The following is a 57,671-nucleotide window of genomic DNA, read 5'->3' on the forward strand; positions in this document are numbered from 1 at the left end:
TGATGCTTTTCTGAGCTGTGGGTAAGTCCCGCTTTTGATCTCAGCTTATACGGATCTGGATCACCGATCATTCACAGCAAACGATCCTGAGCAACCTGCTGTTGAATAACTGTTTTTCCGGGTTATCAACAGAGAGCGGCGATCCTAATAAGAGATCTAACAGGAAGATCATTCAAAGAATAAAGATCCTTTCTTTTAAACCCCAGGATCCCACGGCTTTCACCGCAGACAGAATTTCAGTAGAATCCACCGCCCAGGGCAATGATCCCTGTCCGAATCTTAACGAGGTACCACTTCATGTTTTATCCAGATCCCTTTGACGTCATCGTAATTGGTGGTGGTCATGCGGGCACAGAAGCCGCAATGGCCGCTGCCCGAATGGGTCAGCAAACCCTGTTACTCACCCATGACATTGATAAGCTTGGACAAATGTCCTGTAACCCGGCGATCGGTGGCATCGGCAAAGGACACCTGGTGAAGGAAGTGGATGCCCTCGGCGGTTTGATGGCAACGGCAATCGACAAAGCAGGCATCCAGTTTAGGATACTAAACGCCAGCAAAGGCCCGGCGGTTCGCGCGACCCGTGCTCAGGCAGACCGTGTGCTTTATCGTCAGGCAGTACGTACCGCGCTGGAGAATCAGCCTAACCTGATGATCTTCCAGCAGGCGGTTGATGATCTGATTGTGGAAAATGATCGCGTGGTCGGTGCTGTGACCCAAATGGGTCTGAAGTTTCGTGCCAAAACCGTGGTGCTGACCGTTGGGACCTTCCTTGACGGCAAAATTCATATCGGTATGGACAACTACAGCGGTGGCCGTGCGGGTGATCCGCCATCTATCCCGCTGTCAAAACGTCTGCGAGCCCTGCCTCTGCGCGTAGGCCGTTTGAAAACCGGTACCCCGCCGCGCATTGATGCTCGCACCATCGACTTTAGCCAGTTGGCTCCGCAGCATGGCGACAACCCGATGCCGGTGTTTTCGTTCATGGGCAATGTGTCGCAGCATCCGCAGCAGGTACCGTGCTGGATCACCTATACCAACGAACAAACGCATGATGTGATCCGCAACAACCTCGATCGCAGCCCGATGTATGCCGGGGTGATCGAAGGGATCGGCCCGCGTTATTGCCCGTCGATCGAAGACAAAGTCATGCGCTTTGCCGATCGTAACGCACATCAGATCTTCCTGGAGCCGGAAGGACTGACCAGCAACGAAATTTACCCGAACGGTATCTCGACCAGTCTGCCATTTGATGTGCAGATGCAAATCGTCCGTTCAATGAAAGGTCTGGAAAACGCGAAGATTGTCCGTCCGGGTTATGCCATCGAGTATGATTTCTTCGACCCTCGCGATTTGAAACCGACGCTGGAAAGTAAATATATCCAGGGTCTGTTCTTTGCCGGCCAGATCAACGGCACCACCGGTTATGAAGAAGCGGCAGCCCAGGGGTTACTGGCTGGTCTGAACGCCGCCCGTCAGTCTGCGGACAAAGATGGTTGGGCACCGCGTCGCGATCAGGCTTATATGGGGGTGTTGGTTGACGATCTGTGTACGCTGGGGACGAAAGAACCCTACCGTATGTTTACCTCCCGTGCTGAATATCGTCTGATGCTGCGTGAAGACAACGCCGATCTGCGTCTGACCGAAGCCGGTCGCGAAATGGGTCTGGTGGATGATGCGCGTTGGGCGCGTTACAACCAGAAACTGGAAGCGATTGAGCTGGAACGCCAGCGTCTGCGCGATCAGTGGGTGCATCCGAAATCAGAAAACGTGGCGGAAGTGAACAGTATTCTCAGCGCACCGCTAACGAAAGAAGCCAGCGGTGAAGATTTACTGCGTCGCCCGGAAATGACTTACGCATTGCTGACGTCACTTAACAGCTATGGCCCGGCGCTGGCGGATGAACAGGCCGCTGAGCAGGTTGAGATCCAGGTGAAATACGAAGGTTACATTGCCCGCCAGCAGGAAGAAATTGATCGCCAGCAGCGTAATGAAAACACGTTACTGCCCACCGATCTTGATTACCGTCAGGTGAGTGGTTTGTCGAATGAAGTGATCGCAAAACTCAACGACCACAAACCCAGTTCGATCGGCCAGGCATCTCGCATTTCAGGCATTACGCCCGCTGCGATCTCCATTTTGCTGATTTACCTGAAAAAACAGGGTCTGCTGCGTAAAAGCGCATGATTTACCACGGGGCGGGCCGGCTCGCCCCCGTTAATGGAATTCTCGTCGTGATTAACAAACTCTCCGCGCTGCTGAAAGCGGCAAACATTTCCCTCTCCGATCAACAAAAACAACAACTGGTTGGTTATGTTGAGTTGCTGCATAAATGGAATAAGGCCTACAACCTGACATCGGTGCGCGATCCACAGCAAATGCTGGTACGCCATATTCTCGACAGTATTGTGGTTGAGCCGCATTTACAGGGGGAGCGCTTTATTGATGTGGGAACCGGACCTGGATTACCGGGTATTCCGTTGGCGATTGTGCGTCCACAAGCGCATTTTACCTTGCTCGATAGTCTGGGTAAGCGCGTACGTTTCCTGCGCCAGGTTCAACATGAGTTAGGACTTACTAACGTTACCCCGGTGCAGAGCCGTGTGGAAGAGTTTCCGGCTGAGCCGCCTTTTGATGGCGTGATCAGCCGTGCTTTTGCTTCACTTGAGGATATGGTGAACTGGTGTCATCATCTGCCTTCGGCGCAAGGTCACTTCTACGCCCTGAAAGGCGTCCGCCCGGATGATGAAATTACAACCTTACCGGCGGGTTTTGTGGTGCAGCAGATTTATCCGTTGCAGGTGCCGGAACTGGACGGTGAGCGTCATTTGGTGGTCATTGCCCGGCAATAGCCCCTAAAAGGGTATGGATTAATACCAATCCATACCCTTTGAGTTACTCCACCGGGTGGATAAAAAAACAGCAATCGAACGCTGGACGATAAAGAGATTTATTCAGCAGGGCAGGGGAAGCGAGTTAACATTCCCATTAGAAATTATCCGAAAAGCTCTGTTACATTTAACGTTTAATTCACATTTTATTATCAGTTAGATCACTTCTCTGGGTGTATTTACGGAAAACAATAGTCACGCCGGAAAATATAACTCTGCAATAAATCGGCGTACGTAATATCAGTTTTACGTTTTTATTGCGCCGGGAGATGTCAATAGAGTGTTTTTATCGTTAATCCAGTCGATGTGGCATGAATATAATTTTATCTTTCTGAAAAATATGAAGTTGCACCTGCTTTGAAATCGATATTTCTTTGTTCAAAACAAAATCACATCTTGCCCACATGCTTATAATGTGATCTGAAGCACGCTTTAAAAGCAAGCAGCAGGCGCAATTTCACCTGCTGAATCCCTCTATCCTGGATGTGAATCTTTTGAGAAATAGCCCTCCGGAAAGAAATTTAAATAATTGTTCACCTTTTCGCTACTTAGCGATTGAAATCGCAGGTGCGGCCCGTATAATTTGCACGGCTTTTGCTGCTTGACTCAAATGAGTAAAGGCAGTCTTATACGACACGCGACATACCCCGTTTGGGGCAGGAGAGTTCAGCACCATGTCAGTGTCTCTTTACAGTGTGAAATTGGCCCGAACCGTGCTGCTTATTCAGCTGGTGACTTTTGTCGTAATCGGTGCGTTGTTTACCCTGAAAGATGTCATCTGGGGTGCCTCCGCCATCGCCGGTGGAGTGGCAGCCTGGCTGCCGAATGTGTTGTTTATGTTTTTAGCCTGGCGCCTGCAGGGGCAAACACCGGCCAAAGGGCGCGTAGCCTGGAGCTTCGCCTTCGGTGAAGTGTTAAAGGTGTTCGCCACCATTATTTTTCTCATTGTGGCGTTGGGTGTGTTTGGAGCGGTCTTCTGGCCTCTCGCAATCACCTGGTTATCGGTGCTGGTGGTGCAGATCGTCGCACCGGCTGTAATTAACAACAAAGGGTAAGAGGCATCATGGCTGCAGGAGAAATCTCTACTCCGCAAGAATACATAGGTCACCACCTGAATAACCTTCAGCTGGACCTGCGTACTTTCGAGTTAGTGAATCCGCACGACGCTCCCGCGACGTTCTGGGTATTAAATATCGATTCCATGTTTTTCTCTCTGGTGCTGGGACTTATCTTCCTGGTGTTGTTCCGTAAAGTGGCAAAAAGCGCCACCAGCGGTGTGCCAGGGAAATTACAAGCGGCTATCGAACTGGTTGTCGGTTTCGTTGATAACAACGTGCGCGACATGTACCACGGTAAAAGCAAACTTATCGCCCCGCTGGCTCTGACGATTTTCGTCTGGGTCTTCCTGATGAACTTCATGGATCTGTTGCCTATCGACCTGCTGCCGTTTATCGGCGAGCACTATTTAGGCCTGCCGGCGCTGCGTGTCGTGCCGTCTGCAGACGTGAACATCACGCTGTCTATGGCGTTGGGCGTATTTATTTTGATTCTGTTCTACAGCATCAAAATGAAAGGTGTAGGTGGCTTCGCCAAAGAGCTGACGCTGCAGCCTTTTAATCACCCGATCTTCATCCCCATCAACCTGATTCTTGAAGGTGTTAGCCTGCTGTCCAAACCGGTTTCACTCGGTCTGCGACTGTTCGGTAACATGTATGCGGGTGAGCTGATCTTTATCCTGATTGCCGGTCTGCTGCCGTGGTGGTCGCAGTGGGTGTTAAATGTGCCGTGGGCCATTTTCCACATCCTGATTATTTCGCTGCAGGCTTTCATTTTCATGGTCCTCACGATCGTCTATCTGTCGATGGCATCTGAAGAACATTGATTTTTTATCTCAACTACTTAGCTTTTAACTGAAACAAACTGGAGACTGTCATGGAAAACCTGAATATGGATCTGCTGTACATGGCTGCCGCTGTGATGATGGGCCTGGCGGCAATCGGTGCTGCGATCGGTATCGGCATCCTCGGAGGTAAATTCCTGGAAGGCGCAGCGCGTCAGCCGGATCTGATTCCTCTGCTGCGCACGCAGTTCTTTGTTGTAATGGGTCTGGTGGATGCTATCCCGATGATCGCTGTTGGTCTGGGTCTCTACGTGATGTTTGCTGTCGCCTAAAGCCTGTAGCCTTGTTTCTCACGGCACCCGGTGTGGTGAGAAACGGATTCTGCCGCTTATCATTGATAACGGCAGAGCAAGTTAACTTAATAAGAGGCATTGTGCTGTGAACATTAATGCAACAATCCTCGGCCAGGCCATCGCGTTCATCCTGTTTGTCGCGTTTTGCATGAAGTACGTATGGCCGCCGATTATGGCTGCCATCGAAAAGCGTCAGAAAGAAATTGCTGACGGCCTTGCTTCTGCTGAACGCGCGAAGAAAGATTTGGATCTCGCGCAGGCCAATGCGACCGACCAGCTGAAAAAAGCCAAAGAAGAAGCCCAGGTCATTATCGAGCAGGCGAACAAACGCCGTGCGCAGATTCTGGACGAAGCGAAAACTGAAGCCGAAACTGAACGTAACCGCATCGTGGCGCAGGCGCAGGCAGAAATCGAAGCCGAGCGTTCGCGTGCCCGTGAAGAGCTGCGTAAGCAAGTCGCGTTGCTGGCATTAGCTGGCGCCGAGAAGATCATCGAACGTTCCGTGGATGAAGCTGCTAACAGCGACATCGTTGATAAACTGGTCGCTGAACTGTAAGGAGGGAGGGGCTGATGTCTGAACTGATTACTGTAGCTCGCCCCTACGCCAAAGCAGCTTTTGACTTTGCTGTTGAGCATCAAAGTATTGAACGCTGGCAAAATATGCTGGCGTTTGCCGCAGAAGTGGCTGGCAACGAACAGATGGCAGATCTCCTTGCTGGTGCCTTAGCACCAGAAGCTTTATCTGCTTCTTTCATCGCAGTCTGTGGTGATCAACTGGATGAATACGCCCAGAACCTGATTAAGGTGATGGCGGAAAACGGACGTTTGACAGCGCTTCCGGCTGTACTGGAACAGTTCATTCAACTGCGTGACGCTCACGAAGCGACAGCCGAAGTTGATGTGATTTCTGCCAGTACGCTGAGTGACAGCCAGCTGACCAAAATCAGCGCCGCGATGGAAAAACGTCTGTCACGCAAAGTTAAGCTGAATTGCAAAATTGATAAGTCTGTAATGGCAGGCGTGGTCATCCGTGCGGGTGATCTGGTGATTGATGGCAGCGTGCGCGGCCGTCTTGAGCGTCTGGCAGACGTCTTGCAGTCTTAAGGGGACTGGAGCATATGCAACTGAATTCCACCGAAATCAGCGAACTGATCAAGCAGCGCATTGCTCAGTTCAATGTCGTGAGCGAAGCTCACAATGAAGGTACTATTGTTTCTGTAAGTGACGGTATCATCCGCGTACACGGCCTGGCCGATGTCATGCAGGGTGAAATGATTGCCCTGCCGGGTAACCGTTACGCTATCGCCCTGAACCTCGAGCGTGACTCTGTAGGTGCGGTGGTGATGGGTCCGTACGCTGACCTCGCCGAAGGCATGAAGGTTAAGTGTACTGGCCGTATTCTGGAAGTGCCGGTTGGTCGTGGCCTGCTGGGCCGCGTAGTGAACACCCTGGGTGCTCCGATCGACGGTAAAGGCGCAATCGACAACGACGGCTTCTCGCCAGTTGAAGTGATTGCACCGGGCGTTATCGACCGTCAGTCCGTTGATGAGCCGGTTCAGACTGGTTACAAATCTGTCGATGCGATGATTCCAATCGGCCGTGGCCAGCGTGAGCTGATCATCGGTGACCGTCAGACCGGTAAAACCGCGATGGCGATCGATGCCATCATCAACCAGCGTGATTCAGGCATCAAATGCGTGTACGTTGCGATTGGTCAGAAAGCCTCTACCATCTCTAACGTGGTACGTAAGCTGGAAGAGCATGGCGCACTGGCTAACACCATCGTCGTTGTCGCTTCTGCTTCTGAATCTGCTGCTCTGCAATACCTGGCACCGTATGCGGGTTGCGCAATGGGCGAATACTTCCGTGACCGCGGTGAAGATGCGCTGATCGTATACGATGACCTGTCCAAGCAGGCCGTTGCTTACCGTCAGATTTCTCTGCTGCTGCGTCGTCCGCCGGGTCGTGAAGCATTCCCTGGCGACGTGTTCTACCTCCACTCTCGTCTGCTGGAGCGTGCATCACGCGTAACCGCTGATTACGTTGAGCGTTTCACCAATGGTGAAGTGAAAGGTAAGACCGGCTCACTGACTGCACTGCCGATTATCGAAACTCAGGCGGGTGACGTTTCTGCGTTCGTTCCGACCAACGTGATTTCAATCACCGATGGTCAGATCTTCCTGGAATCTAACCTGTTCAACTCCGGTATTCGTCCGGCAGTTAACCCGGGTATCTCGGTATCCCGTGTTGGTGGCGCTGCTCAGACCAAGATCATCAAGAAACTGTCTGGTGGTATCCGTACTGCACTGGCACAGTATCGTGAACTGGCTGCGTTCTCTCAGTTCGCTTCCGATCTGGATGATGCGACTCGTAAACAGCTGAGCCACGGTCAGAAAGTGACCGAGCTGCTGAAACAGAAACAGTATGCGCCGATGTCCGTTGCGCAGCAGGGTCTGGTGCTGTTTGCTGCAGAGCGTGGCTTCCTGAACGACGTTGAGCTGGCAAAAATTGGTAGCTTCGAAGCAGCGCTGCTGGCGTTTGCTGACCGCGACCACGCTGAGCTGATGGCTGAAATCAATCAGGCGGGTAACTACAACAACGAAATCGAAGAGAAGCTGAAAGGCCTCCTCGAAACGTTTAAAGCAACCCAGTCCTGGTAATGTCTGGCGGCTTGTCTGAAAAGGCAGGCCGCAAGGCTTTGAGGAGAAGCTAATGGCCGGCGCAAAAGAGATACGTACCAAGATCGGAAGCGTGAAAAACACGCAGAAGATCACCAAAGCGATGGAAATGGTCGCCGCCTCCAAGATGCGTAAAACGCAGGAACGCATGGCGGCCAGCCGTCCGTATGCAGATACCATGCGCAAAGTGATTGGTCACCTTGCGTTAGGCAATCTGGAATACAAGCACCCTTACCTGGATGAGCGCGACGTTAAGCGCGTCGGCTACCTGGTCGTTTCGACTGACCGCGGGCTTTGTGGTGGTTTGAACATTAACCTGTTCAAAAAAGTGCTGGCAGAAATGAAAGCCTGGACTGATAAAGGCGTACAGAGCGATCTGGCGATTATCGGCTCAAAAGGGCTTGGTTTCTTCGGTTCTGTTGGTGGCAACATCGTGGCGCAGGTCACAGGCATGGGTGATAAACCTTCACTGTCTGAACTGATCGGCCCGGTAAAAGTGATGTTGCAGGCTTATGATGAAGGCCGTATCGACAAGCTGTATATCGTCAGCAACAAATTTAATAACACCATGTCTCAGACTCCGACCATTACCCAACTGCTGCCGTTACCGCCAGCGGAAGGTGAAGAAGAGATGAAGGCGAAGACCTGGGATTACCTGTACGAACCCGATCCGAAGGCGCTGCTGGATACTCTGCTGCGTCGTTATGTCGAATCGCAGGTTTATCAGGGTGTGGTGGAAAACCTGGCCAGTGAGCAGGCCGCACGTATGGTGGCGATGAAAGCCGCAACCGATAACGGCGGAAATCTGATCAAAGAGCTGCAGTTGGTTTACAACAAAGCTCGTCAGGCCAGCATCACCCAGGAACTTACCGAGATCGTCTCGGGAGCCTCCGCGGTTTAACCAGGTTTGGAATTAGGTAGAGGATTCAAGATGGCAGCTGGAAAGATTGTCCAGATTATCGGCGCCGTAGTTGACGTCGAATTCCCTCAGGATGCCGTACCGCAAGTGTACAGCGCTCTTGAGGTTAAGAATGGTGATGCTCGTCTGGTGCTGGAAGTTCAGCAGCAGCTGGGTGGTGGCGTGGTTCGTACCATCGCCATGGGTTCTTCTGACGGCCTGAAGCGCGGTCTGGAAGTAGCCGACCTGAAAAAACCGATCCAGGTTCCGGTTGGTAAAGCAACCCTCGGCCGTATCATGAACGTGCTGGGTGAGCCGATCGACATGAAAGGCGACCTGGTTGAAGAAGACGGCAGCGCAGTAGAGGTTTCCTCTATTCACCGCGCCGCGCCTTCTTATGAAGATCAGTCTAACTCGCAGGAACTGCTGGAAACCGGCATCAAGGTTATCGACCTGATGTGTCCGTTCGCTAAGGGCGGTAAAGTCGGTCTGTTCGGTGGTGCGGGTGTTGGTAAAACCGTAAACATGATGGAGCTGATCCGTAACATCGCGGCTGAGCACTCAGGTTACTCGGTATTTGCTGGTGTGGGTGAGCGTACTCGTGAGGGTAACGACTTCTACCACGAAATGACTGACTCCAACGTTATCGACAAAGTAGCGCTGGTGTATGGCCAGATGAACGAGCCGCCGGGTAACCGTCTGCGCGTAGCACTGACCGGTCTGACCATGGCGGAGAAATTCCGTGATGAAGGCCGTGACGTTCTGCTGTTCATCGACAACATCTATCGTTACACCCTGGCCGGTACAGAAGTATCTGCACTGCTGGGTCGTATGCCTTCAGCGGTAGGTTATCAGCCGACGCTGGCTGAAGAGATGGGTGTGTTGCAGGAGCGTATTACCTCCACTAAGACGGGTTCAATCACCTCCGTTCAGGCCGTTTACGTCCCTGCGGATGACTTGACTGACCCGTCTCCGGCGACCACCTTCGCCCACTTAGACTCAACCGTAACGCTGAGCCGTCAGATCGCATCCCTGGGTATCTACCCGGCCGTTGACCCGCTGGATTCTACCAGCCGTCAGCTGGATCCGCTGATCGTTGGTCAGGAGCACTACGATGTTGCGCGTGGCGTGCAGTCTCTGCTGCAGCGTTACCAGGAACTGAAAGACATCATCGCCATCCTCGGTATGGACGAGCTGTCTGAAGACGACAAACTGCTGGTGGCACGCGCACGTAAGATTCAGCGCTTCCTGTCTCAGCCGTTCTTCGTTGCTGAAGTCTTCACCGGTTCTCCAGGTAAGTACGTAACGCTGAAAGACACCATCCGTGGCTTCAAAGGCATCATGGAAGGCGAATTCGACCATCTGCCAGAGCAGGCTTTCTACATGGTTGGCGCGATCGACGAAGCCGTGGAAAAAGCGAAGAAACTGTAATAACGGTTTCCCGGGAGGAATGATATGGCTATGACTTATCACCTGGATGTTGTCAGCGCGGAGCAACAAATGTTCTCCGGTCTGGTGCAGAAAATCCAGGTGTCAGGTAGCGAAGGTGAGCTGGGGATTTACCCTGGTCACGCCCCGCTCCTGACTGCCATCAAGCCTGGTATGATTCGCATCGTTAAACAGCACGGCGAAGAGGAGTATATCTACCTCTCTGGCGGCGTGCTGGAAGTTCAGCCGGGCAGCACCACCGTTCTGGCCGACACCGCGATTCGTGGTGAAGACCTCGACGAAGCGCGCGCGCTGGAAGCGAAACGTAAAGCAGAAGAACACATGAGCAGCAGCCACGGCGACGTGGACTATGCTCAGGCCTCTGCCGAACTGGCGAAAGCTATCGCGAAGCTGCGTGTTATCGAGCTGACCAAAAAAGCGATGTAATCAGGCTTTATGCGTCACGAAGTGCCAGCCCATTGGGCTGGCATTTTTTTTGCCTGCGGTTCCGGAAAAAATAAAAACAACGCGATATTTTGCACATACCGTAGCGGCGCAATTTATTGCGCACTGCCTTTCGTCATCCTCTAATTTCGATCCGAGAAAAATGTAGTAATCTCAGAGGTAAACCTTAAACTTTCGAAAGCTAAAACAGAGTCAGGATAGTTATGTCTACAAGTGCGATGAGTGTGGTGATTCTTGCCGCTGGCAAGGGCACCCGTATGTATTCCGATCTCCCCAAAGTTCTGCATACCCTGGCAGGAAAACCCATGGTCCAGCATGTGATTGATGCTGCAACCGGGTTGGGCGCACAGCAAATCCATCTGGTTTACGGCCACGGCGGCGATCAACTTAAAGCTCAGCTTTCTGGTAACACCCTGAATTGGGTGTTACAGGCGCAACAGCTTGGCACCGGGCATGCGATGCAGCAGGCAGCCCCCTGGTTCGCAGATGACGAAGACATTGTGATGCTGTACGGCGACGTTCCGTTGATCTCCCTGGAAACGTTGCAGCGCCTGCGTAGCGCTAAACCTGCGGGTGGCATCGGTCTGCTCACCGTGGTGCTCGACAATCCCACCGGCTATGGCCGCATCGTGCGTGAAAACGACACCATTACCGGGATCGTGGAACAAAAAGATGCTTCGCCCGAACAACTGAAGATTCAGGAGATTAACACCGGCATCCTGATTGCTAACGGTGGTGATCTCAAACGCTGGCTGTCACAGTTGAATAATAACAACGCGCAAGGCGAGTTCTATATCACCGACATTATTGCGATGGCACATCAGGAAGGGCGTCTGGTGCAGGCTGTCCATCCGGCGCGCATCAGCGAAACCGACGGTGTAAATAATCGCCTGCAACTGGCAGCGTTGGAACGTGCTTACCAGGCTGAACAGGCCGAGAAACTGTTGTTGGCAGGTGTGATGCTGCGTGACCCGGCACGTTTCGATCTGCGTGGCACGTTAAAACACGGACGCGATGTTGAAATCGATACCAATGTGATTATCGAAGGCGACGTCACCCTGGGCGATCGGGTGAAAATTGCGGCGGGTTGTATCATCAAAAACAGCGTGATTGCTGATGATTGTGAAATCAGCGCGTATTCGGTGATCGAGGATGCCAATCTGGCCGCGGCTTGTACCGTTGGTCCGTTTGCTCGTTTACGCCCCGGAAGCGAACTGGGAGAGAAGGCTCACGTTGGCAACTTCGTTGAAATGAAGAAAGCCACCCTTGGAAAAGGTTCCAAAGCCGGTCACCTCTCTTATCTTGGCGACGCGGAGATTGGCGACGATGTGAATATCGGCGCTGGCACCATCACCTGTAATTACGATGGCGCGAATAAATCTAAAACCATCATTGGCGACAACGTGTTTGTGGGTTCCGATACCCAGCTGGTGGCTCCGGTGACTGTCGCCAGTGGCGCGACAATTGCGGCGGGCACCACAGTGATGAAAGACGTACCCGCCGCCGTTCTGGTTTACAACCGCAAAGAACAGAACCAGAAAGCGGGCTGGAAGCGCCCGGAAAAGAAAAAGTAATTTTTAATGGCCGACAAAGATCGGCCTGTTAGCAGTAAATATAACTACATCCCCACTCTCTACAAGGCTCGGGGAACCGGCGATGCCGGATATCAGGTCAGATGACAACGCAATGGCCGAAAGCCATGAAGTCAGGAAACTATTATGTGTGGAATTGTTGGTGCAGTAGCACAGCGCGACATTGCAGAAATTCTGCTGGAAGGTCTGCGTCGTCTTGAGTATCGCGGTTACGATTCGGCGGGTTTGGCCGTCGTTGATCGTCAAGGCCATGTGACGCGTCTGCGTCGCTTGGGCAAAGTGCAAAAGTTGGCAGAAGCGGCGGAACAGCAGCCGTTGATTGGCGGCACCGGTATTGCTCATACCCGTTGGGCTACCCACGGTGAACCCTCAGAAGCCAATGCGCATCCGCATATCTCTGAGCACATCATCATTGTGCATAACGGCATCATTGAGAACCATGAACCGTTGCGTGCGCAGCTGATTGAGCGCGGTTACTCATTCGCGTCAGAAACTGACACCGAAGTGGTGGCACATCTGGTGCACTGGGAACAGAAACAAGGCGGTTCGCTGCGTGAAGTGGTGCTGCGGGTGATCCCGCAACTGCGCGGCGCCTATGGCATGGTGATTATGGACAGCCGCGATCCCTCCGTGCTGGTGGCCGCGCGTTCCGGTAGCCCGCTGGTGGTAGGCCGTGGCGTCGGCGAAAACTTTATCGCTTCCGATCAGCTGGCACTGCTGCCGGTGACACGCCGCTTCATCTATCTGGAAGAGGGCGATATCGCTGAGATTACCCGCCGCGAAGTGACTATTGTCGATCGCAATGGCACGCCGGTAACTCGCGCCGAGATCGAATCTAACGTCCAGTATGATGCCGGTGACAAAGGGATTTACCGTCACTACATGCAGAAAGAGATTTATGAACAGCCGATGGCGATCAAAAACACCTTAACCGGTCGTTTCAGCCACGGTGAAGTCGATCTCAGCGAACTTGGCCCACAAGCGGAAGCTCTGCTGAGCAAAGTTGAGCATATCCAGATTATCGCCTGCGGCACCTCATACAACTCCGGTATGGTTTCGCGTTACTGGTTCGAATCACTGGCAAACATTCCCTGCGATGTCGAAATTGCCTCTGAATTCCGCTATCGCAAATCGGCGGTGCGTAAAAACAGCCTGCTGATCACCCTGTCACAGTCCGGTGAAACTGCCGATACGCTGGCCGCGCTGCGTCTGTCGAAAGAGCTGGGCTATCTGGGTTCGCTGGCCATCTGTAACGTGGCGGGGTCGTCGCTGGTACGTGAATCCGATTTGTCACTGATGACCAAAGCGGGTACCGAGATCGGGGTAGCCTCCACCAAAGCCTTTACCACGCAGCTCACCGTGTTGTTGATGCTGGTAGCGAAACTGGGCCGCCTGCATGGCATGTCTGCTGATACCGAACACGAGATTGTCCATGGGTTACAGGCGCTGCCGAGCCGTATTGAGCAGATGCTGGCGCAGGATAAGGTGATCGAAAACCTGGCAGAAGGTTTCTCTGACAAGCATCATGCGTTGTTCCTTGGCCGTGGCGATCAGTATCCGATCGCCATGGAAGGTGCGCTGAAGCTGAAAGAGATCTCCTATATCCACGCGGAAGCCTACGCGGCCGGGGAGTTGAAACATGGCCCGCTGGCGCTGATTGACGCCGATATGCCAGTAATCGTGGTAGCACCGAATAACGAACTGCTGGAGAAGCTGAAGTCCAACATCGAAGAGGTGCGTGCACGCGGCGGTCTGCTGTATGTATTTGCCGATCAGGATGCAGGTTTTAGCGACAGCGATGGCATGAAGATTATCTCTCTGCCGCATGTGGAAGAGGTGATTGCGCCAATCTTCTACACCGTGCCGCTGCAACTTCTTTCCTACCATGTCGCGTTGATTAAAGGTACCGATGTCGATCAACCGCGTAACCTGGCGAAATCAGTGACTGTTGAATAGGGCTGCTATTAGCTAATCTGATCCAGATTATTTAAGGGTTATGCATTTTCAAATGCATAACCTTTTTTGTTTGTGACATGAGGGCGGAATATTTTTGTTCTCATCATTGATGCACTGCTTCCATTGTAAAATCTATTCATTATTTCGCGTGAATCTCAGGCTCGCCTGTTCGAACTTATTTACCCATCCTATGCTTCACGCGCGCGCAAAATCTATGAGTCTTATGCTGCGGTGGTTCAACACGCGACACCATGGCTGAGTTTACATAAAGCCATCCGTGAGATGATTATTGTGGATCTTGTTTATCAGGGACTGGGATATCGCACGGTTCTTGAACCTTGCATGGCAAATGACTTCGATTCACTGATCCATTTTATTGAAACCGATCATCGTACTCGGAGATACGAAAGAGGTCGCCAGCGTGCAAATTATTTACGGAGAAACAGGAATTGATTCATATAAAACATCTCGCTTTTTTATCGATAGTCTACGGTATTTTCTCCAGCAACATGGCCTGGGCCGACGATTGTGATAACGCCGCAAATGATACTGAAGTTCATCAATGTCTGGAAAATAAGAAAGACAATGCGGAAAAAGTTCTTAATGCTGAGTACGCGAAAGCAAAAGATCGTATAAAGCAGGGGCTACGTGACTCACCTTCTGACACCGAGGCTTATCTGGACATTTTTGTCAAAGCGCAGCGTAGCTGGCTGGACTTAAGAAAGTATCAGTGTGAGATGGAGGCTTTTGGTGCCGATAAATCCAAAAATCCATACCTTGATGCTATCAATGATTGCACCGCCAAAATGGATAATGAAAGAACACATATCCTGATGCAGATCCCTTATGATGGTCTGAGTGGTTAGGCTAATGTGAAGCAAACGGGGCTGATGTGCGCCGACTCGACACATTAGCTCCGCCACAGAAAAACAATCTTAACAGCCTGTTATACAACGTCTCGTCGTCTTATACCGGAGTCGGTACCTTTGTCATAAAACTGTCATATTTCGTACATTTGACTGTCATCAAACTGTCCTATTTTCCCTCCAGCAGCAATCAATGACTCTTACTAAAATGGCATAGAGCCTGATTTTTTTAACTCCCCTGGAGGGAACATGACACTGATGCGTAGCACCGTAGCCCGAATCCTCGCCGCCACCTTCGCAGTAAGCGCGGTCTCTGCTTTTGCAGCAACCGATCTGACTGGCGCAGGCGGGACGTTCCCGGCACCGGTTTATGCCAAGTGGGCAGCAGAATACCAGCAAGCCACCGGTAGCAAAGTAAACTATCAGGGTATTGGTTCTTCGGGCGGCGTGAAGCAAATCATCGCCAAAACCGTCGATTTCGGTGCGTCAGATGCGCCGATGAAAGATGAAGATCTGCAAAAAAATGGCCTGTTCCAGTTCCCGACCGTGATCGGTGGTGTGGTTCTGGCGGTTAACATCCCTGGCGTGAAGTCTGGTCAGCTGACCCTCGACGGTAAAACCGTTGGTGACATTTACCTGGGCAATATCAAAAAGTGGAACGATCCGGCGATCACCAAACTGAACCCGGGCGTGAAACTGCCAGATACCAACATCAACGTGGTACGCCGCGCTGACGGTTCCGGTACCTCTTTCGTCTTCACCAGCTACCTGTCTAAAGTGAACGAAGAGTGGAACAGCAAAATTGGTAAAGGCAACACCGTAAACTGGCCGACCGGTCTGGGCGGTAAAGGTAACGACGGCGTGGCGGCATTCGTCCAGCGTCTGCCGGGTTCAATCGGCTACGTCGAGTACGCGTATGCCAAGCAGAACAACCTGACTTACACCAAGTTGCACGATGCTGATGGCAAAGCTGTGGCACCGAGCGAAACCAGCTTTGCTAACGCGGCCAAAGGCGCGAACTGGAGCGAATCTTTTGCCCAGGACCTGACTTTCCAGAAAGGCAACGATGCATGGCCGATCACTTCCACCACCTTCATCCTGGTTTATAAAGATCAGGCTAATGCAGAGAAAGGTAGCGAAGTGCTGAAGTTCTTCGACTGGGCTTACAAAAATGGTGGAAAAACGGCGACCAGCCTGGATTACGCAGCTCTGCCAGAAAGCGTGACCACGCAGATTCGTGATGCCTGGAAAGCCAACATCAAAGATTCTTCCGGCAAAGCGCTGTACAAGTAAGTGAATGACCTGGCCAGCCGACAGGCTGGCCACCCTGACTTCCCCTGAGAACAGAGACTTCTATGGCTGCCACTAAGCCGACGTTTAAAGCCCCTGGCAAACAAGGTGACATGATCTTCGGCGCGCTGGTGAAACTGGCTGCGCTGATTGTGTTATTGCTGCTGGGTGGCATCATCGTCTCCCTGATTTTCTCCTCCTGGCCCAGTATCCAGAAATTTGGTTTCTCATTCCTGTGGACCAAAACCTGGGATGCGCCTAACGAACAATTTGGTGCGCTGGTGCCGATTTACGGTACCGTCGTAACCTCGCTGATTGCGCTGCTCATCGCCGTTCCGGTGAGCTTCGGTATCGCCCTGTTCCTGACGGAACTGGCACCAGGCTGGCTGCGTCGTCCACTCGGCACTGCAATCGAGCTGCTGGCGGCCATCCCCAGCATCGTCTATGGCATGTGGGGCCTGTTTATTTTCGCGCCACTCTTTGCCGAGTACTTTCAGACGCCGGTTGGCGACATCATGTCGAATATCCCGATTGTGGGTGCGCTGTTCTCCGGCCCGGCTTTTGGGATCGGTATCCTGGCGGCAGGCGTTATCCTCGCCATCATGATCATCCCGTACATTGCTTCGGTGATGCGTGATGTGTTCGAACAGACCCCGGTGATGATGAAAGAGTCGGCCTACGGTATTGGCTGCACCACCTGGGAAGTGATTTGGCGTATCGTGTTGCCCTTCACCAAAAACGGTGTGATTGGCGGTGTGATGCTCGGTCTGGGCCGTGCATTGGGTGAGACGATGGCGGTAACCTTTATCATCGGTAACACCTACCAGCTCGACAGCGCATCGCTGTTTATGCCGGGCAACAGCATCACCTCGGCACTGGCGAATGAATTTGCTGAGGCAGAATCCGGTGTCCATGTGGCGGCATTGATGGAGCTGGGGCTGATCCTGTTTGTCATCACCTTTATCGTACTGGCGATCTCCAAACTGATGATTTTGCGTTTGGCGAAAAGTGAAGGAGCCCGGTCATGACAACCATTGAATTGCAGGCCCGCGCTGAACTGGAAGCCTCGCGTCGCAAAATGCAGGCATGGCGCAGCACCAAAAATAAAATCGCGCTGACCCTTTCGCTGCTGACGATGGCATTTGGTCTGTTCTGGCTGATCTGGATCCTGTTTACCACCATTTCCCGTGGTATTGATGGCCTTTCCTGGTCGCTGTTTACTGAATCTACCCCGCCACCCAATACCGCTGGCGGTGGCCTGGCGAACGCCCTCGCAGGCAGTGGTTTACTGATTTTCTGGTCAACCTTCTTTGGCACACCGCTGGGCATCATGGCGGGGATCTACCTTGCCGAATATGGTCGCAAGCACTGGCTGGCAGAGGTGATTCGTTTTATTAACGATATCCTGCTGTCTGCACCGTCAATTGTGGTGGGGTTGTTCGTTTACACCATCGTGGTGGCGCAGATGCAGCACTTCTCCGGTTGGGCAGGCGTGGTGGCACTGGCGTTGTTGCAGATTCCCATCGTGATCCGTACCACTGAGAATATGCTGCGTCTGGTGCCTGATAGCATGCGTGAAGCCGCTTATGCGCTGGGGACGCCGAAATGGAAGATGATTTCAGCTATCACCCTCAAGGCCTCAGTCTCCGGCATTATCACCGGTGTGCTGCTGGCGATTGCGCGTATTGCCGGTGAAACCGCACCGTTGCTGTTTACTGCGCTGTCGAACCAGTTCTGGAGCACCGACATGATGCAGCCGATCGCCAACCTGCCAGTCACCATCTTTAAATTTGCCATGAGTCCCTTTGCGGAATGGCAAAGTCTGGCGTGGGCGGGTGTGCTGATCATCACCCTGTGCGTATTGCTGCTGAACATCCTGGCACGCGTGATTTTCTCTAAGAGCAAACACTAATTTCCCGGCGCGGCTATGGCAGCGCGGTACATGAGAGACGAGCAATGAGTATGGCAACTTCTTCTGCCGGCAAAATTCAGGTGCGCAATCTGAACTTCCATTACGGGAAATTCCATGCGCTGAAAAACATCAATCTGGACATCGCAAAGAACCAGGTCACCGCGTTTATCGGGCCATCCGGCTGTGGTAAATCGACCCTGCTGCGCACCTTCAATAAAATGTATTCGCTCTACCCTGAGCAGCGTGCAGAAGGTGAGATTCTGTTGGATGGGGACAATATTCTGGCGTCAAGCCAGGATATTGCCCTGCTGCGCGCCCGTGTGGGCATGGTGTTCCAGAAACCTACGCCGTTCCCGATGTCGATTTACGACAACATCGCGTTTGGTGTCCGTCTGTTTGAAAAGCTGTCGCGTGCTGATATGGATGAGCGCGTGCAGTGGGCGCTGACGAAAGCAGCGCTGTGGAATGAAACCAAAGACAAGCTCCATCAGAGTGGTTACAGTCTCTCCGGCGGTCAGCAGCAGCGTTTGTGCATCGCTCGCGGCATTGCGATTCGCCCGGAAGTGTTGCTGCTGGATGAGCCATGCTCGGCGCTGGATCCCATCTCCACGGGCCGTATCGAAGAGTTGATCACCGAGCTGAAGCAGGATTACACCGTAGTGATTGTGACTCACAACATGCAACAGGCGGCGCGCTGTTCCGATCATACCGCCTTTATGTATCTGGGTGAGCTGATTGAATTCAGCGATACCGATACGCTGTTTACCAAGCCAGCGCAAAAGCAGACAGAAGACTACATTACCGGTCGTTACGGCTGATTTGACGGAGACGCACATGGATAATTTAAATCTGAACAAACATATCTCCGGTCAGTTCAACGCTGAGCTGGAACACATTCGCACTCAGGTGATGATCATGGGTGGCATGGTGGAGCAGCAGCTTACCGACGCCATTACCGCGATGCATAACCAGGATGGCGATCTGGCGCAGCGAGTCATCGACGGCGACCAGAAGGTCAACATGATGGAAGTGGAGATTGATGAAGCCTGCGTGCGCATCATCGCCAAACGCCAGCCTACCGCCAGCGATTTACGTCTGGTGATGGCGATCATCAAGACCATCTCTGAGCTGGAACGTATTGGGGACGTGGCGGAAAAAATCAGCCGCACCGCGCTGGAGAAATTTAGCCAGCAACATCTGCCGCTGCTGGTGAGCCTGGAATCACTCGGTCACCATACCGTACAGATGCTGCATGACGTGCTGGATGCTTTTGCGCGCATGGATCTCAACGCGGCGATCGATATCTACCGTGAAGACAAGAAGGTGGATAAAGAGTACGAGGGTATTGTGCGTCAGTTAATGACCTACATGATGGAAGACCCGCGTACCATCCCCAGCGTACTGACTGCGCTGTTCTGTGCCCGTGCCATTGAGCGTATCGGTGACCGCTGCCAGAACATCTGTGAGATCATCTTCTATTTTGTGAAGGGCCAGGATTTCCGTCATGTTGGCGGCGACAAGCTGGATGAATTGTTGTCCGGCGACGATGGCAGCAACAAACCTTCCTGATAACCCCGTGGCTGCTGGTTTTACTGGCAGCCATCTCCATTTCTGATTGGTCTCAAGTCTTTCCGCTCTTTATACTTGGCGCACTTTTTACTGCAAGGTGCTGCTGCATGTCCCTCTCCCCACACAAGAAACAGAGCGTAACCCCGGCAAAAGCGATGTTGGCCGCCGTCAGTGGCTATGCGATGGATGGCTTCGATCTGCTGATCCTCGGCTTTATGTTACCGGCAATCAGCGTCTCGCTGGCGCTCGATCCTTCTCAGGCCGGTTCGCTGGTCACCTGGACGCTGATTGGTGCCGTGGTCGGCGGAATTGTTTTTGGTCATCTGAGCGACCGCTTTGGCCGTATCCGCATTCTCACCGTCACCATTCTCATGTTCTCAATATTCACCGGATTGTGTGCGGTGGCACAGGGATATTGGGATCTGCTGGCGTATCGTACCTTTGCCGGAATGGGGCTGGGGGGAGAATTCGGTATCGGCATGGCGCTGATTGCTGAAGCCTGGCCGCAGGAGAAGCGTAACCGTGCTTCAGCGTGGGTCGGTATCGGCTGGCAACTGGGGGTGTTGCTGGCGGCTTTTATCACGCCGCCACTGCTGAGCGTGATTGGCTGGCGCGGAATGTTCCTGGTGGGCCTGCTGCCTGCGTTGGTTTCGTTTGTGATTCGGCGCAGCATGGGCGAGCCGGAAGGCTTTACCCGACATGTGGCCAAAACGCCGCAATTGTCGTTTGCGGCGCGTATTCGATTGTTGTTTAGCGATCGCGCCACCAGCAAAGCCAGTCTGGGGATTTTCATTCTTTGCTCGGTGCAGAACTTTGGTTACTACGGACTGATGATCTGGATGCCGAGTTATCTCTCCTCCAGCTTCGGTTTCAGCCTGACCAAATCCGGCCTGTGGACCGCCGTCACTGTCGTGGGCATGACTTTTGGCATCTGGCTGTTCGGTGTACTGGCGGATCGCTTCGCACGTTGGAAAATTTTCCTGCTATATCAATTCGGTGCGGTCGTGATGGTGGTCATTTACGCTCAGCTACGTGATCCCACCGTGATGCTGTTTACCGGGGCGCTGATGGGGATGTTTGTGAATGGCATGATTGGCGGTTATGGCGCGCTGATTTCCGACACCTTTCCAACCCAGGCGCGTGCTACGGCGCAGAACGTTTTGTTTAACCTCGGACGTGGTGTAGGGGGTTTTGGTCCGCTGGTTATTGGCTTACTGGCAACGAAAATTTCATTCGCGGCAGCGATTACCCTGCTGGCGCTGATTTATCTGCTGGATATCGTCGCGACGCTGTTTTTATTGCCGAAGAAGCAGGGCAATGAGGATTCACTCGGCGCGATAGGCTGAGCGTAGCGGCGCGATTTATCACGCAAGATCTTGCGTGCTGCGGGAAAACCCCGCGCGATGAATCGCGCCGCTACGGGACCCTGTGGACAGTTACACCAACGCCCAACCGCGCGCGCGCCACAAGTCGGGTAGCTGCGTCATATCATCAAATCGGGTCACCAGCGGGTGATCCAGTTCCGGGTTATGCGCATCGGCGCAGTAATAAAACACCGGAATGCCCGCGGCGATCCCTGCGCGGGCACCGGCCTCGGAGTCATCCACCAGAATGCACTTCTCAATCGGTACCTGCATTTGTTCTGCGGCGTGATACATCAACTCCGGGTCCGGCTTCCAGTGGTTGATGTCATAACCGCTGTAAAGATGTGCTGCAAAGTACGGCAACATGCCGGTCAGCCCCAATGAATGTTGCATCTTTTTCACCGTACCATTTGAGACGACGCACATCGGGACTTTGACTTGTTCCACCAGCGCTTTCGCTCCGGCAATGGGCTTCAGTTCTAAATCGAATAAGCGTGCTACCTCGGCGCGGTACGCCGTTTCCACCTCATCCATCGGCAATTCAGTCTGATGTTCCGCAGAAACATCACGGATGATGTCGTAGAGTTTTACCCCTTTGTATTTTTCAAACATCTCCTGTAGTGAGAGTTCAATACCGTAGCGGGCAAAGGTGTTGACGTAGGATTGTGTACAGATCACCTCACTGTCGACCAGCGTGCCATCACAATCAAAAAAAACACATTCAACTGACATCAGACATCATCCTTTTGCTAAACAAGAAGCTGTCACTCTAACGCACTGTGCGCACCGAGCAAACGCTTGCGAAAAATCAGTGTGCTGGTCAGTCAAAATCTATAGGATACGCGCGTTAAATTTTTCAGCGGAATAAGCTATGAACAAGCAGGGTCTGTTGCAACGCGTCTTTAAGTTGCAGGAACACGGCACCACCGTGCGTACAGAAGTGATCGCCGGTTTCACCACCTTTCTGACGATGGTTTACATCGTTTTCGTCAACCCGCAGATTCTGGGTGCCGCTGGCATGGACACCCAGGCGGTGTTTGTCACCACCTGCCTGATCGCGGCATTCGGCAGCATCCTGATGGGGCTGGTGGCGAATCTGCCGGTGGCGCTGGCACCCGCAATGGGACTGAATGCCTTCTTTGCTTTTGTGGTCGTCGGTGCAATGGGGTATTCGTGGCAGATCGGGATGGGCGCGATCTTCTGGGGGGCGCTGGGATTGTTGATCCTCACGCTGCTGCGCGTGCGTTACTGGATGATCGCCAATATCCCGCTGAGTCTGCGTGTTGGCATCACCGCGGGCATCGGGCTTTTTATCGCCATGATGGGACTGAAAAATGCCGGCATTATCGTGTCAAATGCCGACACCCTGGTGACGGTGGGCAACCTGACCTCACATAGCGTACTTCTGGGGGCACTTGGCTTCTTTATTATCGCTATTCTCGCCTCTCGCAACATTCATGCGGCGGTACTGGTATCGATTGTGGTGACCACGGCGATTGGCTTGCTGCTTGGCGATGTGAAGTTCACCGGCATTTTCGCGACACCACCATCCGTGGGCGCTGTCGTTGGGCAAGTTGATCTCAAAGGTGCGCTTAATATCGGTATGGCCGGGGTGATTTTCTCCTTTATGCTGGTCAACCTGTTCGATTCCTCCGGCACGCTGATCGGTGTGACCGACAAAGCGGGACTGACCAATGAAAAAGGCACCTTCCCGCGTATGCAGCAGGCGCTGTTTGTCGATAGCGTCAGCTCGGTGGCGGGTTCGCTGATCGGCACCTCTTCCGTCACTGCTTATATCGAAAGTTCTTCTGGCGTAGCGATTGGCGGGCGCACCGGGTTGATGGCGGTGATCACCGGCATTCTGTTCCTGCTGGTGATGTTCCTGTCGCCGCTGGCGGCGATGGTGCCGTCCTACGCGGCAGCGGGGGCGTTAATCTACGTCGGTGTATTGATGACGGCATCGCTGTCGCGGGTGCGTTGGGATGATCTCACTGAAGCGGTTCCGGCGTTTGTCACTGCGGTAATGATGCCGTTCAGTTTCTCCATCACGGAAGGTATTGCGCTGGGCTTTATTGCTTATTGCGTAATGAAACTGGGGACTGGCCGTTGGCGTGAAATCAGTCCGTGCGTAGTGGTGGTCGCGCTGCTGTTTGTGCTGAAAATCGCCTTTATTGATGCCCACTAACACGTTACAGGCCGCATAAGCGGCCTGTTTTGTCACAGATGTCCCATTTCCTGGGGAGTGGTGCGTTCGCTCGGCAGGCTGGTCAGGCGTAGCGTGCGTGGTCCGATATTTGGTTTACTTATCTCCACGTCGCGCAACGGCATCCATTGATGGTTGGCATCAATTTCCCACAGCCGGAGCCGTTCGGTGCCGGGGGAGAGCGCACAGGACCAGACCAGCGTCGGTTCGGCATCGCACACCGCCTGAATATCAGGAAATATACTGGAGCGCAGGCGTCCCGCGGCTGGATGTAGTCGCAGCGAATCGATACCGCTTTCGGCTTCTCCGGTGAGTTTGAGGATGCTTTGGCGCAGGGTCCAGATTTGCGTTACCGCTTCCATAAAATCCTGTTGCGCATTAATCCAGGCTTTCTCTCCGGAAGAGAGATCCTGCGTTAATGTATCCTGAGTCTGGCGGCTATGGGCGCGTACAATCTCCATATCCAGCCCGGCACGCCCGCCTTCTTCGGCCAGCAGCACACCCACCATGTTCCCGGCGTAGGCAATGCTGAAATCAGGCAGGGCAGAATCGGCAAAACAAGGGCGTCCACTGCTGGTGGTCACAAGCGGTGGTAATTCATTGATACCATAGACGCGTAACATTAGCTGCGCCAACAGCCCACGCGCGGCGAGAAAGCGTCCCCGACGCTTGTCGGGCAGGCGCTGTGCGCTATTGATCACATCCTGTGGGACCCGCATTGTCTCAGAGGAGAGGGGCGGGTTACCCGTCCAACGAACAAAATGACTAGCCATCTGTCGCTCCGTGAAAATGGTCGGATAATCATCAGGTCTATTGTAAGAATTTTCTCATGGCTTTGCATCCGGCATTACATGGAATACCTGAATTTCAGATAACGCCGAAGGTCATGACAATGCGCTGACGCCGCATCAGCCGCTGTTTCATGGTAGTAGTTTGCTGATAAATGCCTGAATGGATGCTGAATAGCCTGATGTGGTGTAGGATTTGGGCGGTAAAAAAAAGCTGGCTGATGAGAAAATTATGATCGCTAAATTTCAGCCGCGCTTCATCGCAGAATAACGCACGTCGGAGTTTTTTATGTCAGTTACTTCATCACACCAGGAATCAATTTCTCTGGATGACTTTCGTCATGGTATGCGCCGTCTGGCTTCAGGTGTCTCGCTGGTTACCACGCAACACGCGGGTGAAAAATATGGCCTGATTGCCTCCTCAGTCAGTTCACTGGCAGCGGAACCGCCGAGCTTGCTGGTATGTGTCAATCAAAGTGCCACCAGCCACGCCTATTTTTTGCAGGCGGGCCATTTCGCCGTCAACGTACTGCGTGAGCAACATGCGGATTTGTGTGCTCAGTTCAGTCAGTCATCACGCCGTGAGGAACGTTTCCAGACCGGCAACTGGCAGACGATCACCACAGGCGCGCCAGTGCTGGCCGATGCCCTGGTGAGTTTTGATTGTCAGTTGGAAAAAGTGGTGGAATGGCATACCCACAGCGTGCTGCTGGCACGGATTGTCGGTATCAATCTGGCCGGGGAAGCTGCCGAGCCTATGGTCTACTTCAACAGTGGTTTTCATTCGCTGGGTCTGTAGCGCCGCGATTTATCGCGCTAATCAGGCCGCCTCTGCAATTCTGAAAAACAGCGCGAAAAATCGCGCTGTTACGCATTCATTCAAGCGTTGTTCAGGCAAACTTGCACACGTCATCGAAGCCGAGGCGTGGCAGACGCGCATGCAGCTTGCTGGCCTCGCCATAGCCGAGGTTGATCAGCAAATTAACCTGCCATTTGCTGTCGCTGAAGAAGGCGGCGTTGACTTTGGCTGGATCAAAACCGGACATTGGGCCAGCGTCCAGACCGAGCGAGCGCGCGGCCATGATCAGGTAACCTGCTTGCAGGCTGCTATTACGAAACGCTGTCTCTTTGACCAATTCCGGGTTGCTGGTGAACCAGCTACGCGCATCACCGTGCGGAAACAGTTTCGGCAGATTTTCATAGAACTCGGGATCTGAGGCGACAATCACCGTAGCCGGTGCCTTCATGGTTTTTTCCAGGTTACCGGAGGAGAGTGCTGGCTTTAACTTCTCTTTCCCTTCCTGGGAAGTAACAAATACAAAGCGACCCGGTGAACAGTTAGCAGAAGTCGGACCCAGCGCCGTCAACTGATAGAGCTGTTTAAGCAGTTCTTCTGAAATGGGTTTTTCCTGCCAGTAGCTGTGGGTGCGAGCCTCATTGAATAGGGTATTCAGAGCGAGGCTGTCGAGCGGTGTACTCATGTTTCTCTCCTTTTCAGGCATCAAATTGAGCCCAATGTTTAGCATGAATAGAGGAATGGCCTGGATCAGTCGGTGCACTTTGGGCGGTGATTAAGGTAGTCAGCAGGGCGGTCCGGCTGGTGAAGATCTTCACCGTTATACTGCAAATAGAGAGGGTTACCAAATAACATTGCAGTAAATATCCCTGGTTAGCCGCGATGCTAACCAGGGGGAATGAATGTTAAAACAACTATTTCCCAATACAAAAACTGGAGAAAATCCGCCCCAGCAAGTCATCAGAGGTGAACTCACCGGTAATTTCGCTCAACGCCTGTTGTGCCAGACGCAGCTCCTCGGCCAGCAGCTCGCCCGCCCAGGCTCCCAGCAGCTGATCTTTGCCTTGTTGCAAATGGGTTGCCGCCAGTTCCAGCGCCTGCAAATGGCGACGGCGAGCAAGGAAGCCACCTTCCATATTGCCGCTGAAGCCCATGGTTTGTTTCAGGTGATCACGCAGGGTATCCACACCTTCGCCGGTGCGGGCGGAGAGGCGAATAAGTGAGTGACCATTTACTTCAGACAGACCAAGGGACTCGCCTGTCATATCGGCTTTGTTTCGTACCACGGTGATCGGCAGTTCGGCTGGCAAACGCGAAACAAAATCGGGCCAGATGGCCGCCGCTTCCGTGGCATCAGTGGTGGTGCCATCCACCATAAACAACACACGGTCAGCCTGCTCAATCTCCTGCCAGGCACGCTCAATACCGATGCGTTCTACTTCGTCGCTGGCATCGCGTAAACCGGCGGTATCGATGATATGCAATGGCATTCCGTCGATATGAATGTGTTCGCGCAGTACATCACGCGTCGTTCCGGCAATATCGGTGACAATTGCGGCTTCTCGACCAGCTAATGCATTGAGAAGACTGGATTTTCCGGCGTTTGGACGTCCGGCGATCACCACTTTCATCCCCTCGCGCAGCAGGCTACCCTGGCGTGCTTCAGCACGCACGCCATTCAGGTCACCGATCACCGCATTCAGCTGAGCTTCAATTTTCCCGTCTGAGAGGAAGTCGATCTCTTCATCAGGAAAGTCGATAGCGGCTTCCACATAGATGCGCAGGTAAGTAAGTGCTTCCACAAGCGCGTTAATGCGGATGGAGAATGCCCCCTGCAACGAGTTCACCGCCGAACGTGCCGCTTGCTCTGAGCTGGCATCAATCAGGTCAGCAATGGCTTCTGCCTGAGCCAGGTCGAGCTTGTCATTCAGGAAGGCGCGTTCAGAAAACTCACCTGGTTGTGCGATGCGTACGCCGGGCAGCGCCACAATACGCTTCAGCAGCAGGTCGAGGATCACCGGGCCACCGTGGCCCTGCAACTCCAGCACATCTTCACCGGTGAAGGAGTTTGGTCCGGGGAACCACAGCGCAATGCCCTGATCCAGCACGCTGCCATCGCTATCGGTAAACGGCAGATAGTCGGCATAGCGCGGTTTCGGCAGTTTGCCCAGCACGGCTTGCGCGATGTCAGCGGCTTTGGCACCGGAGATACGCAGGATGCCGACGCCACCACGTCCGGGGGGCGTCGCCTGGGCGACGATGGTATCGCTGTGGCTCATAAATCACCTTTTTTTGCAAAAAAACAGGGCGGCATAAATGCCGCCCCTTGAGTATACGTCGTGGCTCGTGGGAGCTGGACGTTACGCTTTCTTCTTGTCGCGGCTATGCAGACCACGTTTTTCCAGGCCGCGATAAATCAGCTGCTGCTGGAGAATGGTAACCAGGTTGCTGACGATGTAGTACAGCACCAGACCTGACGGGAACCACAGGAAGAAGACGGTAAAGATAACCGGCATGTAAGTCATGATCTTCTGCTGCATCGGATCGGTCACGGTAGTCGGTGACATCTTCTGAATGAAGAACATGGTGATACCCATGATAACCGGCAGGATGTAGTACGGGTCCTGCGCAGACAAGTCATGAATCCACAGAATAAACGGCGCATGACGCAGTTCAACCGAGCCTGACAGCATGTAGTACAGGGCAAGGAAGATTGGCATCTGAATCACCAGCGGCAGACAGCCACCGAGCGGGTTGACCTTCTCCGCTTTGTACAGCGCCATCATCTCCTGGCTCATCTTCTGCTTATCGTCGCCCAGACGCTCACGCATCGCCTGAATCTTCGGCTGTAGCATGCGCATCTTCGCCATCGAGGTGTACTGCGCTTTGGTCAGCGGGTACATGATGCCACGAACGATGAAGGTGATAACGATGATGGAGAAGCCCCAGTTACCGATGAAGCTGTGGATAAATTTCAGCAGCTTAAACAGCGGCTGAGAGATGAACCACAACCAGCCGTAATCTACGGTCAGATCCAGGTGAGGCGCAATGGCCGCCATTTTGTCCTGAATCTCCGGGCCAACCCACAGGGTCGCGCCAAGATTCTGCTGTGCGCCAGGGGCGATAGTTACCGGTGCAGATTTATAACCGATGGCTGCCACGCCGTTACCCAGGTTGCTGGTGTACAGGGTGTTGGTGCCTTCAGTACGTGGAACCCACGCGGTAGCAAAGTATTGCTGCAACATCGCCACCCAGCCGTTGCTGGTGGTGGTGTTCAGGTTCTCGTTATCATTGATGGTATCGAATTTATATTTTTCGTATTTCGCATCGCTGGTCGAGTACGCTGCGCCACGGAAGGTGTGCAGAGCAAAGTTGTTGCTGCCGGTATCGCGGTGTTTCGGGACTTCAATAGTCTGCTTCAGCTGGCCAAACATCGCGACTTCCAGCGGCTGCTGGCTGGCGTTATTGATGTTGTAGTCAACATTTACAGCGAATTCGCCGCGTTTGAACACGAAGGTTTTGGTGTAGACCACACCGTTTTCGCCGGTCCAGGTGAGCGGTACGCGCAGCTCAGTCTGACCTTCCGCCATCTCAAAGTGGTCCTGAGTGGTGGTGAAAAGCGGACGCGCGCCATTGTTCGGGTTATCCGGACCGTTGCGACCAGTTAAGCCGCTCTGCGCCTGATAGATGAACGCCGGGGTAGTTTCAAGCAGCTGGAACGGTGCATCCGAACCCAGTTTATCCGGGTACGTCAGCAGTGAGGCTTGCTCGATATCGCCGCCACGGGTGTTGATGTTTAAAGACAGGACATCAGTCTTAACGGTGATCGTTTTGCCCTGGCCGCTGCCGGGAACGCCGGAAGTGGCGGCATCACCCGCTGTGCTGTTAGTGGTCTGCGTGGTCTGGGTTTGCTGCGGCTGCGGAGCATGGTCCGTCTGCCAGGCTTGCCAGATCATAAAAGACACGAACAGAAAAGCGATGAGAAAGAGATTGCGTTGCGAATCCATCGTTAATGTTCTCTGGTTTCAAAGTTTTTTTGGCGGCACAGGATCGTCGCCACCCGGGTTCAAAGGGTGGCATTTTAATACGCGTTTAATCGTCAACCAACTGCCTTTTATTACGCCAAAGCGACGTAAGGCCTCAATTCCATACTGCGAACAGGAGGGATGGAACCGGCAATGAGGTCCCAGCAGTGGGCTGATGGCGCGTTGATACACGCGTATCAGGCCGATCAGGAGCCGCGAGCCAGGCGACAGTGACGACGCCATAATTTCTCCAACGCTTCCGCCAGCGCACGGTTATCCAGGTCAGCAACCCCTTTTTTAGCCACGACCACAAAATCCATCGCGGGCAGTTCATGTTGGCGCAGACGAAAGCTTTCGCGGGTCAATCGCTTGATCCGGTTGCGTTCATGGGCGCGTTTAACATGTTTTTTGGCGACGGTGAGACCGATGCGGGGATGCCCCAGCGAGTTAAGGCGGCCGAGGATGGTGATTTGCGGCGTGCCAGCCCTTTGTGGCTGCTGGAAGACGAAAGTGAAATGAGTGGGAGTTAACAAACGTAACTCCCTGGGAAATGCGAGCTTAACCACGAGGGTTAGCTTTTATTACTTAGAAACGGTCAGACGAGAACGGCCTTTAGCACGACGACGTGCCAGAACCTGACGACCATTTTTAGTAGCCATACGTGCACGGAAGCCGTGAGAACGGTTGCGCTTCAGTACGGACGGTTGAAAAGTGCGTTTCATGGCGATTTCTACCTAAACTTGAAAATTTTCACTGGGTGACGCGTTTTCGGGCCAGTAAATCGACCGACGCCTCAATGTGTCTTTAATAAAGAGGCGGGATTGTAATAATTGTACAGTCCAGAGTCAATTTACTTCGCTGGTCGCGGTACCAGGAAAACCCGGATACAGCCCGCTGATTCCGGGCATTGGGCTGAACGCGACAACGCCGGGGTGGAGAATTATACGGGCTATACGTTAAAGCGCAAGGATCGAGCAGGATCTTCTTGCGATCGATCGGCGGATTTTTTTTGCGGAAAACGAGACACGGCCAGAAAATTTACAGCTTTCATCCTGATCCCCGCTCGCTTTTTCGCCAGAAGGCGTAAACTCTTTAGCGCTTCCGCACCCTGTGGATAAATTGGATCAAAACTGTGTAGAAAGGGGAGATCTCTGTGCCGCTTTGCGCTATGATCCGCCCTTCCGCTGACGATCCACTCTGAGATCGCAGGGAGGCTACCGCGGATAGCGGTCGCAGGCGCTTTCTGATCGCCTGTGTCAAAAAACGAACGTTTCTTTTATTAGCGCCTAAAATTCTTATCGATTTTGTACGAGTGGAGTCCGCCGTGTCACTTACGCTTTGGCAACAGTGTCTTGCCCGTTTGCAGGATGAGCTTCCTGCCACCGAATTCAGCATGTGGATTCGTCCGCTGCAAGCTGAATTGAACGACAATACGCTGGCCTTATATGCACCAAATCGGTTTGTACTCGACTGGGTTCGGGATAAATATCTCAACAGTATCAATGGGCTGCTGAATGAATTCTGCGGTGCGGATGTGCCGTTGCTGCGTTTTGAGGTGGGCACGCGCCCGGTGGCGCAAGTTGCGGCCAGCCAGCCTGCGATGGCCAGCGTTAGCGCGCCGGCTCCGGCGCAAAGCCGTCCGGCTCCGGCGCAAACGCTGCGCCCAAGCTGGGACTCTGTCCCCGCGCCAGCGGATGTAACTTACCGCTCCAATGTGAATAACCGCCATAACTTTGACAACTTCGTTGAAGGTAAATCTAACCAACTGGCGCGCGCGGCGGCACGTCAGGTGGCGGATAATCCGGGTGGTGCTTATAACCCGCTGTTCCTTTATGGCGGCACGGGTCTGGGCAAAACTCACCTGTTACATGCGGTCGGCAACGGCATCATGGCGCGCAAGCCCAATGCCAAAGTGGTGTACATGCACTCCGAACGTTTTGTGCAGGACATGGTGAAAGCGCTACAAAACAACGCCATTGAAGAGTTCAAACGTTACTATCGCTCCGTCGATGCATTGTTAATCGATGACATCCAGTTCTTTGCCAATAAAGAGCGATCGCAGGAGGAGTTTTTCCACACCTTCAATGCGCTGCTGGAAGGCAATCAACAGATCATCCTGACCTCGGATCGTTACCCCAAAGAGATCAACGGCGTGGAAGATCGTCTGAAGTCGCGCTTTGGCTGGGGATTGACCGTAGCGATTGAGCCGCCGGAGCTTGAGACGCGTGTTGCGATCCTGATGAAGAAAGCTGATGAAAACGACATTCGCCTGCCGGGTGAAGTGGCGTTCTTTATTGCCAAGCGTCTGCGTTCTAACGTCCGTGAGCTGGAAGGCGCACTGAATCGCGTTATTGCCAACGCCAACTTTACCGGCCGCGCCATTACCATCGATTTCGTGCGTGAAGCGCTGCGCGATCTGCTGGCGTTGCAGGAAAAGCTGGTCACCATCGACAACATTCAAAAGACGGTGGCGGAGTATTACAAAATTAAAGTGGCTGATCTGCTCTCCAAGCGCCGTTCGCGCTCGGTAGCACGTCCACGCCAGATGGCGATGGCGATGGCGAAAGAGCTGACCAACCATAGCCTGCCGGAAATTGGTGATGCGTTTGGTGGCCGCGACCATACCACCGTGCTTCACGCCTGCCGTAAAATCGAGCAGCTGCGTGAAGAGAGCCACGACATCAAAGAAGATTTCTCTAACCTCATTCGAACTTTATCTTCCTGACGCTATGAAATTTATTGTTGAACGTGAGCAGTTGCTGAAACCGCTGCAACAAGTCAGCGGCCCGCTTGGTGGGCGTCCTACGCTGCCGATCCTCGGAAATTTGCTGCTGCAGGTTAATGAAGGCACCCTGCTGCTGACCGGCACCGATCTGGAAATGGAGATGGTGGCGCGCGTGGCGTTAACGCAGCCGCATGAACCTGGTGCGACTACGGTTCCGGCGCGTAAATTCCTCGACATTTGTCGCGGTCTGCCGGATGGCGCAGAGATCACCCTGACGCTGGAAGGCGACAGAATGCTGGTACGCTCTGGCCGCAGCCGTTTTTCACTCTCCACGCTGCCCGCCAGTGATTTTCCCAATCTGGATGACTGGCAAAGCGAGGTGGAATTCACCCTGCCGCAGGCCACGCTGAAGCGTCTGATTGAAGCTACGCAGTTTTCGATGGCGCATCAGGACGTGCGTTACTACCTCAACGGCATGCTGTTTGAAACCGAAGGGGAAGAGTTGCGCACCGTCGCAACCGATGGTCACCGTCTGGCGGTCTGCTCGATGCCTATCGGTCAGGCGTTACCTAACCATTCGGTGATCGTGCCGCGTAAAGGGGTGATTGAGCTGGTACGTCTGCTTGACGGCGGCGAAACCCCGTTACAGGTACAAATCGGCAGCAGCAACATCCGCGCCCACGTCGGCGATTTTATTTTTACATCGAAGCTGGTTGATGGTCGTTTCCCGGATTATCGCCGCGTATTGCCGAAAAATCCCGACAAAGCGCTGGAAGCCGGTTGCGATCTGCTGAAGCAGGCGTTTGCGCGTGCGGCGATTTTGTCGAATGAGAAATTCCGCGGTGTTCGCATCTATATCACCGAAAATCAGCTCAAAATTACCGCCAACAACCCGGAACAGGAAGAAGCGGAAGAGATGCTGGATGTCAGCTACAACGGCAGCGAGCTGGAGATTGGTTTCAACGTGAGTTACGTGCTGGATGTGCTGAACGCGCTGAAGTGCGAAAATGTGCGTTTGCTACTGACTGACTCCGTATCGAGTGTGCAAATCGAGGACGTTGCCAGTCCGGCAGCCGCCTACGTTGTCATGCCAATGCGGTTGTAGAAAATATCGGCCTGGCAAATAAGCCAGGCCTGATTTGTTGAAGTTTGGTAAACACCCTCTTCTTGTCCTCCAAAGCTGGATTGATTGATGGCTTTAACCCGCCTCCTGATTAAAGATTTTCGTAACATCGAACAGGCCGATCTGACATTAGCGCCGGGGTTTAACTTCCTTGTGGGTGCCAACGGCAGCGGCAAAACCAGCGTACTGGAGGCGATATACACCCTGGGGCATGGCCGTGCCTTTCGCAGTTTGCAGGCCGGACGGGTCATTCGTCATGATCAACAAGCCTTCGTGCTGCATGGTCGCATCGAAGGTGGCGAGCGCGAGTTGGCGGTCGGGCTGACCAAAAATCGCGCCGGTGAAAGCAAGGTACGTATCGACGGTAGCGACGGTCATAAAGTCGCCGAACTGGCGCAGTTGTTGCCGATGCAGTTAATCACCCCCGAGGGGTTTACTTTACTCAACGGCGGCCCCAAATACCGTAGAGCCTATATCGACTGGGGCTGTTTTCATGCCGCCCCCGGTTTTTTCAACGCCTGGAGCAACCTGCGTCGTTTGCTGAAGCAACGCAATGCCGCACTGCGCCAGGTGACGCGTTACAGTCAGATTCGTCCGTGGGATCAGGAACTGGTGCCGCTGGCCGAACAAATCAGCGCCTGGCGTGCGGAATACAGCGAAGCCATTTGCAGCGAAATCACCGCGACTTGTGCCCAGTTCTTGCCTGAGTTTGAGCTGGCATTCTCCTTCCAGCGCGGCTGGGACAAGGAGAGCGACTACGGCGAACTGCTGGAACGTAATTTCGAGCGCGATCGCGCGCTAACCTACACCGCCAGCGGCCCGCACAAAGCGGATTTCCGCATTCGTGCCGAGGGTACGCCGGTGGAAGATTTACTCTCACGCGGCCAGTTAAAACTGCTGATGTGCGCGCTGCGCCTGGCGCAGGGGGAATATCTCACGCGCAGCAGTGGACGCCGTTGCCTCTACCTGATTGATGACTTTGCTTCAGAGCTGGATGACGTGCGTCGCCGCCTGTTAGCGGAGCGATTGAAAACCACGCAGGCGCAGGTGTTTGTCAGTGCCATTGGTGTCGAGCATGTAATCGACATGAGTGACGAAAAGGGCAAGATGTTCCGCGTGGAACAGGGTAAAATAGCAGTTCAACCTGAAGATTAAATGAGCGAGAAACGTTGATGTCGAATTCTTATGACTCCTCAAGTATCAAAGTTCTGAAAGGGCTTGATGCGGTACGCAAACGCCCTGGCATGTATATCGGCGATACGGATGACGGCACCGGTCTGCATCACATGGTATTCGAGGTCGTGGATAACGCCATCGACGAAGCGCTCGCCGGTTACTGTAGTGACATCGTGGTCACCATTCATGCCGATAATTCCGTATCGGTACAGGATGATGGTCGTGGCATCCCGACGGGTATCCACCCGGAAGAGGGCGTGTCGGCGGCCGAAGTGATCATGACGGTCCTGCACGCGGGCGGTAAGTTCGACGACAACTCGTATAAAGTATCCGGTGGTCTGCACGGCGTGGGTGTTTCCGTGGTTAACGCCCTGTCGCAGAAACTGGAACTGACCATTCGTCGTGATGGCAAAGTGCATCAGCAAACCTACGTCCACGGCGTGCCGCAGGCCCCGCTGGCGGTGGTGGGTGATACCGATGCTACCGGTACGCGCGTGCGTTTCTGGCCGAGCCATGAAACCTTCACCAACGTGACTGAATTTGAGTACGACATCCTGGCAAAACGCCTGCGTGAACTGTCGTTCCTCAACTCCGGTGTGTCAATTCGCCTTGAAGATAAGCGCGATGACAAGAAGGATCATTATCACTACGAAGGGGGGATTAAGGCGTTTGTTGAGTATCTCAACCGCAACAAAAACCCGATTCACCCGAACGTGTTCTACTTCTCTACCGAGAAGGACGGCATTGGTGTGGAAGTGGCATTGCAGTGGAACGATGGTTTCCAGGAAAACATCTACTGCTTCACGAACAACATTCCACAGCGCGATGGCGGTACGCACCTTGCGGGCTTCCGTGCGGCGATGACGCGTACCCTGAATGCCTACATGGACAAAGAAGGCTACAGCAAAAAAGCCAAAGTCAGCGCCACCGGTGATGACGCGCGTGAAGGTCTGATCGCCGTGGTATCGGTAAAAGTACCGGACCCGAAATTCTCCTCGCAGACCAAAGACAAGCTGGTTTCCTCAGAAGTGAAATCGGCGGTTGAACAGCAGATGAACGAACTGCTGGCGGAGTATTTGCTGGAAAATCCATCTGACGCGAAAATCGTCGTTGGCAAAATTATCGATGCGGCGCGTGCGCGTGAAGCGGCACGTCGTGCTCGTGAGATGACGCGTCGTAAAGGCGCGCTGGACCTCGCAGGTCTGCCGGGCAAACTGGCGGATTGCCAGGAGCGCGACCCGGCGCTGTCCGAAATCTACCTGGTGGAGGGTGACTCCGCAGGCGGTTCGGCCAAGCAGGGACGTAACCGTAAGAACCAGGCGATTCTGCCGCTGAAAGGTAAAATCCTCAACGTAGAGAAAGCGCGTTTCGACAAGATGCTTTCTTCGCAGGAAGTGGCGACGCTGATCACCGCGTTGGGTTGCGGCATTGGCCGTGACGAATACAACCCGGACAAACTGCGTTATCACAGCATCATTATCATGACCGATGCCGACGTCGATGGTTCGCACATCCGTACGCTGCTGTTGACCTTCTTCTATCGTCAGATGCCGGAAATCGTGGAACGTGGTCACGTCTACATCGCGCAGCCGCCGTTGTACAAAGTGAAGAAAGGCAAGCAGGAGCAGTACATCAAAGACGACGAAGCGATGGATCAATATCAAATCGCGATCGCCCTTGATGGCGCAACCCTGCACACCAACGCTAGCGCCCCGGCACTGGGAGGCGAACCGCTGGAAAATCTGGTGGCGAGCTTCAACAGCACCCAGCGCATGATCAAACGTATGGAGCGCCGCTATCCGCTCGCGCTGCTGCGTGGGCTGATTTACCATCCGACCCTGAGCGACCTCAGCGATGAAGCCGCGGTGAAAGGTTGGCTGGATGGTCTGGTGGCCTATCTGACCGAGCGCGAAGCGCATGGCAGCACCTACGTTGCTCAGGTGCGCGCTAACCGTGAGCAGCACCTGTTTGAGCCGGTACTGCGTGTACGTACTCACGGGGTGGATACCGATTATCCGCTGGACAGCGAATTTATCGCTGGTCCTGAATACCGCAAAATCTGCGACCTTGGTGAGCAGTTGCGCGGCCTGATTGAGGAAGATGCGTTTATTGAGCGTGGCGAACGTCGTCAGCCAGTAACCAGCTTCGAACAAGCGATTGACTGGCTGGTGAAAGAATCCCGCCGTGGCCTGTCAGTTCAGCGCTACAAAGGACTGGGCGAGATGAACCCGGAGCAGTTGTGGGAAACCACTATGGACCCGGACAGCCGCCGCATGTTGCGCGTCACCATCAAAGACGCCATCGCCGCCGACCAGTTGTTCACCACGCTGATGGGCGATGCGGTAGAACCGCGCCGCGCCTTCATCGAAGAGAACGCGCTGAAAGCCGCCAACATCGACATCTGATGTGCCAAAACCCTTCCCAATCGGGAAGGGTTTTTTGTTTGTTACCCGCCTGACATTTCCTTTTCTGCTTAAAAAACATCTGCGTTAGCTTTTGTTTGCTTCCGTTTTTTCCCGTGCGCTGCGATCCGTGTCACTTACATCTGTTGTCCACTCCCTTACGCTTTGGGCGAAGCGGAGGGGATGACGCATGTTTCTGGAAGAGCGACGTAATCAAATACTTAAATGGCTGGATGAACAGGATCGCGTAACGGTTAATGGGCTGGCAAGCCAGCTTGGCGTTACACGCGAAACTATTCGTACCGATCTCGGCGCACTGGCGCGTCAGGGATTGGTACAACGCTGCTATGGCGGGGCGATTGCCCTGCGCCGCAACCTCCAGGAAAAATTGATCAGCGAAAGTGGCGGTAATTTTGAAGTGTTGCTGGAGCGTTTGCAGGCGCGGCGTCCGAGCGCAACATCTGCGGTAAAAAACGGCAAAGTTTGCATTCTTGGTGCCTTTAATGTCGATATCGTGGCTAAAGTTGCACGTTTTCCTCGCGGCGGCGAATCGCTGCTGGCGCTCGGCAGCACCCTCGGTCCGGGCGGCAAAGGGGCCAACCAGGCGATGGCGGCCAGTTGTGCCGGTACGCGGGTACATTTTGTCGCCAAAGTTGGCACCGATCAGTTCAGCAAGTTTGCGTTTGACCATCTGTCGGCCTCAGGCATCCACTCGTTCCGTCTGTACCAGACGGATAGTGAGCCGACCGGAAGCGCCATCATTTACGTCTCGCAGGAGAATGGCGAGAACATGATCGCCATCTATTCCGGCGCGAACAAAACCTTCACCGACGACGAAATCGCCGAGATGACCCACGAGTTGTCGGATGCCAGCGTGCTGCTGCTGCAACTGGAAAACAACTTTGAGGCCACGCGCAGCGCGATTCGTCTCGCTCATACGCTCGGGGTGCGGGTGATTATGAACCCCGCACCGTTTTCCGCCGAGGTGTTGAGCTGTCTGGCGATGATTGACGTGCTAACCCCCAATGAAACCGAAGCCTCGTTGCTGTCTGGCATCGAAATCGTCGATTTAGCCAGCGCGCGCGCCGCCGCACAGGCCATCGTCGAACTGGGCGCGCGACGCGTCATCATCACTATGGGATCACGCGGTGCGTTACTGCTTGATAACCAACAATTTCATCATATTCCGGCCTTCCCGGCGCTGAGCGTCGATACCACCGGGGCGGGCGATGCCTTCAACGGTGCGCTGGCCGCCGCGCTGGCGCAGGGGCAAAGCCTGTTGCAGGCCGCCACCTGGGCATCGGCCTTTGCCGCGCTGGCGGTAGAGCGCGAAGGTGCCAGCAATATGCCGGATCGACAGCAGGTTATGGCCCGACTTCATCAACGATAACAAATCACAGCGGTGGAACCGCTGGCAGGAGAGAACATGAAAAAAATCGAAGGCATTGTGCCGGTTATGCTTACCCCCTTTACGGCAGACAACCAGGTTGATTATCCGGGGCTGGAGCGCCTGATTAACTGGTATCTGGCGGAAGGTGTCGATGCATTGTTCGCGGTATGTCAGTCGAGCGAAATGCAGTTCTTAAGCCTCGAAGAACGCGTGGCGCTGGCGAAATTTGTGGTGGAAAAAGTGCAGGGTCGCGTGCCGGTGATTGCGTCTGGTCATATCAGCGACGATCTGGCGCAACAAACCGCCGAGTTGCAGGCGATGGCGAACACCGGCATCGATGCGTTGGTGCTGGTGACTAACCATCTCGACCCGAAAAATGAGGGCAGCGCAACCTTCTACGCACACCTCAATCATTTGCTGGAGGCGCTGCCTGACACCATGCCGCTGGGCCTGTACGAATGTCCGGCTCCGTACCGTCGTCTGTTGAGCGATGAAGAGTTCAGCTTCTGCGCCAACAGCGGCCGTTTCGTGGTGCTGAAAGATGTGAGCTGCGATCTGCCGACGGTACAGCGTCGAGTGCAGTTGGCGGAAGGTACGCCGCTGGCGGTGATCAACGCCAACGCCGCCATCGCCTGGCCAGCCATGCAGGCCGGTTCCAAAGGTTTCAGCGGCGTCTTCACCAACTTCCATCCGGGACTGTATCACTGGCTGTACCACCAGGGCGCGCAGCAGGCGGAGAAAGCCCACGAGCTTTCGCTGTTCCTGTCGCTCAGCGCGGTGACGGAAACCCTCGGCTACCCGAAAAACGCCAAAATCTACCATCAACGCTTGGGCACCTTCGCCAGCGAGCATTGCCGCGTTAATAAAGACAACGTGCTGGAGAAATTCTGGGGACTGGGCGTATTGCTCGACCAGATCCGCGATGGCAGCCAGATTTGGCAGCAACGTATCGAAAACCTCTGAGAAAAATACGTAGCGGTGCGATTTATCGCGCCGCTACGGCTGTACCTGAACCCATTAATGATAACGACAGGGAAAACACCATGATTGTATGTGATAGCCAGGATTGGGCGCGTGAGCGCCATGCCTTCCACCCCATCGTCGACCAGGCGTTACGTTGGATAGCCGACACCGATTTCAGCCAACTGGCCACCGGCAAATATGACTTGCTGCCGGATAACCAGATGTTCTGCCTGGTGCAGGAAATGGACACCGAACCGGCCAGCGATCGCCGTGCCGAGTCGCATTTTAACTACGTTGATATTCAGTACCTGTTGGCCGGACGCGAGAACATTGGCGTGGCGCGGGCGCATCCGCAGCATGTCATCATTGAAGATCTGCGCGCTGAGCGTGACGTGGTGTTTTATCAGGACACAATTGATGAATCGATGATCACTCTGACGCCGGGCATGTTCGCGCTGTTTTTCCCGCATGACGTGCATCGTCCCTGCTGTGCCGCGCCTGATGCGCAGCCGATCCGTAAAGCGGTGATCAAAATTAACCTCAGCCTGTTTAACGCGGTGGGGGCAACACAATGAAAACCTCGGTGAATACCTTGTCCGGCGCCGCAGTGGCGCAGCCCACGCTTGTGGGCAAATTACGCTGGGGAATCATTACCATCCTGCTGCTGGCAGCGGTGGTGAACTACCTCGATCGTGCCAACCTGAGTATCGCCAACACCACTATCGCGGCAGAGTTTGGTTTCTCGCAGACCGAGATGGGCCTGCTGCTGTCGGCGTTTCTCTGGCCCTATGCGTTGGCAAACCTGCCGGCGGGTTGGCTGGTGGATAAGTTTGGTCCGAAGAGAATGTTCTCCTGGGCGCTGGGGTTATGGTCCAGCTTTACCGTGCTGGCGGCTTTCGTAAACAGCTACAGCTTCTTCTATGGCCTGCGTATGCTGCTGGGCGTCTCTGAGTCGCCATTCTTTACCTCCGGCATCAAAATCACCCATCGCTGGTTTGGTGATAATGAACGAGGCCTGCCGACGGCGATCATCAATACCGGTTCGCAAATCGCTAACGCCATTGCGCCACCGATTCTTACCGTGCTGCTGCTGACTTTTGGCTGGCGTGGGATGTTCGTTGCCATTGGTCTGATGGGGATTCCGCTGCTGCTGGCGTGGTGGAAATTCTATCGCGACCCGGATGCGCGTGAAGATGCGCTGCTGCACGCCGGACAGCGCAGCGTCGCTGCCCCGGAAGAACGCGCGCAAGCGAGCTGGGGCGCATTGTTCCGTCACAGCACCACCTGGTTTATGGTGATCGGTAACTTCTCCATCATGTTCACCATCTGGGTGTACCTCACCTGGCTGCCGGGCTATCTGGAAAAATCCCTCGGCTTCAGCCTGAAAGCTACCGGATGGATTGCCTCGATTCCGTTCCTGTGCGGCATTCTGGGTGTGCTGGTAGGTGGTATGCTGTCCGATCGCCTGGTGCGTAACGGCGTGCGTGCCATCACCGCGCGTAAAATCCCTATCGTCACCGGTGCAGCGCTGGCGGCTTGTTTTGTCGCGCCGATTCCTTTTGTCGATAGCACACCGCTGGCGATTGGTCTGCTGGCGCTCGGCTATTTCTGCTCGCAGATGCCGCAGGGGGCGCTCTGGACGTTGGCGAGTGACATCGCGCCAAAATCACAGGTTGCATCGCTGGGGGCGATCCAGAACTTCGGTGGCTTCCTGGGGGCAGCAATGGCCCCGATCGTCACCGGCATCATCCTTGATACTACCGGCAAGTTCACCAACGTGTTCCTGTTGGGCGCGGGATTGCTGATGATTGGTGCGCTGAGCTACGGCCTGTTTGTGCGCAAGCCACTCCAGGCGAAATGATACGCAGGGTGCCGTCTGGCGTCGATAAACTGGTCAATGTGAGCTGAATCGCGCTAGCATGGATGCAAACTCTGAATTAACGAGGATGTTATGGCGATAAAACTGATTGCGATCGATATGGACGGCACCTTGCTTAACCCGTACCACCAGATCACCCCGGCAGTAAAATCCGCGATTGCCCGTGCACGCGATAAAGGTGTTGCCATTGTGCTGGCCACAGGTCGCCCCTTTGTCGGTGTCGAGCGCTACCTGCAAGAACTGGATTTACAGCAACCGGGTCAATATTGCATCAGCAACAATGGCGCGTTGGTCCAACGCGCCGATACCGGCGCAAGCGTAGCGGAAGTGACGCTGAGTTTTGCTGATTTTCTCTACGTCGAGCAACTGGCGCGCGAACTTGGCGTCCATTTCCATGCGTTTGACCACTCCTCGTTGTATACGCCGAACAAAGATATCAGTGAGTACACCATCCACGAAGCCAGCCTGACCGGCATCCCGGTGCGTTATCGTGCCGTGGAAGAGATGGACCCGGCGACGCGCTTCCCGAAACTGATGATGATCGACAAACCTGCGTTGTTGGATAAGGCGGTGGCTGCGCTGCCGGCCCGCGCCCGCGACAGCTACACTATTTTGAAGAGCGCACCTTACTATCTCGAAATCCTCGATCCGCGCGTCAATAAAGGTTATGGCGTGAAAATGCTGGCGGAAAAACTCGGCCTGCAAGCCGCAGAAGTTATGACGATTGGCGATCAGGAAAACGACCTGGCGATGATTGAGTATGCCGGAACCGGGGTGGCAATGGGCAATGCGATTGACTCGGTAAAAAGTATTGCGCAGTTCATCACCAAAACCAACGCGGAAGATGGCGTGGCGTACGCTATCGAAGAGTTGGTGCTGTAATTCTCCTTTGATCTATGCAAATCCTGTAGCGGCGCGATTTATTGCGCGGTTTTTTCCTGCATTGCGCACGAAATTGCGCGATAAATCGCGCCGCTACGGGATCTAAGGCTACCCCATGTCAGAAAAACAACTCACCTTTGCAGAACGTCATCATCAACTAACCAATATCAATGTCTGGACCGCCGACAGCCAATGGCTGGCGTTTGATGTCCGTCCTTCCGGTGCTTCCTTTACCAGCCTGACCATTGAACGCGTCAATGTGGCAAGCGGTGCAGTTGAGGTGTTGTACCAGGCACGCGACGGCGCGCACGTTGGCGTGGTGACCGTCAGCCCGGATCTCCCGCCACGCTATGTCTGTATCCACGGCCCGGAACATCCCGATGCACACTGGCATTACGATTTCCACCATCGGCGTGGCGTGATTGTGCAGCAGGGGATCGCGGAGAATCTTGATGCCTGCGATATCACCGCTCCCTTTACGCCTGGCGCATTGCGCGGTGGTTCGCATGTTCATGTCTTCAGCCCGGACGGTTCGCGTCTGAGTTTTACCTACAACGATCATGTGATGCATGAAAAAGATGTGGCCGAAGATCTGCGTAACGTCGGTGTTGCTGTGCCGCTGCATCCGGTATGCCCGTCAAAACATCATCCGCGTGAATATGAGGGAAGCCATTATTGTGTGCTGGTCAGCCAGACGCAACGTGATCCCCTGCCGGGCAGTGATCAAATCGATCGTGCCTACGAGGAGTGCTGGATAGGCGATCGCGGCTATCAAAAGCCGGATGGCAGTTGGCAGCGTTGGGCCATCGCGTTTATTGGTGATACCCGCTCAGTGAGTGGCGAAAAAGTACCGGAAGTGTTTGTGGTCGATCTGCCAACTGCGCTGGCGGATTACGCGAAGTCAGGTGCTTCTCCCCTACAGGGGACGCCCGACACATTGCCAGCGCCGCCGTCCGGGGTACAGCAACGACGCGTTACCCATACGCAGGGGCTGGCGTTACAGCCACGCCACTGGTTACGTGCCGCACCGGATGGCAGCGCCATCGCTTTTCTCATGGCGGATAAAAACGGCGTGGTGCAGCTGTGGACGGTGTCGCCCAACGGGGGGATACCACGTCAGGTGACGCAGCTAGCCAGTAGCATCCAGTCAGCCTTTAGCTGGCATCCTTCCGGTAAGGCCATCAGTTTTGTCTGTGACAACAGCGTGATGCGCTGCGAGCTGGCGAGCGGCAAATGCACGCGATTGACGCAGCGCAGTGACCAGCCGCCGTCAGGTGATGCGGTGGTCTGGTCGCCGGATGGAGGAAAGATCGCCTATATGCGAGAAATCAACGGCTGGCGGCAGCTGTTCTGCGTCAGTGCGACTCCGCAGGCATAGAAGCGGCGGTTGCCAGACTGGCCTGAGTCCCGGCCAGTTTTTCGCTTTGCAGCACGCGCTCGCGTGGTGAATCGATCGATTTGTCATCGTCGTGGCGGAAGTAATCCCACGGCAGCAGAAGGGTGTCCATCACCGCAGAGAAAGGCAGATCGATAGCGAGTAATGGCTTCATTGCCCAACTGGTTTGGTCATCCGTCAGCATCTCCGCGCTGGCACGGGTACCGGGATAATAACCCTGGCTCGCGCCAGTGTGAGACATAAGACTGGAGCAACCGGAGGTCATACCTGCGCCACAGATCAACAGACCGGGCAGCAAAAAGCGTTTCATCATTTTCATCATCTTCTTTCATCCCTTCAGTCATGGCATGGCCCTGGCTGGAGTGTGTCACCTGATTAAGCATCACTCTGAGTTGATGTCTTTCTGTCCAGGCGAATAATGACCTGAGTGTATGCTATTTCATCAAAATTGCTGCAAGAAATTCCTCGTGAAACCTTGAAAGTGAAAAAATAGCGCCCACTTTTAAGGAACGGTCACGCTGCTTTCGCCGACAGGGAGAGCAACGGGCCGCACAACCTGTCCATGGTGGAAGGTTGCCAAAACTTGCTGATTTTCAGGAGTCCTAATATGCGTAATTTTGATCTCTCTCCGCTTTATCGTTCTGCAATTGGTTTCGATCGTCTGTTCAATCTGCTGGAATCAAATCAGAACCAGGCCAATGGTGGCTATCCTCCGTATAACGTTGAGCTGGTGGATGAAAACCACTACCGCATCACCATTGCCGTGGCGGGCTTTGCCCAGAGCGAGTTAGATATCACCTCTCATGACAACATGCTGGTTGTGCGCGGTGCGCATCCCGAGGAGCAGCAGGAACGTAAATACCTGTACCAGGGCATCGCCGAGCGTAACTTTGAGCGTAAATTCCAGCTGGCTGACCATATCGTGGTGCGCGATGCGCGTCTGGAGAATGGTTTGTTAAGCATCGATCTGGAACGCATCGTCCCCGAAGAGGCGAAACCGCGTCGGATTGAAATTCTGAAGTAATAGCGTTGCTATAAGGAGAAACGCCGCAAAGATGCGGCGTTTTTTGTTATTGCGCGATCAATCGCGTGTCTTAGAACCTCAATCAGAAATAGCGTACAAAGAACTGGGCAGTACCGGCGAACGGCACTTCCTGCGCGTTGGTGATTTCTGACTTCTTATTCAGCTGCGGAACTACGTCGAAAGTGAAGGTAAAATCGCTGGCTGAAGCGGGTTTATTGGTGGTGTCTAATACAGTCCACTCCTGAGGAATACCGATGCCCCAACCTTGACTAAACGGCATTACCGCGAAATTTGTTGCGTTATGAGCGCTGCCATTATCAACATAACCGAAGTTGGTGCTATTCTCGGCTCCGTCAAAAGATGACGTCTTACCGATTAAGGTAAAGTTACCCAATTTCTTGGTGGTAATAGGATCGAAACCAATACCAAAAATACGGGTTGCATCATCACCATTCTTACCGGCAGTGCCGATTCTTTTCCCTGCCAGTGCACTTGCGCTATTTGCGTCAGTTACCCAAAAGGCGATACTGGTCTTCGTCTCAGGTTCACATGTTACTTTCAGAGTAGCCGTCTTGGCATCAAGCACGGTCATGTCGTTGGCATTCAAAGTACTGTGCGGAATATCCCCCCAGTTTAAATCAGCACCGACAGACATCTCAGCATTACATGCCGGAGGTGTGATTTTACCCTGAACATTAATGGCGGTGTTTGCTGCCTGGGCAGTTCCCGCAGCCATCATTGCACCGAGAATTAAATATTTTGAATAACGCATAAAATTAAGTCCTTGTTAAATATTCTCTTGTGAGAAGGTATAGTCATAGATACAGCAAGCGTTCTGCTTTAGTGTTCCGGTATTTCACGTAGGTGAATTTTTCCGGATATGTTTGGCAGTCACATAACTGCCAAATATATTTGTATGGGTTTTTATTAGGCCGAGATTGCCTTATGAATAACTCACGCTTTGTTAATAGTGTTAAATATAAATAATTACTGTTTTTTAACAGATAAGGATGGTGGTGCTATTGTTATTTCCGCCTGACGATCGTCAATCACATAGTTATAATCGGTTACCGCCGAGAATCTCACTTTACTTGCCAGGTTGTATTTATAATTTGCAGGTAATTCTGCACAATTTTTTGAACCAGGTAGTGCATAAGCTTTAGGCATCTTTATTGCTTCTTTCCCTGGCAGTAACGTGACATCATTGACAAATCGAATCACAGTTTTTGTCTCATTAGCCACACATAACTGCGTATTCTGTATGCTCCATTTGAGGAACTGCCATTTGTTTTCAACTGGCTTATATCCTTTAGGACGAATAACGACAGGTAAGTCCTGACCAACCATAAAACCAACACTTGCTCCGGATTGCTGTTTTTCGGGCGGAATGCCCATAAATTGAATTCGTGCCAGATGTTCCTTGTCCAGTTTATTCTTGCTGCGATACAGCAGACGTACTGTCTGTGTCTCGCCTGGCTGAACCACCACGGCTTGTGGACTGGGTATAAGCACGGCATCAAGATCTTCATCCTCCAGACGTTGGACTCTGCTGTACAGCAATACGGGTTCTTTATTAGTGTTTTTGATACCAATGGTTCCCTCACGATCAGCTTCTTCAATAATTAGCACCGATGTCGTGGGGAGCACTGCTGAGGCCATTGCTTCAGCACCGGGCATTGCCATGAAAATACTTGCCAAAGCAAATGTTGGCATCCTTTTATTAATACGTGTCATTTTTTTCTCCACAAGTAACCGGTACATCAATCATTTCATTAGTTAATACGGGTTTGAAACTGTCTTTTTCAATGTGACAAACCATGTCACCGATGTTGCTTATTTTTGCTGCACGGTTTTCCAATCTTTCCGCTTGTTTATGACTTAGCATCAGTACGTTTTCGTCAATGGTATAACCGAGCGATTCGGCATGGTCATCTAACACTTTTGCCCCGTAAGGAATGTTTTTTTCTCCAGCTATTAATCTGACAAGATAAAATCTCTCCTGGTCTGACTTATAATCAATCTTGCCAACTGCGCCGCGTTTGATGGTGATTTCCTGGTGCGGATTTTTTACATAAGCACCATCTGGTAGCGTTTTGGTGACAATATCTATTGAATTGATTTTTCCTTCATGCAATTGAGGGGCCACAGCCAAGCCATCATAATTGGTAATAACACTTGAGGTTGGAGTGGCGATGCTGGTATATCCTTTTACACCGGTGTCAATGATTGCAAAGCTATCCTGAATATGAGCGGATGAAAAAATAAACTTGTCACCCGTGCTAACCAGTGCACCAGATACGTTGGTGGAGTAATTTCTACTGCCGTTATTTGATCCAGAGTAGTAAGCGCTGGTGTTGGCATAAGGCGTACGCCAGAATGCGTTAACATTATGATTAGTGCTATTGCTTACACCAGTATAGCGATCAATACCCGCACCAATATTCAAATTGTCGGTGATGTTCTGATCTACACGCGAACCAAAAATGGTATTGCGCTGATAATTATTCACATAAGAGGAGAATGCACCTTTTTTACTAAAAGCGTTGAACGGTATCCGCAGGTTTACTGTTGTTGACCAGTTATTATCTTTGCTGTTGCCGTGTACCCAGCCATAAGCCATATTCGCGCTGAGAGTATAATAACGAGCATTATAAGAACCGAAGACGCTCAGAGTATTCCGATCCGGTGAATTATAAAAAGAATAACGCGACAGAGATAAACCGCTGCCAATTGAGCCAAATGGCTTACTCACACCCGCAGAGATGGCATAACGGGTATTGTAATTCTGATATGAATAGTCTTTCTCAAAGGTTTGCTGACTTTCACCCAGATCACGATAATAGTTGCTCTGCCAACTCAAAGAGAGCCAGGGTGAGGCATTAGCCAGCTGCGAAGCAACGTTCGCGCTAACTTTCTCGCCGATATCTCCGTTCTTGCCGCTTCTGGCCAGACTGACGTTCATATCCCCGGTAGTATTGAAGGGAATCCAGTTAGCCCCCACACCCGCCCCAATCCCCGTGTAGCGGGTGGCAATCATCATCCCGGCAAAAGGTTGCAAGTAGTGATAAAACGGCAGTCGATACTCACCACCCAATACCGGGACATTTCCCATACCGCGTGAGGGATCGGTTTGTCCGGCAAATAATGAAAAGCGACTTGCCATCTGTTGGCTGACATTAAATGCGGCTTTCGGGATGGTGACACGCTGTTCGCCGCCGTTATTTTCCCGAACCACCAATTCCGCGTCGGCAAAAGCGGTATACAGTGGCACTGCTTCAAACAAGAAGGGACCGGCAGGAACCGGGCGACTGAAGATCACGCGTCCCTGTTGGTAAACCTCTACCTGAGCATAGCCCGATGCAATGCCACTGACGGTAACGGTGGTATCACCGTCTTTCAGACCTGCGTTGTTATTGAGTGTAAAACCGGTGATCTGACCGGCACCAAACAACGAGTTACCCACCCCCATGTAACCGGCACGTACGCGATAAATATCCGCCATATCTGTTTCCAGATAGGCACTACTCAGGTCGTAATTGCTGTAGGTAAGTCCGCTGGACGACTGGGAGCTGCGGTAAGAAAAGTGGGTACGCAACAAGACATTCTTGATATTCGCCCCCCAACTCATCAGTGCAGTCAGGGTATCGGTATGCGAAAATCGGTTGTTACTGCGATTGCCACTGAGGTTGTAATTGAGGAACGTACCAAACCCACCTGACTGTGTATTCGAGAACGCTGAATTTTTTTCCAGATAGAAGTCAGGGATATTGATATTTAATGCATTTTTATTGCGCTCATAATTCATTCTTAACTGTGAGACTTTAGTTGTATCAAGGCAATCAGAGTTTGGTGTCACCACAAAGGCATTAGGTTTTAAGCCAAACTCCTGCAATAAAGCACTATTCAGACATGCATTGCCATTGCTATCAAATTCAATTTCTTTAACGCCTGTGTATTTACCATTTAAATAAACACCGGTTTGCATTTTACCTTGTGGCTTAATTGCTTGTTCAATCGCACTTTTTGCCTGTTCATTACTAAGCCCTAACGATTCAATAACGTTGGCATTAAAATTTAGCGTTTCTGCCATAGTGGAAGAACAGGAAAAAGCAATGGCTGCTGCCAGTAGCGAGAGTTTCTTATTGCAATTAACTAATCGTTCCATGAGTAGAATTTCCAGGGTGAAAAATACATCAAATATTTATGACCCTGAGGGATAGATTACTCGGCAACGGAGTTTCGTGGTCATTAAATGAATTTCAAACTTGTACGACGACTATTCTGGATTTCTTTCAGCCTGGGAATGATTAATGACCGTCATTTTCATGATTTGATCATGATTATATTAAAACCATACAAAACAATTGGTTGTGTTTTATTTTTTTTGTGATTTCATCTTTTTTTGTAATTGTGAAATGCTGAAAAAATCAGACCTGATAAGAATTCAGGAAGTTATGATGAGGTTTTTCTGAAGGTGGGGTGCAACGTTCACATGCAAAGGGGGGTTGTAGCGGCGCGATTTATCGCGCGGGTTTAAATAAACCCTGACAAGAGCGCGATAAATCGCACCGCTACAGAGGGAACTATTACGTTCTTACCAGAAATCGCTGACTCACCATTCCGCCAAATACATTAATCAGCAGGCCGAGAATAATCACTGTAGCGCCTAACATTTGCTGCATCGACAGGGTTTCTCCCAAAATCAATGCTGCGCTGAGAATCCCCACCACCGGCACCAGTAACGAGAGTGGAGCGATGCGCCAGGTTTCATAGCGACTGAGCAAATTGCCCCAAATGGCATAACCGACAATGGTGGCGACAAACGCCAGGTAGATCAGTGCCAACACGGTTTGCAGTGAAATATGCACCAGACTGCTGACTATCGCCGCCTCACCCTCGAACCACCATGAGCAGGCGAAGAACGGCAGCATAGGCACCAGCGCACTCCACACCACCAGCGACATTACCGGGACTTTGCTGTTACGCAGGATAATCTTGTTGGTGATATTGCCTAACCCCCACGACAGTGCTGCGGCCAGCGTCAGCATCATCGTGGTCAGCGTAATCCCTGCGGTGGTTTGTCCCTCCATACCGGCAGTGGCAAGCATAAACATACCGAGGGTGGCGACTACGATCCCGGCGATATGGTTCCAGCGCAGCTTCTCAGCCAGCAATAGCGCGCCGAGCAGCAGGGTAAAAAATGCCTGAGCCTGCACCACCAGCGACGCCAGCCCGGCGGGCATGCCAAGTTTGATGGCAAGAAACAGAAATGCAAACTGACCAAAGCTGATGGTCATGCCGTACACCACCAGCCAGCGTAGCGGGATGTTTGGTCGTTTAACAAAGAAGATCGCCGGGAATGCCACCAGAGTAAAACGCAGTCCCGCCAGTAAAAACGGGGGCATGCCATGCAGCCCCAACTTAATCACCACAAAATTGACACCCCAGGCCAGCACGACACACAGGGCTAATAATAGATCTTTAACTGACATAACAATTCCTTCTGCCGCGATCAGGCGGTCGCCGTCACGGGGGTGGCGATTTCTGCACAACATTCATCGCCGACTACACGAAAATAATCATCCACATTCAGCGCTACCGAGCGCTCCAGTTCACCTGCGTTGAACCACAGGGTACCGACATCGCGCAGACGCGTATCGACGCGCAGCGCCAGCCGGTCATCAAAACTAAAGGGGGGCACTGCTCCCATCACGCACTGCGTCAGTTCCTGGGCTTTTTCCGGTGCGGCGAAGCTCGATTTCTTGCCACCAATGGCACGCGCCGCGCTTTTGAAGTTGATTTTGCAATCACCGGGGACAATCGCCAGCAGATAACGGGATTCCGCCCCTTCTGGCATGGTCACCTCCAGCACCATCGCCTTCGCGGCCTGATTTAGATCATTGCCGCGGATCTCGCTGATGACATCGGTCTGACCGATGGCCTCATGCTCGACCACACGGAAATTCGCCTGATGTTGCTCCAACTGCGCGATCAATTTTTCATAGGTTGTCATCTTCATCTCCTCGTATGACGGGCCACGGGTTAACTCCAGGCAATCGCGTGCTTCATCTTTTTGTCGGTCAGACCAAAGAAGAAGCCCATGGTGATGCGCGTATCGCCTTCCACCCGATCAATTTCATGATAAAAAGCAGGATTAAACAGATAGATATCGCCGCTGCGCGGTGAAAACTCACAAGTCTCGCAATATTCAACAACGCCACTCTGGTAGCCCAGTTCGCCAGGTGTTTTGAAACGCTCATCCACCGGCTGCCATTTCTTATTAAAGATGCGCAGTTCGCCACCGGCGTTGCACTCTTGCAGGCACACCACGCAACTCAGTTGATGCAAAATGTCGGTGACCGCCAGGCCACTGCCTGCCGCATCGCGCACGATATTATCGTTGTGCAATGGGTTGGCGACGCCGTTGGCATGGAAACGCACGATCGAACCCGCATAGTCGCCATGCCGGGGATCAGTGGCGGTTTTCAGGCTCTCCAGCCGTAAGGCGTGTTTCACCCAGTTGTAAACCTGGTCACGCAGGCAGTGCAGCGAGGGCGGCAAAGCGGGCTGGATGTCGCGTAATTCAGTGAAATAGTTTTCCGGCGCAGCGGTGTGCTTCGCCAGATAGGGGCCAAGGGTGGTGAGTGCACCATTGGGATAGTGCGACACCCGCACCTTCTCGCGGCAAAGTTGCAGGTCATCCACTGCCGCTTCACGGACTTCCGGGGTCAGGAAATTACGCAGTACCAGCAGCGGTACGCGCGCAGTCACAATGTCATCCAGCCAGGTACTTTCCACAAACATTTTGGGGTTAATCACGCGTATCTGATTGAAAATGGCCATGCTGTTCACTCCGACAAAGGAATTTCATGAAGTTCATGGTTGCTCATACGACGCCATTCCGACGCCGTGCCCAGTGCTGCAATGGGTTCAGAAGAGATAAAGGTGCGGTCGTGCTGTTTGTAGTGATGCAGGGTGAAATAATCGGGATAAGGGGTATCTGTGGGATGCCATTGCCATGCCCAGGCTTTCTCGCGGGTGACAAAAATCGCGTTGGCCGCACTGCCGCCAGGTGCTACCTGTGTCATTTTGTCGCGCAGATAATCGCGGGTGAAATCAGCCGGGGTCGCGCGGTCAACGATGTATTCAAGGTATTCCGCCGAATCGAAGCGTGACTCCGCCATGCCAAGCTGCTGGTAAACCGTTGGTAAAAAGCCGTTGTGCATCATGTACCACTGCGTCTGGCCACTGGTGCGCCACAGCGGATGCGAAAATTCGATACCGTGGTTTTTGCTCAAGGTGGCATGGCGCACATGCACCGCCAGAAAACGGCCTCGCAGGCGATCGACATCAATACCCGGTAGCGCATCGGCAAACATGCCGGTGCCGTGTAGCGTGCGAATTTTTCCCTGCTCGATCCACAGCATTCCCCAGCCGTTTGGGTGCTGCTTGATTGGGCCATCATGGGTCGCGGTTTCACCACAACTCATGGCGCGTGCCGCCTCCAGTACCGCAGCGGCATCAAACTGACCGTGCGCCAGAATCATTCTGCACATAGCAAATCCCCCCGCGTGGTAAAAGACGGAACCGCAAGAATCTGATGGAAGGTCGCCAGAATGTCGTCGCGGCTGTTACCCGGCAGACGGAAGGTGGCGAGGATGCCCGCATGGCGGGTCAAATCGGCATACAATGAGGATCGCGGTGATACCTCCAGCGCGGGCAGATTGAGCGGTGGCAGTAGCTGGCCGCGCTGCTGTTGCGCGATCCAGCTTTCTGCCTGGTGATATTGCAGCGGCTGGCGCAAACGCAGACGACCTACCGCCGACGCCTGTTGATTGAAATGCAGCTCAGGCATACCGTGTCCTGCTTCGATCTGAAATGCCACGTCGGCCCAGTTGATGCCGGTCACTTCCTCAACCAGGTTCACCACACCCATGCCCGACAGGCGGAAACCCATTTCGAGAAAATGCGGTTCGCCATTGACCACGATGAAATCGATATGGAAAGCGCCCTGACGGTAGCCAAAAGTTTCACAACAGAAACTCATCAGGCTGGCAAAGGCCGCAGGCAGTTGCTGTGCGGCCATCGCCACATGGCCGGATTCGTAAAAGCTGATGCTGCCATCGGCGTCGCTGTGATGCTCAATCACCTTCTGGCAACAGGTCAGGGCTACCGCGTGGCCGTTATCCACCACGCCCTGTAATGAATATTCGTCGCCGCACAGCCAGCTCTCGACGATATAGCCCGAGAACCCACGTCCACCGTAATTCATGGTATCGACCAGTTTGTTAATCACGGTATCCAGTTGGCTGGCTTCCTCGACCATCCAGACACCGAGGCCGCCGCCGCCATCGACCGGCTTGATCACGCAGGGGTAGAGCAGCGCTTCCCGCGCGTCGCGGATACTGAGCGGCGAGGCAAAAAAGCGAAACTCTGGTTGGGGGAAACGCGGCCAGGCCTTACGCAGCGCCATGCGTTGCGCGTATTTGTCCGGCGGGATAAAGCAGGGGCCGGCATCCGGGCCAGCCAGCATCTCACGCACCCGACCGGCGCTGGCGTTATAGGCTTCAAAGCCCGCCAGCACCACCTGTGGATGCTCCAGCAGCCCGGCATGCAGACACGCCTGTAACACATCCCAGGGGTTTTCCGGTCGATCCAGCCGCACGATCAGATCGAACGGCAAGGTCTGGCTGAGGGACTGGTAATCGACAAAATCCCCCATCTCCGCCAGAACAGTGAAATAACCTTCGCGCTTTGCCACCGCGCAGTACGGATTTTGCCCGTCGCGGGTGGCACCAATCTGCAGGAAAATCTTTCTCATCGGTTGGCCTTACCGGGTTAACGCCCGGAAATCACTTCTGTGACGATGTCCTGCAGGACACCATTGTTAACCTGGATCACCGCTTTGTGCGGGTCGAAGCGCAGCACGCGCGACAGAGCATCCTGCTGCTGGTTATCCAGCAATGAACTCACCTGCGCGCTTTGCCAGCAGTGACGCATCTGCGCGATGGTCAGGCCGGAAAGTTGCTCCAGTTGTTGTGCCAACAGCAGATGGTTGCTGTTGCCTTCCAGCAAGGCTCGTACCGCCGCTTCTTCCGGCGCGTCCGGCAACTGTTGCAGCCAGGCTTTCAGTTGGCGGCCACCGGCGATAAACGGCGAATAAATCATGCACACCAGCTGGGTTTCATCGAGACCAAATGCCTGTTCGGCAAACTGCGTTGCCCGCTGCCGCGCAATCGCAATCGCGGCATCGTCCTGATAACGTGCCGCCATTTCGCTGATCAGCTGTGGTGGAAAATCTTTTTGCTGCATCAACCCCAGCGCAAAGCGTGCATATTCGCGCACGCCTTCGGCGTAGCTACGCTGCAACAGGGTTTCTGCGCGCAGGCCGCGAATATGGGCCATTAATGTCGGGTTGCCGCAGTCAGATTCCGAGAAGCTGAACATCAGTTCATCGAAGCGGAACTGCATAAACTCAGTGAGCAGCGTCCAGTGCGCCCCCGCTTCATACGCGGTGTCCTGATAGATATTGAAGAACAGTGGATCGCGCTCAAGCTGCCAGGTGATGCGGTGCGCGGGGGTAACCTGATCGACACCGTAGACATCGCTAAAGTAGCGTTGCGCCACGCCATCCAGGGTTTGCAGAAAGCCGCTAAAGCCGCGTGATTTATCCGCCACCGGTGCGTTAAACAGCCGGGAGAGGTGGCGCGCCCAGGCGAGGTAAGCGGTTTGTTCCTGTGGCGAATCGCCGGTGATGATCATATCCACCCCGCCATCGTAGTGCGCCGCGAGGCCAAAGGAGTTCACCATGCTGAGGTTGCAGGCGTTGCAAAAGGTGGAGCGTGCATCGGCGCGGAAGCGGTGGCCGTTCATCAGCACATCGCTGCGATTCTGCTGGCGTACCGCTTCCGGCATCGGCAAATAACGGGAAAAAGGGCGAATCTGTAATCCGTCGGTCACCAGACATTCGGTAAAGTCGTCATGGTGGATATGCAGCGCGCGATAAACGCGATCGATATTCTCCATCACGCTGTCGTTCATTGCCGCGTGGCGGTTGGTGCTGATGCGGAGCTGAAAGGTGCTCCCCCGCTGTTGCCAGATCAACCCCTGGATGTAGCGGACATACGCCACCATATAGCTGCTGTCTTTGCCGCCGCCATAGGCGAGCAGCACGCGGTTGTTTTCGGGGTGGTGCGTATCGGGTAGCGCGGCGAGCAAACGGCGGGAACAAGCCTGAGCAGATGCGAGAATGGCGGGGGATAGATATCCTTCAATTTCTCTCATCATGGTGGACAGATTATTCATTTTTCACTTTTTCCTTTGGCTAATAAAATCGCTATTGCCTTGAACACGGCAACATTGCGGGTAAAGGGCCACGAAGGTGCTTGGGAATGAATGTCTCAGTCTTCATGCTGCGCGGCTGGGTGCCAGCCACCGATACGCAAGGTGATTGATTTAACAGATGCAGCCTAAACTACTTTGAATGTAATCTGATGGATACGCACAGATCAGCACGATATGGGGTGGAACAGATGGCGGGTGAGACGGAAGAACAGGAGAGTCAGAGCAGTCGTTACCGTCAGATAGCAGAACAGATCAAACAGGCGATTCACAGCGGATCGCTGCCGCCAGACAGTCGCTTACCCTCGGTGCGCACGCTGGCTACGCAGTACCGAGTCAGTATGACCACCGCGCTCAAAACATTACGCACACTTGAGGATGAACACTATGCGGTGGCACGTCCCAAGTCCGGCTTTTTTGTGGCACCACGTAAGGCCGACAAAAAGTTGCCGTTGGTCAGCCATGAACAACCGCGTGAAATCGCACCACTGGATGAGCAGACCGAACTGCATCTGGCGATGGTGGGTTCGGATTGTCGCGTAAGGCTGGATCTGGCAAACGGCGATATCTCGCTGTATCCGGTAAAGAAAATTGGTCTGCTGATGCGTCAGATGGGGTACAGCAAACCGGCGCTGCTCGGGAATACCGTTAAGGGTACTGGCTATGCACCATTGAAGGCGGAAATTGCCCGCCGTGCGGTGGATTATGGCTGCAACATCAACGCTGATGACATCCTGATCACCAACGGTTGTATTGAGGCGATCTCGCTGTCGCTGCGCGCCACCACTCGTCCCGGTGATATCGTGGCGGTGGAATCACCCTGTTATTTTGTGTTGTTGCAGATGCTGCACAACCTCAATCTACGGGTGATTGAAGTGGAGGCGGGCGCGGAAGGCTACGTCAACGTTGAGAAACTGACGACGTTGTTCCAGCGCAAAGCGGTGCAGGCGTATCTCAGCCTCAACAACATCAATAACCCGCTTGGCAAAAGCATCCCCAACGAACAAAAGGCCTACATTGCACGCCAGGCCGACGAAAACGATGTGGTGATCATTGAGGATGATATCTTCGGTGATACCGCCTTTGGTGAACGCCGTCCGTTCCCGATGCGCGCCTTCAGCCCGAACGTCATTCTGTGCAGCGGCTTCTCGAAAACCGTGGCGCCAGGTATCCGTATTGGCTGGGTGCACAGCGTCAATTACATGCGTAAAATCGCCTCGCTGAAATACACCTCGACGATGGGGACTTCGGTGCTGTCGCAGGCGGCGATTGCTGAGCTGCTGCGTAATGGCGGCTACGATGCCCATCTGCGTAAGCTGCGGCGTGAACTGGCGAATCAGATTCACCATATGCGCCAGGCGGTGCTGCGTTATTTCCCGGCAGGAACGCGCGTGTCTGATCCCGAAGGCGGCTACGTACTGTGGGTGGAGATGCCGATGCAGGCGTTAAACGTGCGTGCGCTGTTTCTCAAAGCACGCAATGCCGGGATTGGCATTGCGCCGGGGCATATTTTTGCCACCGACCACCGCTATGATCACTGCTTCCGACTGAACGCCGGATTTGGCTGGAATGAGGAAGTGGAGCAGGCAATTCGACAACTGGCACAGTGGTGCCAGCTGTCATTGCTGGAAGCGAAGCAGGATTAGGCGCGCCAGGCGTCTTCGATCTCTTGCGCCAGAATCTGCACCGCGTGTTCAATGCTGGCTGCGTCTGGCACATAATTCATGCGCATACATTGATGGGTATGCGGCCACTCCTGTTCCAGGCCCGGGAAGAAGAAATGCCCCGGTACCATCAGTACGCCGCGCGCCTTCAGCCGTTGATATAACGCTTCGGTGCTGATCGGCAGGTCACGGAACCACAGCCAGAGGAAAATCGCCCCTTCTGGTTTGTGGATCAGGCAGCGATCTTCCGGCAAATAGCGGCGCAGGATGGCGATCGTCTCGCTAACCTTATGCTGATAAAACGGCTTGATCACCTGTTCTGACAGGCGCAATAAATCGCCGCGCGCAATCATTTCGTTCGCCATCGCCGGGCCGATGCTCCCCGGTGCCAGGCTGATGATGCCGTTCATATTGCCGATCGCGCTGATGGTGTTTTCATCGGCAACGATAATGCCGCAACGCGCCCCCGGCAGGCCGAGTTTCGACAGGCTCATGCACAGAATAATGTTGGGATTCCACAGTGGGCGCGCTTCGCTGAAGATAATGCCGGGGAAGGGCACGCCGTAGGCGTTATCGATCAACAGCGGAACTTCATGTTGCTGCGCCAGCGCATCCAGTTGTAACAGCTCGTCATCGGTGATGACATTGCCGGTGGGGTTGGTCGGACGCGAAACGCAAATCAGACCGATATCATCATTCAGCGGCAGGTGGTCAAAATCAACGTGATACTTGAACTGGCCTTCCGGCAGCAATTCAATGTTCGGCTTGGCAGAAACAAACAGCCCTTCCTCCAGCCCGGCGTCGGCGTAACCGAGATACTCCGGTGCCAGCGGGAACAGTACGCGTTTTTTGCTGCCGTCGGCGCGGTGTCCGGCGAACAGATTAAACAGATAGAAAAATGCGCTCTGGCTGCCGTTGGTCAGGGCGATATTTTGCGCCGTCAGCGGCCAGCCAAATTCGTCGCGTAACATCTTCGCCAGCGCATCAAGCAGCAACGCTTTGCCGCGTGGGCCGTCGTAGTTGCACAGCGCTTCGCTCAGTTTGCCTTCCTGATGCATCTGCTGCAAAAGCTGGTGGAAATAGTCATTCATTTCCGGGATTTGTGCCGGATTACCGCCGCCGAGCATGATGGTGCCGGGGGTACGCAATCCTTCCCCCATATCTTCCATCAGACGTGAGATGCCGGAATGTTGCGTAAATTTGTCGCCGAACTGAGAAAAAGACATAGCAGGTTAAAACATTGTGATGACTGATTGGGGACAACCATAGCGCCCGTAACAGGCGGGCGCAATGGTCAGGCGGGGAAAAGGTGCAAAGCCTTATTTCACAACCTCTGGATTGACACAATTCTTCTCGATTTTGCCGGTTAATGCCGCGATCAGGTTATCGACAGCATCGCTCATCATGCCGTAGCGGGTTTCATGAGTGGCGGAACCGATATGGGGTAATGTCACCACATTGGGCAGCTTCAGCAGCGCGGAATCGGCAGGCACCGGCTCCTGCTCAAACACATCCAGACCGGCGGCGTGGATGGTGCCGTCTTGCAACGCGCTAATCAACGCCTGCTCGTCCACCACCGGGCCACGGCCAACGTTGATCAAAATGGCGCTCGGCTTCATCAGTTTTAACTGTGCCGCGCCGATCATATGGTGCGTCTGTTCGGTCATCGGCAGGATAACGCAGACAAAATCACTCTCTTTCAGCAAAGTCTCTAAATCACAGGCGCGTGCGCCGAAACGCGTTTCGGCTTCGCTATGCTGGCGGCGGGCGTTATAGAGGATGTTCATGCCAA

At 53.5% G+C, this 57,671-nt stretch carries 54 protein-coding genes and 1 pseudogene (1 of these 55 running past the window's edge); 35 read left to right on the forward strand and 20 right to left on the reverse strand.

Features of this window, described 5'->3' with window-relative positions:
- Positions 1-297 precede the first annotated feature (297 nt).
- From mnmG to AC6I8T_RS00105, 21 genes are all read left to right on the forward strand, one after another.
- Positions 298-2,187, forward strand: a complete 1,890-nt coding sequence (mnmG, locus tag AC6I8T_RS00005) for a tRNA uridine-5-carboxymethylaminomethyl(34) synthesis enzyme MnmG (protein WP_021183626.1) — start codon at positions 298-300, stop codon at positions 2,185-2,187.
- A 47-nt stretch (positions 2,188-2,234) separates the two neighbouring features.
- Positions 2,235-2,852 carry a 16S rRNA (guanine(527)-N(7))-methyltransferase RsmG gene (rsmG, locus tag AC6I8T_RS00010; protein WP_208724451.1) on the forward strand — a complete coding sequence of 206 codons (618 nt, stop codon included), beginning with the start codon at positions 2,235-2,237 and terminating at the stop codon, positions 2,850-2,852.
- A gap of 713 nt (positions 2,853-3,565) precedes the next feature.
- A complete protein-coding gene (gene atpI, locus AC6I8T_RS00015) occupies positions 3,566-3,946 on the forward strand; it encodes a F0F1 ATP synthase subunit I (protein WP_021183628.1) in 381 nt (126 codons plus the stop codon).
- 8 nt (positions 3,947-3,954) lie between these two features.
- Positions 3,955-4,773, forward strand: coding sequence for a F0F1 ATP synthase subunit A (gene atpB / locus AC6I8T_RS00020; protein ID WP_013511097.1), 819 nt, complete (start codon positions 3,955-3,957; stop codon positions 4,771-4,773).
- Between the two features lie 50 nt (positions 4,774-4,823).
- The gene (atpE, locus tag AC6I8T_RS00025; protein ID WP_003849523.1) at positions 4,824-5,063 is read left to right on the forward strand and encodes a F0F1 ATP synthase subunit C; all 240 of its coding nucleotides are present in this window, start codon (positions 4,824-4,826) and stop codon (positions 5,061-5,063) included.
- 106 nt (positions 5,064-5,169) lie between these two features.
- Positions 5,170-5,640 carry a F0F1 ATP synthase subunit B gene (gene atpF, locus AC6I8T_RS00030; RefSeq protein ID WP_013511098.1) on the forward strand — a complete coding sequence of 157 codons (471 nt, stop codon included), beginning with the start codon at positions 5,170-5,172 and terminating at the stop codon, positions 5,638-5,640.
- Positions 5,641-5,654: 14 nt separating this feature from the next.
- Entirely contained in the window at positions 5,655-6,188 is a 534-nt protein-coding gene (gene atpH / locus AC6I8T_RS00035; RefSeq protein WP_013511099.1) for a F0F1 ATP synthase subunit delta, read from the forward strand.
- Between the two features lie 14 nt (positions 6,189-6,202).
- Positions 6,203-7,744 (forward strand): F0F1 ATP synthase subunit alpha, encoded by a 1,542-nt coding sequence (gene atpA / locus AC6I8T_RS00040; protein ID WP_013511100.1) that lies wholly within the window; start codon positions 6,203-6,205, stop codon positions 7,742-7,744.
- Positions 7,745-7,796: 52 nt separating this feature from the next.
- Positions 7,797-8,663, forward strand: coding sequence for a F0F1 ATP synthase subunit gamma (atpG, locus tag AC6I8T_RS00045; RefSeq protein ID WP_021183630.1), 867 nt, complete (start codon positions 7,797-7,799; stop codon positions 8,661-8,663).
- Between the two features lie 30 nt (positions 8,664-8,693).
- On the forward strand, positions 8,694-10,091 hold the full coding sequence (atpD, locus tag AC6I8T_RS00050; protein WP_021183631.1) for a F0F1 ATP synthase subunit beta: 1,398 nt from the start codon (positions 8,694-8,696) through the stop codon (positions 10,089-10,091).
- A gap of 24 nt (positions 10,092-10,115) precedes the next feature.
- A complete protein-coding gene (locus tag AC6I8T_RS00055) occupies positions 10,116-10,535 on the forward strand; it encodes a F0F1 ATP synthase subunit epsilon (protein WP_013511103.1) in 420 nt (139 codons plus the stop codon).
- Positions 10,536-10,756: 221 nt separating this feature from the next.
- Positions 10,757-12,127, forward strand: a complete 1,371-nt coding sequence (gene glmU, locus AC6I8T_RS00060) for a bifunctional UDP-N-acetylglucosamine diphosphorylase/glucosamine-1-phosphate N-acetyltransferase GlmU (RefSeq protein ID WP_021183632.1) — start codon at positions 10,757-10,759, stop codon at positions 12,125-12,127.
- Positions 12,128-12,271: 144 nt separating this feature from the next.
- Positions 12,272-14,101, forward strand: coding sequence for a glutamine--fructose-6-phosphate transaminase (isomerizing) (gene glmS, locus AC6I8T_RS00065; RefSeq protein WP_021183633.1), 1,830 nt, complete (start codon positions 12,272-12,274; stop codon positions 14,099-14,101).
- A gap of 141 nt (positions 14,102-14,242) precedes the next feature.
- The gene (locus AC6I8T_RS00070) at positions 14,243-14,554 is read left to right on the forward strand and encodes a DUF8812 domain-containing protein (RefSeq protein ID WP_497834274.1); all 312 of its coding nucleotides are present in this window, start codon (positions 14,243-14,245) and stop codon (positions 14,552-14,554) included.
- Positions 14,551-14,967: a lysozyme inhibitor LprI family protein gene (locus tag AC6I8T_RS00075; RefSeq protein WP_497833407.1), complete on the forward strand. Its 417-nt coding sequence runs from the start codon at positions 14,551-14,553 to the stop codon at positions 14,965-14,967. Before AC6I8T_RS00070 ends, AC6I8T_RS00075 begins: the two co-directional genes overlap by 4 nt.
- Positions 14,968-15,216: 249 nt before the next feature.
- The gene (pstS, locus tag AC6I8T_RS00080; RefSeq protein WP_036625694.1) at positions 15,217-16,260 is read left to right on the forward strand and encodes a phosphate ABC transporter substrate-binding protein PstS; all 1,044 of its coding nucleotides are present in this window, start codon (positions 15,217-15,219) and stop codon (positions 16,258-16,260) included.
- 62 nt (positions 16,261-16,322) lie between these two features.
- Positions 16,323-17,285 carry a phosphate ABC transporter permease PstC gene (pstC, locus tag AC6I8T_RS00085; RefSeq protein ID WP_208724455.1) on the forward strand — a complete coding sequence of 321 codons (963 nt, stop codon included), beginning with the start codon at positions 16,323-16,325 and terminating at the stop codon, positions 17,283-17,285.
- On the forward strand, positions 17,282-18,169 hold the full coding sequence (pstA, locus tag AC6I8T_RS00090) for a phosphate ABC transporter permease PstA (RefSeq protein WP_208724456.1): 888 nt from the start codon (positions 17,282-17,284) through the stop codon (positions 18,167-18,169). Before pstC ends, pstA begins: the two co-directional genes overlap by 4 nt.
- Before the next feature lie 44 nt (positions 18,170-18,213).
- On the forward strand, positions 18,214-18,987 hold the full coding sequence (gene pstB / locus AC6I8T_RS00095; RefSeq protein WP_021183638.1) for a phosphate ABC transporter ATP-binding protein PstB: 774 nt from the start codon (positions 18,214-18,216) through the stop codon (positions 18,985-18,987).
- 16 nt (positions 18,988-19,003) lie between these two features.
- Positions 19,004-19,738, forward strand: a complete 735-nt coding sequence (gene phoU, locus AC6I8T_RS00100; protein ID WP_021183639.1) for a phosphate signaling complex protein PhoU — start codon at positions 19,004-19,006, stop codon at positions 19,736-19,738.
- Between the two features lie 107 nt (positions 19,739-19,845).
- Complete coding sequence (locus tag AC6I8T_RS00105; protein ID WP_208724457.1) at positions 19,846-21,084, forward strand: MFS transporter; 1,239 nt, start codon at positions 19,846-19,848, stop codon at positions 21,082-21,084.
- Between the two features lie 90 nt (positions 21,085-21,174).
- On the opposite strand, the gene yieH is transcribed toward AC6I8T_RS00105, so the two are convergent.
- The gene (yieH, locus tag AC6I8T_RS00110; protein WP_208724458.1) at positions 21,175-21,834 is read right to left on the reverse strand and encodes a 6-phosphogluconate phosphatase; all 660 of its coding nucleotides are present in this window, start codon (positions 21,832-21,834) and stop codon (positions 21,175-21,177) included.
- Positions 21,835-21,973: 139 nt separating this feature from the next.
- Here yieH and AC6I8T_RS00115 point away from each other — a divergent pair, with 139 nt between their 5' ends.
- Complete coding sequence (locus AC6I8T_RS00115; RefSeq protein WP_208724459.1) at positions 21,974-23,287, forward strand: NCS2 family permease; 1,314 nt, start codon at positions 21,974-21,976, stop codon at positions 23,285-23,287.
- A gap of 32 nt (positions 23,288-23,319) precedes the next feature.
- Here AC6I8T_RS00115 and AC6I8T_RS00120 read toward each other — a convergent pair whose 3' ends face one another.
- Complete coding sequence (locus AC6I8T_RS00120; protein WP_208724460.1) at positions 23,320-24,078, reverse strand: 4'-phosphopantetheinyl transferase family protein; 759 nt, start codon at positions 24,076-24,078, stop codon at positions 23,320-23,322.
- A gap of 304 nt (positions 24,079-24,382) precedes the next feature.
- On the opposite strand from AC6I8T_RS00120, the gene AC6I8T_RS00125 reads away from it, so the two are divergent.
- Positions 24,383-24,892: a flavin reductase family protein gene (locus tag AC6I8T_RS00125; RefSeq protein WP_208724461.1), complete on the forward strand. Its 510-nt coding sequence runs from the start codon at positions 24,383-24,385 to the stop codon at positions 24,890-24,892.
- Between the two features lie 91 nt (positions 24,893-24,983).
- Here the strand turns inward: AC6I8T_RS00125 and AC6I8T_RS00130 are convergent, their stop codons facing one another.
- From AC6I8T_RS00130 to rpmH, 6 genes and pseudogenes are all read right to left on the reverse strand, one after another.
- Positions 24,984-25,574 carry a malonic semialdehyde reductase gene (locus AC6I8T_RS00130; RefSeq protein WP_021183644.1) on the reverse strand — a complete coding sequence of 197 codons (591 nt, stop codon included), beginning with the start codon at positions 25,572-25,574 and terminating at the stop codon, positions 24,984-24,986.
- A 229-nt stretch (positions 25,575-25,803) separates the two neighbouring features.
- The gene (gene mnmE, locus AC6I8T_RS00135) at positions 25,804-27,168 is read right to left on the reverse strand and encodes a tRNA uridine-5-carboxymethylaminomethyl(34) synthesis GTPase MnmE (protein ID WP_208724463.1); all 1,365 of its coding nucleotides are present in this window, start codon (positions 27,166-27,168) and stop codon (positions 25,804-25,806) included.
- Positions 27,169-27,249: 81 nt separating this feature from the next.
- On the reverse strand, positions 27,250-28,896 hold the full coding sequence (gene yidC / locus AC6I8T_RS00140; RefSeq protein ID WP_013511118.1) for a membrane protein insertase YidC: 1,647 nt from the start codon (positions 28,894-28,896) through the stop codon (positions 27,250-27,252).
- A gap of 2 nt (positions 28,897-28,898) precedes the next feature.
- Positions 28,899-29,157, reverse strand: a pseudogene (gene yidD / locus AC6I8T_RS00145) (membrane protein insertion efficiency factor YidD).
- Positions 29,121-29,480, reverse strand: a complete 360-nt coding sequence (rnpA, locus tag AC6I8T_RS00150) for a ribonuclease P protein component (protein WP_036625704.1) — start codon at positions 29,478-29,480, stop codon at positions 29,121-29,123. Before rnpA ends, yidD begins: the two are co-directional and overlap by 37 nt.
- Positions 29,481-29,495: 15 nt before the next feature.
- On the reverse strand, positions 29,496-29,636 hold the full coding sequence (rpmH, locus tag AC6I8T_RS00155) for a 50S ribosomal protein L34 (RefSeq protein ID WP_003849659.1): 141 nt from the start codon (positions 29,634-29,636) through the stop codon (positions 29,496-29,498).
- Between the two features lie 602 nt (positions 29,637-30,238).
- Here rpmH and dnaA point away from each other — a divergent pair.
- From dnaA to AC6I8T_RS00205, 10 genes are all read left to right on the forward strand, one after another.
- Positions 30,239-31,639: a chromosomal replication initiator protein DnaA gene (dnaA, locus tag AC6I8T_RS00160; protein ID WP_021183650.1), complete on the forward strand. Its 1,401-nt coding sequence runs from the start codon at positions 30,239-30,241 to the stop codon at positions 31,637-31,639.
- 4 nt (positions 31,640-31,643) lie between these two features.
- Positions 31,644-32,744, forward strand: coding sequence for a DNA polymerase III subunit beta (gene dnaN, locus AC6I8T_RS00165; protein ID WP_013507201.1), 1,101 nt, complete (start codon positions 31,644-31,646; stop codon positions 32,742-32,744).
- 87 nt (positions 32,745-32,831) lie between these two features.
- Positions 32,832-33,917: a DNA replication/repair protein RecF gene (gene recF, locus AC6I8T_RS00170; RefSeq protein WP_497833408.1), complete on the forward strand. Its 1,086-nt coding sequence runs from the start codon at positions 32,832-32,834 to the stop codon at positions 33,915-33,917.
- Between the two features lie 17 nt (positions 33,918-33,934).
- A complete protein-coding gene (gene gyrB, locus AC6I8T_RS00175; protein WP_208724464.1) occupies positions 33,935-36,343 on the forward strand; it encodes a DNA topoisomerase (ATP-hydrolyzing) subunit B in 2,409 nt (802 codons plus the stop codon).
- A 187-nt stretch (positions 36,344-36,530) separates the two neighbouring features.
- Entirely contained in the window at positions 36,531-37,730 is a 1,200-nt protein-coding gene (gene rbsK, locus AC6I8T_RS00180; RefSeq protein WP_208724465.1) for a ribokinase, read from the forward strand.
- A gap of 36 nt (positions 37,731-37,766) precedes the next feature.
- On the forward strand, positions 37,767-38,693 hold the full coding sequence (locus tag AC6I8T_RS00185) for a dihydrodipicolinate synthase family protein (protein ID WP_208724466.1): 927 nt from the start codon (positions 37,767-37,769) through the stop codon (positions 38,691-38,693).
- A gap of 80 nt (positions 38,694-38,773) precedes the next feature.
- The gene (locus AC6I8T_RS00190) at positions 38,774-39,268 is read left to right on the forward strand and encodes a NanQ anomerase/TabA/YiaL family protein (protein WP_021183655.1); all 495 of its coding nucleotides are present in this window, start codon (positions 38,774-38,776) and stop codon (positions 39,266-39,268) included.
- The gene (locus AC6I8T_RS00195) at positions 39,265-40,554 is read left to right on the forward strand and encodes an MFS transporter (RefSeq protein WP_021183656.1); all 1,290 of its coding nucleotides are present in this window, start codon (positions 39,265-39,267) and stop codon (positions 40,552-40,554) included. Before AC6I8T_RS00190 ends, AC6I8T_RS00195 begins: the two co-directional genes overlap by 4 nt.
- 90 nt (positions 40,555-40,644) lie before the next feature.
- Complete coding sequence (yidA, locus tag AC6I8T_RS00200; RefSeq protein ID WP_208724467.1) at positions 40,645-41,454, forward strand: sugar-phosphatase; 810 nt, start codon at positions 40,645-40,647, stop codon at positions 41,452-41,454.
- Between the two features lie 115 nt (positions 41,455-41,569).
- The gene (locus tag AC6I8T_RS00205) at positions 41,570-42,832 is read left to right on the forward strand and encodes a YidR family protein (protein WP_497833409.1); all 1,263 of its coding nucleotides are present in this window, start codon (positions 41,570-41,572) and stop codon (positions 42,830-42,832) included.
- On the opposite strand, the gene AC6I8T_RS00210 is transcribed toward AC6I8T_RS00205, so the two are convergent.
- On the reverse strand, positions 42,810-43,169 hold the full coding sequence (locus AC6I8T_RS00210) for a YceK/YidQ family lipoprotein (protein WP_036625886.1): 360 nt from the start codon (positions 43,167-43,169) through the stop codon (positions 42,810-42,812). The genes AC6I8T_RS00205 and AC6I8T_RS00210 overlap by 23 nt on opposite strands.
- A 288-nt stretch (positions 43,170-43,457) precedes the next feature.
- Between AC6I8T_RS00210 and ibpA the strand changes: the two genes are divergently transcribed.
- Positions 43,458-43,874: a small heat shock chaperone IbpA gene (gene ibpA, locus AC6I8T_RS00215; protein WP_013507211.1), complete on the forward strand. Its 417-nt coding sequence runs from the start codon at positions 43,458-43,460 to the stop codon at positions 43,872-43,874.
- 82 nt (positions 43,875-43,956) lie between these two features.
- Here ibpA and AC6I8T_RS00220 read toward each other — a convergent pair whose 3' ends face one another.
- The 9 genes from AC6I8T_RS00220 to AC6I8T_RS00260 form a co-directional block, all read right to left on the reverse strand.
- Positions 43,957-44,646, reverse strand: a complete 690-nt coding sequence (locus AC6I8T_RS00220; protein WP_208724469.1) for a DUF1120 domain-containing protein — start codon at positions 44,644-44,646, stop codon at positions 43,957-43,959.
- Between the two features lie 215 nt (positions 44,647-44,861).
- Positions 44,862-45,608 carry a fimbria/pilus chaperone family protein gene (locus AC6I8T_RS00225; protein WP_208724470.1) on the reverse strand — a complete coding sequence of 249 codons (747 nt, stop codon included), beginning with the start codon at positions 45,606-45,608 and terminating at the stop codon, positions 44,862-44,864.
- Positions 45,595-48,039, reverse strand: coding sequence for a fimbria/pilus outer membrane usher protein (locus tag AC6I8T_RS00230; protein WP_208724471.1), 2,445 nt, complete (start codon positions 48,037-48,039; stop codon positions 45,595-45,597). The genes AC6I8T_RS00225 and AC6I8T_RS00230 overlap by 14 nt, the downstream gene beginning before the upstream one ends.
- Before the next feature lie 421 nt (positions 48,040-48,460).
- On the reverse strand, positions 48,461-49,366 hold the full coding sequence (locus AC6I8T_RS00235; RefSeq protein WP_208724472.1) for an EamA family transporter: 906 nt from the start codon (positions 49,364-49,366) through the stop codon (positions 48,461-48,463).
- Between the two features lie 20 nt (positions 49,367-49,386).
- Entirely contained in the window at positions 49,387-49,887 is a 501-nt protein-coding gene (locus AC6I8T_RS00240; RefSeq protein WP_497833410.1) for a YbaK/EbsC family protein, read from the reverse strand.
- A 29-nt stretch (positions 49,888-49,916) separates the two neighbouring features.
- Positions 49,917-50,717, reverse strand: coding sequence for a 2OG-Fe(II)-dependent halogenase WelO5 family protein (locus AC6I8T_RS00245; protein ID WP_208724474.1), 801 nt, complete (start codon positions 50,715-50,717; stop codon positions 49,917-49,919).
- A gap of 5 nt (positions 50,718-50,722) precedes the next feature.
- The gene (locus tag AC6I8T_RS00250) at positions 50,723-51,430 is read right to left on the reverse strand and encodes a class II glutamine amidotransferase (protein WP_497833411.1); all 708 of its coding nucleotides are present in this window, start codon (positions 51,428-51,430) and stop codon (positions 50,723-50,725) included.
- Entirely contained in the window at positions 51,418-52,695 is a 1,278-nt protein-coding gene (locus AC6I8T_RS00255) for an ATP-grasp domain-containing protein (RefSeq protein WP_497833412.1), read from the reverse strand. Before AC6I8T_RS00255 ends, AC6I8T_RS00250 begins: the two co-directional genes overlap by 13 nt.
- A gap of 17 nt (positions 52,696-52,712) precedes the next feature.
- On the reverse strand, positions 52,713-54,179 hold the full coding sequence (locus tag AC6I8T_RS00260) for a hypothetical protein (protein WP_208724477.1): 1,467 nt from the start codon (positions 54,177-54,179) through the stop codon (positions 52,713-52,715).
- Between the two features lie 227 nt (positions 54,180-54,406).
- Between AC6I8T_RS00260 and AC6I8T_RS00265 the strand changes: the two genes are divergently transcribed.
- The gene (locus AC6I8T_RS00265) at positions 54,407-55,861 is read left to right on the forward strand and encodes an aminotransferase-like domain-containing protein (RefSeq protein WP_208725475.1); all 1,455 of its coding nucleotides are present in this window, start codon (positions 54,407-54,409) and stop codon (positions 55,859-55,861) included.
- On the opposite strand, the gene AC6I8T_RS00270 is transcribed toward AC6I8T_RS00265, so the two are convergent.
- Both AC6I8T_RS00270 and ghrB read right to left on the reverse strand, forming a co-directional pair.
- Positions 55,858-57,105, reverse strand: a complete 1,248-nt coding sequence (locus tag AC6I8T_RS00270; protein WP_021183670.1) for a valine--pyruvate transaminase — start codon at positions 57,103-57,105, stop codon at positions 55,858-55,860. The two genes, AC6I8T_RS00265 and AC6I8T_RS00270, sit on opposite strands and share 4 nt — an antisense overlap.
- A 93-nt stretch (positions 57,106-57,198) precedes the next feature.
- Positions 57,199-57,671, reverse strand: partial view of a glyoxylate/hydroxypyruvate reductase GhrB gene (gene ghrB / locus AC6I8T_RS00275; RefSeq protein ID WP_021183671.1) — the final stretch only. Its footprint extends 502 nt past the window's final position; 473 of the gene's 975 nt are visible here — the last part of the coding sequence; its start codon lies off the right edge, out of view; its stop codon occupies positions 57,199-57,201.

This window comes from Pantoea sp. X-Soil-OKNW-556 (genome assembly GCF_059730695.1).

Bases quoted from the DNA above. Each gene is read 5' to 3' on its own strand.
- mnmG (WP_021183626.1), top strand. From the start codon at position 298: ATGTTTTATCCAGATCCCTTTGACGTCATCGTAATTGGTGGTGGTCAT.
- atpI (WP_021183628.1), top strand. From the start codon at position 3,566: ATGTCAGTGTCTCTTTACAGTGTGAAATTGGCCCGAACCGTGCTGCTT.
- atpB (WP_013511097.1), top strand. From the start codon at position 3,955: ATGGCTGCAGGAGAAATCTCTACTCCGCAAGAATACATAGGTCACCAC.
- atpE (WP_003849523.1), top strand. From the start codon at position 4,824: ATGGAAAACCTGAATATGGATCTGCTGTACATGGCTGCCGCTGTGATG.
- atpH (WP_013511099.1), top strand. From the start codon at position 5,655: ATGTCTGAACTGATTACTGTAGCTCGCCCCTACGCCAAAGCAGCTTTT.
- atpA (WP_013511100.1), top strand. From the start codon at position 6,203: ATGCAACTGAATTCCACCGAAATCAGCGAACTGATCAAGCAGCGCATT.
- atpG (WP_021183630.1), top strand. From the start codon at position 7,797: ATGGCCGGCGCAAAAGAGATACGTACCAAGATCGGAAGCGTGAAAAAC.
- atpD (WP_021183631.1), top strand. From the start codon at position 8,694: ATGGCAGCTGGAAAGATTGTCCAGATTATCGGCGCCGTAGTTGACGTC.
- AC6I8T_RS00055 (WP_013511103.1), top strand. From the start codon at position 10,116: ATGGCTATGACTTATCACCTGGATGTTGTCAGCGCGGAGCAACAAATG.
- glmU (WP_021183632.1), top strand. From the start codon at position 10,757: ATGTCTACAAGTGCGATGAGTGTGGTGATTCTTGCCGCTGGCAAGGGC.
- glmS (WP_021183633.1), top strand. From the start codon at position 12,272: ATGTGTGGAATTGTTGGTGCAGTAGCACAGCGCGACATTGCAGAAATT.
- pstS (WP_036625694.1), top strand. From the start codon at position 15,217: ATGACACTGATGCGTAGCACCGTAGCCCGAATCCTCGCCGCCACCTTC.
- pstC (WP_208724455.1), top strand. From the start codon at position 16,323: ATGGCTGCCACTAAGCCGACGTTTAAAGCCCCTGGCAAACAAGGTGAC.
- pstA (WP_208724456.1), top strand. From the start codon at position 17,282: ATGACAACCATTGAATTGCAGGCCCGCGCTGAACTGGAAGCCTCGCGT.
- pstB (WP_021183638.1), top strand. From the start codon at position 18,214: ATGAGTATGGCAACTTCTTCTGCCGGCAAAATTCAGGTGCGCAATCTG.
- phoU (WP_021183639.1), top strand. From the start codon at position 19,004: ATGGATAATTTAAATCTGAACAAACATATCTCCGGTCAGTTCAACGCT.
- AC6I8T_RS00105 (WP_208724457.1), top strand. From the start codon at position 19,846: ATGTCCCTCTCCCCACACAAGAAACAGAGCGTAACCCCGGCAAAAGCG.
- yieH (WP_208724458.1), bottom strand. From the start codon at position 21,834: ATGTCAGTTGAATGTGTTTTTTTTGATTGTGATGGCACGCTGGTCGAC.
- AC6I8T_RS00115 (WP_208724459.1), top strand. From the start codon at position 21,974: ATGAACAAGCAGGGTCTGTTGCAACGCGTCTTTAAGTTGCAGGAACAC.
- AC6I8T_RS00120 (WP_208724460.1), bottom strand. From the start codon at position 24,078: ATGGCTAGTCATTTTGTTCGTTGGACGGGTAACCCGCCCCTCTCCTCT.
- AC6I8T_RS00125 (WP_208724461.1), top strand. From the start codon at position 24,383: ATGTCAGTTACTTCATCACACCAGGAATCAATTTCTCTGGATGACTTT.
- AC6I8T_RS00130 (WP_021183644.1), bottom strand. From the start codon at position 25,574: ATGAGTACACCGCTCGACAGCCTCGCTCTGAATACCCTATTCAATGAG.
- mnmE (WP_208724463.1), bottom strand. From the start codon at position 27,168: ATGAGCCACAGCGATACCATCGTCGCCCAGGCGACGCCCCCCGGACGT.
- yidC (WP_013511118.1), bottom strand. From the start codon at position 28,896: ATGGATTCGCAACGCAATCTCTTTCTCATCGCTTTTCTGTTCGTGTCT.
- rpmH (WP_003849659.1), bottom strand. From the start codon at position 29,636: ATGAAACGCACTTTTCAACCGTCCGTACTGAAGCGCAACCGTTCTCAC.
- dnaN (WP_013507201.1), top strand. From the start codon at position 31,644: ATGAAATTTATTGTTGAACGTGAGCAGTTGCTGAAACCGCTGCAACAA.
- recF (WP_497833408.1), top strand. From the start codon at position 32,832: ATGGCTTTAACCCGCCTCCTGATTAAAGATTTTCGTAACATCGAACAG.
- gyrB (WP_208724464.1), top strand. From the start codon at position 33,935: ATGTCGAATTCTTATGACTCCTCAAGTATCAAAGTTCTGAAAGGGCTT.
- rbsK (WP_208724465.1), top strand. From the start codon at position 36,531: ATGTTTCTGGAAGAGCGACGTAATCAAATACTTAAATGGCTGGATGAA.
- AC6I8T_RS00185 (WP_208724466.1), top strand. From the start codon at position 37,767: ATGAAAAAAATCGAAGGCATTGTGCCGGTTATGCTTACCCCCTTTACG.
- AC6I8T_RS00190 (WP_021183655.1), top strand. From the start codon at position 38,774: ATGATTGTATGTGATAGCCAGGATTGGGCGCGTGAGCGCCATGCCTTC.
- AC6I8T_RS00195 (WP_021183656.1), top strand. From the start codon at position 39,265: ATGAAAACCTCGGTGAATACCTTGTCCGGCGCCGCAGTGGCGCAGCCC.
- yidA (WP_208724467.1), top strand. From the start codon at position 40,645: ATGGCGATAAAACTGATTGCGATCGATATGGACGGCACCTTGCTTAAC.
- AC6I8T_RS00205 (WP_497833409.1), top strand. From the start codon at position 41,570: ATGTCAGAAAAACAACTCACCTTTGCAGAACGTCATCATCAACTAACC.
- AC6I8T_RS00210 (WP_036625886.1), bottom strand. From the start codon at position 43,169: ATGAAAATGATGAAACGCTTTTTGCTGCCCGGTCTGTTGATCTGTGGC.
- ibpA (WP_013507211.1), top strand. From the start codon at position 43,458: ATGCGTAATTTTGATCTCTCTCCGCTTTATCGTTCTGCAATTGGTTTC.
- AC6I8T_RS00220 (WP_208724469.1), bottom strand. From the start codon at position 44,646: ATGCGTTATTCAAAATATTTAATTCTCGGTGCAATGATGGCTGCGGGA.
- AC6I8T_RS00225 (WP_208724470.1), bottom strand. From the start codon at position 45,608: ATGACACGTATTAATAAAAGGATGCCAACATTTGCTTTGGCAAGTATT.
- AC6I8T_RS00230 (WP_208724471.1), bottom strand. From the start codon at position 48,039: ATGGAACGATTAGTTAATTGCAATAAGAAACTCTCGCTACTGGCAGCA.
- AC6I8T_RS00235 (WP_208724472.1), bottom strand. From the start codon at position 49,366: ATGTCAGTTAAAGATCTATTATTAGCCCTGTGTGTCGTGCTGGCCTGG.
- AC6I8T_RS00240 (WP_497833410.1), bottom strand. From the start codon at position 49,887: ATGACAACCTATGAAAAATTGATCGCGCAGTTGGAGCAACATCAGGCG.
- AC6I8T_RS00245 (WP_208724474.1), bottom strand. From the start codon at position 50,717: ATGGCCATTTTCAATCAGATACGCGTGATTAACCCCAAAATGTTTGTG.
- AC6I8T_RS00250 (WP_497833411.1), bottom strand. From the start codon at position 51,430: ATGTGCAGAATGATTCTGGCGCACGGTCAGTTTGATGCCGCTGCGGTA.
- AC6I8T_RS00255 (WP_497833412.1), bottom strand. From the start codon at position 52,695: ATGAGAAAGATTTTCCTGCAGATTGGTGCCACCCGCGACGGGCAAAAT.
- AC6I8T_RS00260 (WP_208724477.1), bottom strand. From the start codon at position 54,179: ATGAATAATCTGTCCACCATGATGAGAGAAATTGAAGGATATCTATCC.
- AC6I8T_RS00265 (WP_208725475.1), top strand. From the start codon at position 54,407: ATGGCGGGTGAGACGGAAGAACAGGAGAGTCAGAGCAGTCGTTACCGT.
- AC6I8T_RS00270 (WP_021183670.1), bottom strand. From the start codon at position 57,105: ATGTCTTTTTCTCAGTTCGGCGACAAATTTACGCAACATTCCGGCATC.